Source organism: Lentzea xinjiangensis (assembly GCF_900110955.1).
Classification (GTDB): Bacteria; Actinomycetota; Actinomycetes; order Mycobacteriales; family Pseudonocardiaceae; genus Lentzea; species Lentzea xinjiangensis.
In genome coordinates this window covers 167144-223547 of the sequence record NZ_FOFR01000006.1, presented here as the reverse complement: position 1 = coordinate 223547, position 56404 = coordinate 167144, and the positions used below count along the sequence as shown (strand labels likewise).

At 72.7% G+C, this 56404-nt stretch carries 56 protein-coding genes; 26 read left to right on the top strand and 30 right to left on the bottom strand.

Translation table 11 applies throughout. The annotated features are described in order from the left end of the window. Window positions 1-168 precede the first annotated feature (168 nt). Window positions 169-882, bottom strand: coding sequence for a DUF4394 domain-containing protein (locus BMW88_RS16265; protein WP_089951547.1), 714 nt, complete (start codon window positions 880-882; stop codon window positions 169-171). On the opposite strand from BMW88_RS16265, the gene BMW88_RS16260 reads away from it, so the two are divergent. From BMW88_RS16260 to BMW88_RS16250, 3 genes are all read left to right on the top strand, one after another. Next, window positions 869-1207: a PEP-utilizing enzyme gene (locus BMW88_RS16260; RefSeq protein WP_245777827.1), complete on the top strand. Its 339-nt coding sequence runs from the start codon at window positions 869-871 to the stop codon at window positions 1205-1207. The genes BMW88_RS16265 and BMW88_RS16260 overlap by 14 nt on opposite strands. 42 nt (window positions 1208-1249) lie before the next feature. Beyond that, the gene (locus BMW88_RS16255) at window positions 1250-1648 is read left to right on the top strand and encodes an SRPBCC family protein (protein ID WP_089951546.1); all 399 of its coding nucleotides are present in this window, start codon (window positions 1250-1252) and stop codon (window positions 1646-1648) included. Between the two features lie 193 nt (window positions 1649-1841). Next, window positions 1842-2660, top strand: coding sequence for an RDD family protein (locus BMW88_RS16250; RefSeq protein ID WP_089951545.1), 819 nt, complete (start codon window positions 1842-1844; stop codon window positions 2658-2660). On the opposite strand, the gene BMW88_RS16245 is transcribed toward BMW88_RS16250, so the two are convergent. From BMW88_RS16245 to BMW88_RS16225, 5 genes are all read right to left on the bottom strand, one after another. Beyond that, window positions 2653-3297, bottom strand: coding sequence for a response regulator (locus BMW88_RS16245; RefSeq protein ID WP_089951544.1), 645 nt, complete (start codon window positions 3295-3297; stop codon window positions 2653-2655). The two genes, BMW88_RS16250 and BMW88_RS16245, sit on opposite strands and share 8 nt — an antisense overlap. After that, complete coding sequence (locus BMW88_RS16240) at window positions 3297-4484, bottom strand: sensor histidine kinase (RefSeq protein WP_089951543.1); 1188 nt, start codon at window positions 4482-4484, stop codon at window positions 3297-3299. The genes BMW88_RS16245 and BMW88_RS16240 overlap by 1 nt, the downstream gene beginning before the upstream one ends. Window positions 4485-4521: 37 nt before the next feature. After that, on the bottom strand, window positions 4522-4974 hold the full coding sequence (locus BMW88_RS16235) for a hypothetical protein (RefSeq protein WP_143116100.1): 453 nt from the start codon (window positions 4972-4974) through the stop codon (window positions 4522-4524). Between the two features lie 267 nt (window positions 4975-5241). Then, a complete protein-coding gene (locus tag BMW88_RS42785) occupies window positions 5242-5526 on the bottom strand; it encodes a carboxymuconolactone decarboxylase family protein (RefSeq protein WP_218148082.1) in 285 nt (94 codons plus the stop codon). Window positions 5527-5730: 204 nt separating this feature from the next. After that, window positions 5731-5991, bottom strand: coding sequence for a DUF3253 domain-containing protein (locus BMW88_RS16225; protein ID WP_089951541.1), 261 nt, complete (start codon window positions 5989-5991; stop codon window positions 5731-5733). Between the two features lie 73 nt (window positions 5992-6064). Here BMW88_RS16225 and ppk2 point away from each other — a divergent pair, with 73 nt between their 5' ends. From ppk2 to BMW88_RS16205, 4 genes are all read left to right on the top strand, one after another. Beyond that, entirely contained in the window at window positions 6065-7024 is a 960-nt protein-coding gene (gene ppk2, locus BMW88_RS16220; protein ID WP_245777826.1) for a polyphosphate kinase 2, read from the top strand. Between the two features lie 181 nt (window positions 7025-7205). Next, complete coding sequence (locus BMW88_RS16215; RefSeq protein ID WP_245777825.1) at window positions 7206-11423, top strand: SpoIIE family protein phosphatase; 4218 nt, start codon at window positions 7206-7208, stop codon at window positions 11421-11423. Next, window positions 11353-11646 carry an STAS domain-containing protein gene (locus tag BMW88_RS16210; RefSeq protein ID WP_089951538.1) on the top strand — a complete coding sequence of 98 codons (294 nt, stop codon included), beginning with the start codon at window positions 11353-11355 and terminating at the stop codon, window positions 11644-11646. Before BMW88_RS16215 ends, BMW88_RS16210 begins: the two co-directional genes overlap by 71 nt. A 156-nt stretch (window positions 11647-11802) precedes the next feature. Beyond that, entirely contained in the window at window positions 11803-12840 is a 1038-nt protein-coding gene (locus BMW88_RS16205; protein ID WP_089951537.1) for a TerC/Alx family metal homeostasis membrane protein, read from the top strand. Here the strand turns inward: BMW88_RS16205 and BMW88_RS16200 are convergent. Together BMW88_RS16200 and BMW88_RS16195 are read right to left on the bottom strand one after the other, a co-directional pair. Then, complete coding sequence (locus tag BMW88_RS16200) at window positions 12737-13642, bottom strand: alpha/beta hydrolase (protein WP_177221129.1); 906 nt, start codon at window positions 13640-13642, stop codon at window positions 12737-12739. The two genes, BMW88_RS16205 and BMW88_RS16200, sit on opposite strands and share 104 nt — an antisense overlap. After that, the gene (locus BMW88_RS16195) at window positions 13639-14625 is read right to left on the bottom strand and encodes a hypothetical protein (RefSeq protein WP_218148081.1); all 987 of its coding nucleotides are present in this window, start codon (window positions 14623-14625) and stop codon (window positions 13639-13641) included. Before BMW88_RS16195 ends, BMW88_RS16200 begins: the two co-directional genes overlap by 4 nt. 100 nt (window positions 14626-14725) lie before the next feature. Here BMW88_RS16195 and BMW88_RS16190 point away from each other — a divergent pair, with 100 nt between their 5' ends. From BMW88_RS16190 to BMW88_RS16170, 4 genes are all read left to right on the top strand, one after another. Beyond that, window positions 14726-15196 carry a (2Fe-2S)-binding protein gene (locus BMW88_RS16190; RefSeq protein WP_245777824.1) on the top strand — a complete coding sequence of 157 codons (471 nt, stop codon included), beginning with the start codon at window positions 14726-14728 and terminating at the stop codon, window positions 15194-15196. 421 nt (window positions 15197-15617) lie between these two features. Further along, window positions 15618-17642 (top strand): xanthine dehydrogenase family protein molybdopterin-binding subunit, encoded by a 2025-nt coding sequence (locus tag BMW88_RS16180; protein ID WP_089951533.1) that lies wholly within the window; start codon window positions 15618-15620, stop codon window positions 17640-17642. Window positions 17643-17670: 28 nt separating this feature from the next. Beyond that, complete coding sequence (locus BMW88_RS16175) at window positions 17671-18150, top strand: MarR family winged helix-turn-helix transcriptional regulator (protein WP_245777823.1); 480 nt, start codon at window positions 17671-17673, stop codon at window positions 18148-18150. A gap of 208 nt (window positions 18151-18358) precedes the next feature. After that, window positions 18359-19660: an alpha-amylase gene (locus BMW88_RS16170; protein ID WP_245777822.1), complete on the top strand. Its 1302-nt coding sequence runs from the start codon at window positions 18359-18361 to the stop codon at window positions 19658-19660. Window positions 19661-19676: 16 nt separating this feature from the next. Here BMW88_RS16170 and BMW88_RS16165 read toward each other — a convergent pair whose 3' ends face one another. The 3 genes from BMW88_RS16165 to BMW88_RS16155 all read right to left on the bottom strand — a co-directional run bounded on the left by BMW88_RS16165 (window position 19677) and on the right by BMW88_RS16155 (window position 22639). Further along, the gene (locus BMW88_RS16165) at window positions 19677-19994 is read right to left on the bottom strand and encodes a hypothetical protein (RefSeq protein WP_089951531.1); all 318 of its coding nucleotides are present in this window, start codon (window positions 19992-19994) and stop codon (window positions 19677-19679) included. Window positions 19995-20084: 90 nt separating this feature from the next. Beyond that, window positions 20085-21545: a phytoene desaturase family protein gene (gene crtI, locus BMW88_RS16160; protein ID WP_177221128.1), complete on the bottom strand. Its 1461-nt coding sequence runs from the start codon at window positions 21543-21545 to the stop codon at window positions 20085-20087. Window positions 21546-21562: 17 nt separating this feature from the next. Then, window positions 21563-22639, bottom strand: coding sequence for a polyprenyl synthetase family protein (locus BMW88_RS16155; RefSeq protein ID WP_089951529.1), 1077 nt, complete (start codon window positions 22637-22639; stop codon window positions 21563-21565). Between the two features lie 143 nt (window positions 22640-22782). Here BMW88_RS16155 and BMW88_RS16150 point away from each other — a divergent pair, with 143 nt between their 5' ends. The 5 genes from BMW88_RS16150 (at window position 22783) to BMW88_RS16130 (ending at window position 26326) form a co-directional block, all read left to right on the top strand. Beyond that, entirely contained in the window at window positions 22783-23709 is a 927-nt protein-coding gene (locus BMW88_RS16150; RefSeq protein WP_089951528.1) for a phytoene/squalene synthase family protein, read from the top strand. Between the two features lie 13 nt (window positions 23710-23722). Then, entirely contained in the window at window positions 23723-24685 is a 963-nt protein-coding gene (locus tag BMW88_RS16145) for a Rieske (2Fe-2S) protein (RefSeq protein ID WP_089951527.1), read from the top strand. A gap of 81 nt (window positions 24686-24766) precedes the next feature. Further along, window positions 24767-25054 (top strand): WhiB family transcriptional regulator, encoded by a 288-nt coding sequence (locus tag BMW88_RS16140; protein ID WP_089951526.1) that lies wholly within the window; start codon window positions 24767-24769, stop codon window positions 25052-25054. Then, on the top strand, window positions 25051-25911 hold the full coding sequence (locus BMW88_RS16135; RefSeq protein ID WP_089951525.1) for a MerR family transcriptional regulator: 861 nt from the start codon (window positions 25051-25053) through the stop codon (window positions 25909-25911). The genes BMW88_RS16140 and BMW88_RS16135 overlap by 4 nt, the downstream gene beginning before the upstream one ends. A gap of 55 nt (window positions 25912-25966) precedes the next feature. After that, window positions 25967-26326, top strand: coding sequence for an antibiotic biosynthesis monooxygenase family protein (locus BMW88_RS16130; RefSeq protein WP_177221127.1), 360 nt, complete (start codon window positions 25967-25969; stop codon window positions 26324-26326). A 37-nt stretch (window positions 26327-26363) separates the two neighbouring features. On the opposite strand, the gene BMW88_RS16125 is transcribed toward BMW88_RS16130, so the two are convergent. The 6 genes from BMW88_RS16125 to BMW88_RS43275 form a co-directional block, all read right to left on the bottom strand. Beyond that, on the bottom strand, window positions 26364-27575 hold the full coding sequence (locus BMW88_RS16125) for an NAD(P)/FAD-dependent oxidoreductase (protein ID WP_089951523.1): 1212 nt from the start codon (window positions 27573-27575) through the stop codon (window positions 26364-26366). A 334-nt stretch (window positions 27576-27909) separates the two neighbouring features. After that, window positions 27910-29433, bottom strand: a complete 1524-nt coding sequence (locus tag BMW88_RS16120) for an FAD-dependent oxidoreductase (protein ID WP_089951522.1) — start codon at window positions 29431-29433, stop codon at window positions 27910-27912. After that, window positions 29430-30122, bottom strand: a complete 693-nt coding sequence (locus BMW88_RS16115; RefSeq protein ID WP_089951521.1) for a class I SAM-dependent methyltransferase — start codon at window positions 30120-30122, stop codon at window positions 29430-29432. Before BMW88_RS16115 ends, BMW88_RS16120 begins: the two co-directional genes overlap by 4 nt. Next, entirely contained in the window at window positions 30109-30426 is a 318-nt protein-coding gene (locus tag BMW88_RS16110; protein WP_089951520.1) for a lycopene cyclase domain-containing protein, read from the bottom strand. The genes BMW88_RS16115 and BMW88_RS16110 overlap by 14 nt, the downstream gene beginning before the upstream one ends. Continuing rightward, window positions 30419-30745 (bottom strand): lycopene cyclase domain-containing protein, encoded by a 327-nt coding sequence (locus BMW88_RS16105; protein WP_089951519.1) that lies wholly within the window; start codon window positions 30743-30745, stop codon window positions 30419-30421. The genes BMW88_RS16110 and BMW88_RS16105 overlap by 8 nt, the downstream gene beginning before the upstream one ends. Before the next feature lie 104 nt (window positions 30746-30849). Further along, window positions 30850-31305: a hypothetical protein gene (locus tag BMW88_RS43275; protein ID WP_245777821.1), complete on the bottom strand. Its 456-nt coding sequence runs from the start codon at window positions 31303-31305 to the stop codon at window positions 30850-30852. A gap of 211 nt (window positions 31306-31516) precedes the next feature. On the opposite strand from BMW88_RS43275, the gene BMW88_RS16095 reads away from it, so the two are divergent. Further along, a complete protein-coding gene (locus BMW88_RS16095; protein WP_245777820.1) occupies window positions 31517-32791 on the top strand; it encodes a cation:proton antiporter in 1275 nt (424 codons plus the stop codon). Window positions 32792-32811: 20 nt separating this feature from the next. Here the strand turns inward: BMW88_RS16095 and BMW88_RS16090 are convergent, their stop codons facing one another. The 4 genes from BMW88_RS16090 to BMW88_RS16075 all read right to left on the bottom strand — a co-directional run bounded on the left by BMW88_RS16090 (window position 32812) and on the right by BMW88_RS16075 (window position 36827). Further along, on the bottom strand, window positions 32812-33795 hold the full coding sequence (locus tag BMW88_RS16090; RefSeq protein ID WP_245777819.1) for an RNA polymerase subunit sigma-70: 984 nt from the start codon (window positions 33793-33795) through the stop codon (window positions 32812-32814). A gap of 63 nt (window positions 33796-33858) precedes the next feature. Continuing rightward, window positions 33859-34596 carry an isocitrate lyase/PEP mutase family protein gene (locus tag BMW88_RS16085; protein WP_281249406.1) on the bottom strand — a complete coding sequence of 246 codons (738 nt, stop codon included), beginning with the start codon at window positions 34594-34596 and terminating at the stop codon, window positions 33859-33861. Next, complete coding sequence (locus BMW88_RS16080; protein ID WP_245777818.1) at window positions 34593-35999, bottom strand: MFS transporter; 1407 nt, start codon at window positions 35997-35999, stop codon at window positions 34593-34595. The genes BMW88_RS16085 and BMW88_RS16080 overlap by 4 nt, the downstream gene beginning before the upstream one ends. A 93-nt stretch (window positions 36000-36092) precedes the next feature. Beyond that, entirely contained in the window at window positions 36093-36827 is a 735-nt protein-coding gene (locus tag BMW88_RS16075) for a GntR family transcriptional regulator (protein WP_089951516.1), read from the bottom strand. 95 nt (window positions 36828-36922) lie between these two features. Between BMW88_RS16075 and BMW88_RS16070 the strand changes: the two genes are divergently transcribed. Genes BMW88_RS16070 through BMW88_RS16060 form a run of 3 tightly spaced genes read left to right on the top strand, consistent with a single transcriptional unit; the run spans window position 36923 to window position 39908 of the window. Continuing rightward, the gene (locus BMW88_RS16070) at window positions 36923-38179 is read left to right on the top strand and encodes an MFS transporter (RefSeq protein WP_245777817.1); all 1257 of its coding nucleotides are present in this window, start codon (window positions 36923-36925) and stop codon (window positions 38177-38179) included. A 30-nt stretch (window positions 38180-38209) separates the two neighbouring features. Further along, window positions 38210-39592, top strand: a complete 1383-nt coding sequence (locus BMW88_RS16065) for an acyclic terpene utilization AtuA family protein (RefSeq protein WP_089951515.1) — start codon at window positions 38210-38212, stop codon at window positions 39590-39592. Continuing rightward, entirely contained in the window at window positions 39585-39908 is a 324-nt protein-coding gene (locus tag BMW88_RS16060) for a DUF4387 domain-containing protein (RefSeq protein WP_089951514.1), read from the top strand. The genes BMW88_RS16065 and BMW88_RS16060 overlap by 8 nt, the downstream gene beginning before the upstream one ends. Here BMW88_RS16060 and BMW88_RS16055 read toward each other — a convergent pair. Both BMW88_RS16055 and BMW88_RS16050 read right to left on the bottom strand, forming a co-directional pair. Continuing rightward, window positions 39897-40910, bottom strand: coding sequence for a cobalamin B12-binding domain-containing protein (locus BMW88_RS16055; RefSeq protein WP_245777816.1), 1014 nt, complete (start codon window positions 40908-40910; stop codon window positions 39897-39899). The two genes, BMW88_RS16060 and BMW88_RS16055, sit on opposite strands and share 12 nt — an antisense overlap. A gap of 8 nt (window positions 40911-40918) precedes the next feature. Further along, complete coding sequence (locus BMW88_RS16050; RefSeq protein WP_245777815.1) at window positions 40919-42370, bottom strand: PP2C family protein-serine/threonine phosphatase; 1452 nt, start codon at window positions 42368-42370, stop codon at window positions 40919-40921. Between the two features lie 268 nt (window positions 42371-42638). On the opposite strand from BMW88_RS16050, the gene BMW88_RS16045 reads away from it, so the two are divergent. From BMW88_RS16045 to BMW88_RS16020, 6 genes are all read left to right on the top strand, one after another. Then, a complete protein-coding gene (locus BMW88_RS16045) occupies window positions 42639-43220 on the top strand; it encodes an NADPH-dependent FMN reductase (RefSeq protein WP_089951512.1) in 582 nt (193 codons plus the stop codon). Then, window positions 43192-43884 (top strand): TetR/AcrR family transcriptional regulator, encoded by a 693-nt coding sequence (locus BMW88_RS16040; protein WP_089951511.1) that lies wholly within the window; start codon window positions 43192-43194, stop codon window positions 43882-43884. The genes BMW88_RS16045 and BMW88_RS16040 overlap by 29 nt, the downstream gene beginning before the upstream one ends. A gap of 125 nt (window positions 43885-44009) precedes the next feature. Next, window positions 44010-45101, top strand: a complete 1092-nt coding sequence (locus tag BMW88_RS16035) for a BMP family lipoprotein (RefSeq protein WP_089951510.1) — start codon at window positions 44010-44012, stop codon at window positions 45099-45101. A gap of 79 nt (window positions 45102-45180) precedes the next feature. After that, window positions 45181-46359, top strand: a complete 1179-nt coding sequence (locus tag BMW88_RS16030) for a serine/threonine-protein kinase (RefSeq protein WP_089951509.1) — start codon at window positions 45181-45183, stop codon at window positions 46357-46359. A gap of 85 nt (window positions 46360-46444) precedes the next feature. After that, a complete protein-coding gene (locus BMW88_RS16025; protein ID WP_089951508.1) occupies window positions 46445-47224 on the top strand; it encodes a GAF and ANTAR domain-containing protein in 780 nt (259 codons plus the stop codon). A gap of 9 nt (window positions 47225-47233) precedes the next feature. Further along, on the top strand, window positions 47234-49843 hold the full coding sequence (locus BMW88_RS16020; RefSeq protein ID WP_143116098.1) for a SpoIIE family protein phosphatase: 2610 nt from the start codon (window positions 47234-47236) through the stop codon (window positions 49841-49843). A 143-nt stretch (window positions 49844-49986) separates the two neighbouring features. Here the strand turns inward: BMW88_RS16020 and BMW88_RS40965 are convergent, their stop codons facing one another. From BMW88_RS40965 to BMW88_RS15990, 7 genes are read right to left on the bottom strand one after another with little or no spacing between them, the layout of a single operon-like run. Continuing rightward, on the bottom strand, window positions 49987-50367 hold the full coding sequence (locus BMW88_RS40965; protein WP_143116097.1) for an ATP-binding protein: 381 nt from the start codon (window positions 50365-50367) through the stop codon (window positions 49987-49989). Beyond that, window positions 50364-51914, bottom strand: a complete 1551-nt coding sequence (locus BMW88_RS16015; protein ID WP_089951507.1) for a fused response regulator/phosphatase — start codon at window positions 51912-51914, stop codon at window positions 50364-50366. Before BMW88_RS16015 ends, BMW88_RS40965 begins: the two co-directional genes overlap by 4 nt. Then, window positions 51911-53641, bottom strand: a complete 1731-nt coding sequence (locus BMW88_RS16010) for an ATP-binding response regulator (protein ID WP_089951506.1) — start codon at window positions 53639-53641, stop codon at window positions 51911-51913. The genes BMW88_RS16015 and BMW88_RS16010 overlap by 4 nt, the downstream gene beginning before the upstream one ends. Further along, entirely contained in the window at window positions 53638-54675 is a 1038-nt protein-coding gene (locus BMW88_RS16005; protein WP_089951505.1) for an ATP-binding SpoIIE family protein phosphatase, read from the bottom strand. Before BMW88_RS16005 ends, BMW88_RS16010 begins: the two co-directional genes overlap by 4 nt. Beyond that, window positions 54663-55076 (bottom strand): ATP-binding protein, encoded by a 414-nt coding sequence (locus BMW88_RS16000; RefSeq protein ID WP_089951504.1) that lies wholly within the window; start codon window positions 55074-55076, stop codon window positions 54663-54665. The genes BMW88_RS16005 and BMW88_RS16000 overlap by 13 nt, the downstream gene beginning before the upstream one ends. After that, window positions 55076-55480, bottom strand: a complete 405-nt coding sequence (locus tag BMW88_RS15995) for an STAS domain-containing protein (protein ID WP_218148080.1) — start codon at window positions 55478-55480, stop codon at window positions 55076-55078. The genes BMW88_RS16000 and BMW88_RS15995 overlap by 1 nt, the downstream gene beginning before the upstream one ends. Then, window positions 55480-56325: an STAS domain-containing protein gene (locus BMW88_RS15990; RefSeq protein WP_089951503.1), complete on the bottom strand. Its 846-nt coding sequence runs from the start codon at window positions 56323-56325 to the stop codon at window positions 55480-55482. The genes BMW88_RS15995 and BMW88_RS15990 overlap by 1 nt, the downstream gene beginning before the upstream one ends. Window positions 56326-56404 lie beyond the last annotated feature (79 nt).

Sequence of the window (56404 nt, the reverse complement as noted above, 5' to 3'; positions counted from 1 at the left end):
GCGGGAACATGTGACTCGGCAACGATTCCACATCGGTCGCGAATGGAGTTTCACCTGAACGCCGCCGAAGTGCCCATCCGGGAAGCTGATGCCGCGCCACCACCGCTGTCGGCACGATCCCACCCGTGGAGCCGGCCGGCTCCACGGGTGGGATCGCCCGCGGGGGGATCAGCTCCCCGACAGCGAGATCGCGAGATCGGTGATGGGCACCGGGAACCGCCCGATGCCGGTCGCCATGCCGCTCAGCAGGTTCACGCCGTACAGCGACGAGGTCCCGTCCGGCGCGGCCAGGGTGGCGAAGCCCGCCGCCGACGTGGCCTTGCCGTTGCTCAGGGTGCTGTAGATGTCGAAGCCCGCGTTGGCGCCGGCGTCCACGGTGAGCCTGCCGGTCGGCGCCAGGGTCCCGTTGTTGGCGGGTGACTGGACGAGCACCTGGTCGGTGGCGGTGCCGATGTCGAACAACGTGGTCGCCGTGTCCGGGTTCAGGTCGTTGTTCGTGTACGCGGCCGCGGTGACACCGAGGGTCGTTCCCGGCGTGGGCGGGGTGGTCAGCGCCACGTCCGTGGTGGTCGTGTGCGTGTTGAGGTCGTGGCGCAGGTTCTGGCCGGTGTCGCCGAGCACCCGCAGCCGGTCGGCCGCCGGGTTGAAGTCCACGCCGAAGTTCGTGCCGTGCAACGGGACCGTGAGCTGCGAGACCTTCGTGATGATCACGTCCGGCGGCGAGATCTTGACCGTGTAGACGCCGCCGTGGTTGCCGACGATGTACATCAGCCCGTCCTGCACGCGGTAGTCCAGCCCGACCGCCGCCGTGTCGCCCTTGAACCCCTGGATCGTCCGCACCCAGTCCAGCACCTGCGGCCGGTCGGTGGTGAACGTCGCCATCAGCGTGCCGTCCGCCGAGATCGCGGTATCCGGCGGGACCGTCGAGGGACGGGCCAGGGTGGTCCTGGACCTGGCACAGGCCGATCTCGAACCCGGCGACGTCCTGGTCACGACCCACACGGACCCGAGCTGGTCACCGCTCTTCGTCGCGATCACGGGCCTGGTGACGGAGGTGGGCGGCCTGATGACCCACGGCGCGGTGGTCGCCCGCGAGTACGGGCTACCGGCCGTCGTCGGCGTGGAGGGAGCCACCCGCCTGATCCGGGACGGGCAGCGGATCCGGGTGAACGGCACCGACGGGTACGTCGAGGTCGTGAACGGGTGAACGCGCGGATGAGGTCGCCGGGCGCTGGGTACCCCGACCGCCATGGCGACCTACACGCACACGGCAGAGGCCGACATCCCGGCCGACACGTTGTTCGGCTTCCTGGCCGAGCCCAGGAACCTGCCCCGCTACTTCCCGCAGATGACCACCGCCGAGCCCGAGGGCGGCGAGCAGGTGCACGTGGAGGCCGAGGTGCACGGCCACCACGTCGAAGGCGAGGCGTGGCTGCGTCCCGACGCGCAACGGCGGCGGCTCGAGTGGGGCGCCGAGGGCCCGGACGACTACCACGGCGAGCTCCAGGTCGAGGAGGTGGCGCCGGGCCGCTCGCGCATCACCGTGAGCCTGCACAGCGTGCGGGAAGCGCAGGGTGACGAGGTGCAGCGCGGACTCGAGGAGACCGTCGCCGTGCTCACCCAGACCGCGGCCGCCGACGACCGCTGACCGGCCCGGCGGCGGTTCGAGCGCTCGACCGGGCGACCTCGCGGGTGCGGTCTTCCACGGTTCCCGCGGAACGCCGAGCGCCACTCGCGCGGCTTCCACGGCTTTCCCGCGTTTCGGCCGCGGTTTCCCCGGCTTCCACGCCGAACTCGCCACCCGCCTGCCACCGGCGCAGGACTTTCGGCATGATGGCCGAATGGCCTTTGATGCCGGTGCCCGATCGATAGTCCTCCGCCGCTGCTCGCAGCACGTCATCGAGTTCGTCCTGCTGACCCTCGCCGCGGTGCTGAGCCTGGTGCTGGGTCTCCTGCTGTCGTTGCCGCTGATCAAGCTCGGCCTGCCGCCGAAGGTGTTCTTCGTGCTGCCGTGGGCCGCGGTGATCGCGGTGGCGTTGCTCGGGACGCTGTGGATGGAGATCTGGTACCCCCACCGGCACGACGGTTCGACACCGGCGATGCGGTGGCTGGGCATCCGGATCACCACGCTGCGCGGCGGCCGGCCGTCGTTGCGGGACTACTTCGTGCGGTGGCTGCTGATGTCGGTGGACGGGCTGCTGCTGGGCCTGGTCGGCCTCGTGCTGATGGTCGTGACACCCCGCAACCAGCGGCTCGGGGACATGGTGGCCCGCACGGTGGTCGTGCGGCGTCCCACCGCTGACCGGCGTTCTGCCGACCGGTCCGCCGCCGACCAGGGTGCCGTCAGCCGCCCCGCCAGGGACCAGCCCACCGGTGACCGGCCCACCACTGAGCAGCCTGTCGCCGACCAGCGCACTGCCGACCTGGACACCGTCAGCCGCCCCGCCACGGACCAGTCCATCGCCGACCAGCCCGGCACCGAGCAGCCTGTCGCCGACCAGGCCATCGCCCACCAGCCCGCCGCTCGCCAGCGGGTCGCCGACAGCCCCACTGTCGACCGCCCCGCCACCGACCGGCCCACGGCGGACCACCTCGCCACTGACCAGCCCATCGCTGACCGGCCCGCCAAGCAGTCCGCCGACGACCGCCCCCTCACCTGAGCAGTCCGTTGCGCCACGCCCAGATCGCGGTCTCGGTGCGGTTGCGGGCGCCGATCTTCTCCTGGACGTGGGCCAGGTGCGACTTCACCGTCGACAACGAGACCCGCAGCCGGTCGGCGATCTCGGCGTTGGTCCAGCCGCGCGCGACCGCCAGCACGACGTCGAGCTCCCGGCCGGTCAGCGGTGACTCGCGGTGGTCGCGTCCGTTCCCGCCGGTGAAGTGCGCGAGCAGCCGCACCGTCACCGCGGGCGAGACCAGCGCCTCTCCCCTGACCGCGGCGTGCACCGCCTCGACCAGCAGGCGCGGGCGGGCGTCCTTGAGCAGGAAGCCGCAGGCGCCGGCGAGCAGTGCGGCGTAGACGTTCTCGTCGACGTCGTAGGTCGTCACGACCAGCACTCGCAACGGGTCCTCGACGCCGGGGCCGGCCAGCAGCTCGGTCGCCCGCAGGCCGTCCAGCTTCGGCATGCGGATGTCCATCAGCGTCACGTCGGGGCGAAGCTGGCGCGCCATGCGCACGGCCGCTTCCCCGTCGGCGGCCTCGCTGATCACCTTGATGCCGGGCTCGGCGTCGAGGATCAGCCGGAAGCCGGTGCGGACCAGCGTCTGGTCGTCGGCGATCAGCACTCGGATCGTCATCAGAGTCCCCTCGGCACGGTGTCGAACGGATCGTCCTCCGGTCCGAGCGGCAGCCGTGCGGTGACCCGCCAGCGGTGCTGCCCGTGCGGACCGGCGGTCAGCTCCCCGCCCAGCGCGGCCATCCGCTCCGCCATGCCGAGGACGCCGTGCCCGCCTTCCGCCGGGGCGCCGGCCGGCACGCCGTCGTTGTCGACGTCCAGCACCAGGTCTCCGTCCTCGGAGCGGATCGCGACCCGGACCTCGGTGGCGCGCGCGTGCCGGCGGGTGTTGGTCAGCGCTTCCAGCAGCACGCGGTGCAGCGCGACGGAGACCTGCGCCGGCAGCGGAAGGGCTTCGACGTCGTCGGCCACGTGCACCGACGCCTCGTCCCCCACGGCGCCCCGCACCACGTCGCCCAGCACGAGGCTCGGTGACGGCAGCGGTTCGTCGCTGCGCAGCACCCCCACCAGGCCGCGCGTCGCGGTCAGCGCCTCGGCCGCCGCCTGCTCGATCTGGTCGTAGACCTCCAGGGGGTCCTGCGGTGGCGCCGCCGGGTTCGCGATGAGCGCCTGGGCCGCGCGGGTGCGCACCACGATGCCGGTGACGTGGTGCGCCACCAGGTCGTGCAGGTCCCGTGCGAGCTGCAGCCGGTCCTCGGTGCGGATGCGCTCCAGCTCGCGGCGGTGCCGGGCGTCGGCGTCGCGCAGGATGAGGCCCAGCGCCACCGCCACCCCCCACGCGAGGGCGGCGGCCACGGAGAAGAGCGCCACCGGGTAGCCGAGGCCGTAGCGCGCGATCGGGGCCAGCACTCCGGCGGCGCAGGCGGCGACGGCCAGCACCGCCGCCCGCGCCGGAGGGAGCCGGCGGCACCCCGCGGCGGCCAGCAGCAGCAGCGCCAGCACCTCCGTGACCGGCGGTTGCCGGGGAGTTCCCGCCACCAGCCCGCCCACCGCCGTGCTGATCAGGGACAGCGCCACGGCCGAGCCGCCGAGCAGCTCGACGCGGCGGGGGAACCGGCGCCGCAGCACCGCCAGGACAGCCGAAGCCTGTCCCGCGTACGGCACGACCATGGTGATCAACGACCCCAGCGCGCCCTGCGGCTCGTCCGCGCCGATGACCAGGAACCCGTCCACCGCCGTCGCCGCGACCAGCGCGGCGACCTCGGCCACGAACACGCTCCGCCGCGCCGGCGGTCCCCCTGTGGTCATGCCCGCATTCTCGTCCCGGTGTCCACGAACGACCCCGCTACCCCGCCCGCTTGACGGTGTCGAAGTACACGTTGGACGCCGGCAGGTAGCTCGCGACCACCGCGAGCGCCGCCACGATCGCGCCGCCGTACGCGGGCCACGTGGCCGACCCCTCCCCGATGAACAGCGAACCGATCTGGAACACCGTGAACACGGTGAGCAGGATCCTGGCCCAGTTGCGCCCCGACCTGAGCTTGAAGGCGAGCCAGAGCTGCACCAGCGCGATCACAACCGCGATGCTCGCGAACATGGCCTGGGCGAAGGTGGCCGCGCTCTGGAGCTGCTCCTCGGTCATCGCCGTCCCCGACTGCCTCAGCGCTTCGACGAGGTCGTCGTGCGAGCCGACCAGGACACCCACCGACGTCACCGCGAACACGCACGACACGAGGAACCCGATGAAGGCGGCGATGACGGTGCTCGGTGGCGTCGTCTTACCCGTTGCAGTAGTCATGATCGTGACCGTAGGGCGAGGTGAACGCGGTTGCGGCACCCGAATTCACCATCTCGTACTTTCGGACGAGAGCCCGGTTGCGGGGTGGTGCGCGCGGTCCCAGGATGCCGTGCCGGGCCTCGGCCCGCACCGGAGCGCGTTCGCGACGGCAGGAGCCGCTCGTCCCGCCCTGCCGAGCATGCACCACTTCGCCCCGGCGGGCCGGACGACCTGTCCGCGGCCGCGGGCGGGCAGCGAGCCGGGCTCGCCGCCCGCCCCGCCGGGGCTTCAGCGGGTGGGGGTCACGCGCGTGAAGTCGACCGGGACGTCGAGGGCCACGTTGATGTAGTTGGTGAACACGTTGAGGGCGACGTGTGCCACCGTCTCGACGATCTCCTCCTGGCTCAGCCCGGCGTCGCGCGCGGCCTGGACGTCGGCGTCGGAGATCTGGCCGCGGTGCTCGACCAGGGCGGTCGCCAGCGCCAGCACGGCGGCGGTCCGCGGGTCGTCGGACCTGCCGCTCTGCGCGCCCGCCATCTCCTCCGCGGTGGCCCCCGCCTTCCTGCCGAGCATGGTGTGCGCGGAAGGCAGTAGTCACAACGGTTGCGGTCGGCGACGGCCACCGCGATCATCTCACCGGTCTTGGCGCCGAGCGCGCCGCCGCCCAGTGCGCCGAACTGCGCCCACATGCTCTTCAGCGCGGCGGGTGAGTTCGCCACGGCCTTGAACATGGTCGGCACCACGCCGAAGGCGCGCTCTGACCCCCGAGTGCGGCGCTCACGTCGTGGGCGCCGCACTGACCCGGATCGGGCCGTGCCACTCGTCGTCGGGCGACAACGGCTTTCCGCCGCCGGTGACCACGACACGGCCCTGCGCCGCCAACCGGCGGGCGACGGCGCGCGTCCGTTCCATGAGGTCGCGCCAGTCGTCGTCCCCCACGGCGCGCGCCGCCTCGGACGGGCAGATGGACTTGGCCGGGCCACGTGCCCCGGCCAGTTCCAGGATCGCCCTCTCCAGGCGCTGGTCGACTGTGCTCATCTGGGCGGACTTACCCGGGTCCGGCGAGGATGAACCGGTTTTTCGCGTGGTCACGCCGGGTATGTACGGTTCCGTGACGGACGTGACGCTCGACCTCCCCGATCTGCTCGTCGACGGCTACACCGCCAAGTTCCCCGACGACGACGAGCCGGTGCTGTTCGACGCCGACGGCCGGGAAGTGACCACCTGGCAGGAGAACTACCCGTTCTCCGAACGGATGTCCCGTCCGGAGTACGAACGGCAGAAGCGGCTGCTGCAGATCGAGCTGCTGAAGCTCCAGTACTGGGTCCGCGAGACCGGGCAGCGGCTCGTGGTCCTCTTCGAGGGCCGTGACGCCGCCGGCAAGGGCGGCACCATCAAGCGCTTCACCGAGAACCTGGACCCCCGCGGGGCCAGGACCGTCGCGCTCGACAAGCCGAGCGAGCGGGAGCGCGGCGAGTGGTACTTCCAGCGCTACGTCCGCGAGCTGCCCACGGCGGGGGAGATCGTCCTGTTCGACCGCTCCTGGTACAACCGCGCCGGCGTCGAGCACGTCATGGGCTACTGCACCGAGGAGGAGTACGAGCGGTTCATGCGGCAGGCGCCGGTGTTCGAGCGGATGCTCGTCGAGGACGGCGTGCTGCTGGTGAAGTTCTGGTTCTCCGTGTCCCGCAAGGAACAGCGGACCCGGTTCGTCATCCGGCAGATCGACCCGGTGCGGCAGTGGAAGCTCAGCCCGAACGACATCAAGTCGCTCGACCGCTGGGACGACTACACCGAGGCGAAGGTCGCCATGCTGCGCGCCACCGATACCGAGATCGCGCCGTGGACGGTGGTCAAGAGCAACGACAAGAAGCGGGCGCGCATCGAGGCCATGCGCAGCGTCCTCGCCCGTTTCGACTACGACGACAAGGACTCCGACGTCGTCGGCACGCCGGACGTCCGCGTGGTCGGGCCGGCGGCCACGCTGCTGGAAGAGGGTGAGGACGACACCGCGCTCAGCCCCACGCCCATCGCCCCCAGCACGGAGGCGGAGCCGGGGCTGCACCCCTGACGGCTCGCCGGTCCCCACTCGCGCACGGCATCATCTGCACCGTGCCGGTGGAGCCGGTCGAACGTCGCCCGCGCCGACGCCGCGGGTGACTTCGCACACTTGCCGGAACTCGTCGTGCAACAGCCGCCGAGTGCCTGCACCCTGGAGAAGTCGTTCGGTGATGGTGGTGGAAGGACGGTCGGTGACGCGCTCTGACAACAACGGGCCCGGACACCACCGTACGGCGCTCGCCGAGGTGTTCGCACAGGACCTCGCGGTCGGCCGCGACCTCGCCGCAGTGGACTGGGCGGCCACGCCGCTCGGACCGGCGAGCGGCTGGCCGCAGAGCCTGCAGACCGCCGTGAGCATCCTGTTGTCGTCCAGGTTCTCCATGTGGCTCGCCTGGGGTCCGGAGCTGACCTTCTTCTGCAACGACGCCTACCGGCGCAACACGCTGGGCCGCAAGTACCCGTGGGCCCTCGGGCGACCGGCCGCGCAGGTGTGGGCGGAGATCTGGGAGGACATCGGCCCCAGGGTCGACAGCGTGCTCACCACCGGGGAGGCCACCTGGGACGAGGCGCTGCTGCTGTTCCTGGAGAGGTCCGGCTACCGCGAGGAGAGCTACCACACGTTCTCCTACAGCCCGCTGCGCGACGACAGCGGCGCCGTGGCGGGCATGTTGTGCGTGGTCAGCGAGGAGACCGAGCGGGTCATCGGCGAGCGGCGGATGGCGACGCTGCGCGACCTCGGCTCGGACCCCAGCGTCGCGCGCGAGGAGCAGGACGTGCTGGCGTTCGCGTGCGCGCAGCTCGAACGCAACCAGCGCGACCTGCCGTTCAGCCTCGTCTACCTCTTCGACGACGGTCACGCGCGCCTGGCGGGAGCCGCCGGGATCGAGCCCGGTCATCCGGCCGCTCCGGTAACCCTGCCGGTGTCCGACGCCTCCCCGGTGTGGCCGGTGGCGGCGATGCGGCGCGGTGAGTCCGTCGTGGCCGGGCTCGACGGGTTCACCGGCCTGCCCGGCGGGAGCTGGAACACCCCTCCCGTCAACGCCCTGGTGGTGCCGTTGCAGCGTCCCGGCGGCGCACCGCACGGGTTCCTGGTGGCGGGCCTGAACCGGCACCGCCCGCTCGACGCCGGCTACCGGGGTTTCGTCGAGCTGGTCGCGGGCCACATCGCCGCCGGCCTCGCGGGAGCCCGTGACTTCCGCGCCCAGCAGCGGCGTGCGGAGGAGCTCGCCGAGCTCGACCGCGCCAAGACCGCGTTCTTCTCCAACATCAGCCACGAGTTCCGCACCCCGCTCACGCTCATCATGGGCCCGGTGCAGGACCTGCGCGACCAGCTCGGCCGGGCGGACCCCGCAGTGGGGCAGGAGCTCGAGGTCATCCACCGCAACGGCCTGCGGCTGGGCAAGCTCGTGAACACGCTGCTCGACTTCTCCCGGCTCGAAGCCGGCCGCATGCAGGCGGTCTTCCAGCCCGTCGACCTCGCGGCGGTCACCGCGGAGCTCGCCAGCGTCTTCCGCTCGGCCGTCGAGAAGGCGGGCCTGCGCTTCGAGATCGACTGCTCCCCCTTGCCCGAGCCGGTGCACGTCGACCTCGGCCTGTGGGAGAAGGTCGTGCTGAACCTGCTGAGCAACGCGCTCAAGTTCACCGTCGAGGGCTCGGTCGGCGTCTCCGTGCGGGCGGGCAGCGGCCAGGCGGTGGTGACGGTCAGCGACACCGGTGTCGGCGTGCCGCGGCACGAGATCCCGCGGCTGTTCGAACGCTTCCACCGCATCGAGAACACCTGGTCGCGGTCGAAGGAGGGCAGCGGCATCGGGCTCGCGCTCGTGCAGGAGCTCGTGGGCCTGCACGGCGGCACCATCCGCGCCGACAGCGAGGAGGGGCGGGGCACCACCTTCACCGTCGAGCTGCCGTTCGGCACGAAGCACCTGCCGGCCGACGCGGTGTCGGACGAGCCCGTCTTCCCCGCGGTGTCGGACATCGCCGCCCCGTACGTGCAGGAGGCGCTGCGGTGGCTGCCGGATCCCGGCCCCGGTGTCGAGGACCTGGTGCCCAGCACGGCCGCCGGCTCGGCACCGGAGGTGTCCGCGACGGTCCTGGTCGCCGACGACAACGCCGACATGCGCGAGTACCTCACCCGGCTGCTGCTCAGGGCGGGGTACGAGGTCCGCGCCGTGACCGACGGCCAGGCGGCGCTGGAGGCGGCGCGCACGCACCCGCCGGACCTGGTCGTGAGCGACGTGATGATGCCGCGCATGGACGGCCTGTCCCTGGTCACGGCCCTGCGCTCGGATCCGCGCACGATGGCGGTGCCGGTGCTGCTGCTGTCGGCGCGGGCCGGGCAGGAGGCGTCCGGCGAAGGGCTGCGGGCCGGCGCGGACGACTACCTGGTCAAGCCGTTCGCCGCCGCCGACCTGCTGGCGCGGGTGCGCGCGAACGTGGACCTGGCGCGCCTGCGCGGCCAGCACGCCCGGTGGCGCGACGCGCTGATCGACTCCCTGCAGGAGGCGTTCTTCGTCTGCGACGACGACGGAACCGTGGTCGAGATCAATTCCGCCTTCACGGAGATGCTCGGCTACGGGCCGGAGGGCCTGCCGTACCCCGTCCCGCACCCGTGGTGGCCCGACGCGGAGACCGATCCAGAGGAGCGCAGGCAGTTCACCGACGCGTTCGACACGCGGACCGGGCGCGACAACAGCAGCAAGACCGTCCCCGTGGTGCACCGGGACGGCCGGCGGCTGTGGGTCAGCGCGCTCATGAACCCCGCCCGCGACCCGGACAGCGGCCGGACCATGACCGTGGGCACGTTCCGCGACGCCACCGCCGACCACCACGCCCGCAGGCGCGAGGCCGCGCTCGCGGACCTCAGCGTGCTGCTGTCCCGCGCCACCAGCACCACCGAGGCGCTGTCCGGCGCGCTGGCGCAGCTCGCGCACCTGTGGCGGGCCGAGCAGGTCGTGGCCGTCGTCTTCGGGCGCGAGGAGGTGCCGAGGGTCTTCACCGCCACGGCCGGCCCGGCCTGGGGCGACCTGCCGGAGGACGAGCGCGCGGTCCTCGTGGCGCTGCGGGACCACCCGGCGCTGACCCCGGTCCTCGTCGGCGACGGCGGCGCCGCGGTCACCGTCGAGCACCCCGACGGGCCGATGGTGCTGCGGCTGGGCATCGACCCGCGGCACCAGTTCACCGAGCAGGACGGCCTGCTGCTGTCGTTGCTGGCCGGTCACCTCGCGCAGGGCCTGTCCCGGGCGCGGCAGATCGACCAGCAGCGGGAGACGGCGCTGGCGCTGCAACGCGCGATCCTCGGCCCGTCGCACCTGCCGGGCGGGTTCGCCGTGCGCTACGAACCGGCGGCACGACCGCTCGAGGTGGGCGGCGACTGGTACGACACGTTCCCGTTGCCGGACCAGCGCATCGGCATCGTCGTCGGGGACTGCGTCGGCCGCGGGCTCACCGCGGCCGCGGTGATGGGCCAGCTGCGCAGCGCGTGCCGCGCCCTGGTGCTGCAGGAGATCGGCCCCGCCCGCGCGCTGATGGCGCTCGACCAGTTCGCCGCCGGCGTGCCGGGCGCCCTGTGCACGACCGTGTTCTGCGGTGTCCTCGACCCCACCACCGGCCACCTCGTGTACTCGAGCGCCGGGCACCCACCCGCGATCCTGGCGCTCCTCGACGGTTCCACCCACCTGCTCGAAGAAGGGCGCTCCATCCCGCTCGCGGTCCGGCCGGGCGTGCTGCGCACGGAGGCCCAGTGCACCCTGCCGCCGCGCTCCACCCTGCTCACCTACACCGACGGGCTCGTCGAACGCCGTCGTTCGTCGCTGACCGAGGGCATCGACAAGGCCGCGCTCGCCGTCCAGCAGGGCCGGGCGAGCGGGCTGGAGGACCTCGCCGGGCAGATCATGTCGGCCCTGTCCCCCGCGGGCGGCTACGACGACGACGTCGCCCTGCTGCTGTACCGGCACCCGGCGCCGCTGGACGTGACCTTCCCCGCCGAGCCCGGCCAGCTCGGCGGCGCCCGCCGCCTGCTGCGCACCTGGCTGCGCCAGTGCGGGCTCTCCGGCCCGCGGGCCCAGAGCGTCCTCCTGGCCGTCGGCGAGGCGTGCGCCAACGCCGTCGAGCACGCCTACCGGGACACCAAGCGCCAGGCCGTCCGCGTGCGGGTGGAGACCGTGGGCGACGCGGGCCTGCTCGCGACCGTGGCCGACACGGGCACCTGGAAGATCCCGATCACCGACCCGGACGCGCGGCGCGGCCGGGGTAGGAAGATCATGCAGACGCTGATGGACGAAGTCGCCATCTTCCCCGACCCGACCGGCACGACCGTGATGATGCAGGTGATGATCCCCGATGACGACGCCGCTCACCCTGACCAGGACCACCGACCAGCGGGGCAGATCTGTCCTCAAGGCGGCGGGTGAGATCGACCTGAGCAACACCGCCGCCTTCGCCGCCGCGCTCTCGGACGCCGAGGGCTCCCTCGTCGTCGACCTCACCGAGGTCCACTACATCGACAGCGCCGGGATGAGCGTGCTGTTCGCGCACGCCGAACGGCTGGAGCTGATCGCGACACCGCTGCTCGCGCCGATCCTCACGATGTCCGGGCTGACGTCCATGGCCAAGGTCCACGGCATCACCAAGTAGGTCACCGGGCGCCGTCCCGTTCCCGGCCGTGGTGTCCGGAGTGGAGTGCCACAGGCCTCGGCAGGTTCGCCGCACCCCGGGAACGGGAACCCGGACGTCCGAGGCACCGGGAGGTCATGTGAACCCACGACGCCGACGGGTCCGGGCGGCCGGCCCATGAGCGCCGACCAGCTCGACATCAGCGTCCTCACCTGGGCGGTGACGGTCGGCGTCGTCGTGCTGCTGCTCGCGGTGGACCTGGTCGTGGCGGCCAGGCGCCCGCACCACGTCGGGTTCGGCGAGGCCACCGCGTGGTCGGTGTTCTACGTGGCGGTCGCCGTCGGTTTCGGCGTCTGGTTCACGCTGCACTACGGCAGCGGACCGGGCACCGAGTACTTCGTGGGCTACCTGGTCGAGAAGAGCCTCTCGGTCGACAACCTGTTCGTCTTCGTGATCATCATGACGACGTTCGCGGTGCCGGACGAGCACCGGCACAAGGTGCTCACCTTCGGGATCGTGCTGGCGCTGGTCATGCGGGCGATCTTCATCGCGCTGGGCGCCACCCTGCTGTCGCTGTTCTCGTTCGTGTTCCTGCTGTTCGGCCTGCTGCTGATCTACACGGCGGTGCAGCTCTACCGCCATCGCGACGAAGACCCCGACATCGAGCACAACGTCGTGGTCAAGACCTCGCGCCGGGTCCTGCCGCTGACCGACGAGTACGCCGGGGGCGACCTGTTCATCCGCCGGGACGGCAAGCGGATGGTCACGCCCCTGTTCCTGGTGCTGGTGGCGATCGGCACCATCGACCTGCTGTTCGCGCTCGACTCCATCCCGGCGGTCTTCGGCATCACCGCCCAGCCCTACGTCGTCTTCGCCGCCAACGCCTTCGCGCTGCTCGGCTTGCGCGCGTTGTTCTTCCTCGTGCAAGGCCTGCTGGACCGGCTGGTGTACCTGTCCACCGGGCTGGCGCTGATCCTCGCCTTCATCGGGGCGAAGCTGATCCTGCAGTGGGCGCACGAGGACGTCGACAAGCGCGTCCCGGAGATCCCGACGCTGCTCAGCCTCGTCGTCATCGCCGTGGTGCTGCTGGTCGTGACGGTGGCCAGCCTCGTCAAGACCAAGCGCGACCCGTCGGCGAAGGCTCACCCCGGTTCGCTGCGGGCGCGGCGGGCCGGAGCGGGGCGGGACGAGCGGCCGGCGGACCGGACGCGCTGACCAGTGCCGCGACGGTGTGCGCGACGATCTCCTCCTGCGCCTCTGCGCGGGACGTGCTCGGCGTCCCGTCACCCGGTTGGTCCCCGTAGTCGCCGAAGAACGCGTGCACGGCGCCCGGGACCAGGCGGAACCTGGTGCCCGCCGGCAGCAGCGCGCGTGACTCCGCGATGTCGGCCGGTGTGGTGAACCCGTCTTGCCCGCCGTGGATCGACCACGCGGTGAGCCCGTTCCGGCCGGACAGGTCGTCGACCGGGTAGGACGCCCACAGCACCAAGCCGCGCACCGACGTGTCCGCGAGCGCGTCCCGTGCCGCGGCGACACCCCCCAGCGAGTGCCCGCCGACCGCCCACACCGGCACCTCGGGGTGCCGGGCGCGCAGACCGGCCGTGTCCCCGCCCAGCAGGGCGATGTGCAACGGCTCCTCCACCACGACCACGAGGAACCCCTGCGCGGCCACGCGGCGCAGCAGCGGCAGGTAGGCGCGGTGGTCCACGCGGGCACCGGGGCGGAACACCAGCCCGGCGCGCACCGGGCCGTCCGGCCGCAGCACCGTCTCGTCGTCCCCCACCACGGTCGCGGCGAACGGCTGGAGGTAGACCACCGGCGCGAGCAGGACGGCGGTGAACGCCACCACGGGCCACGTCCGCCGCCAGAACGCGAGACCGGCCCCCGCCGCGACGACCACGCCGAGCAGCACGGGGTGCGCGGGATGTCCGCTGGTGATCGCCCCCCACCCGGCGACGAGCAGCACGAGCGGGACGACGACGCAGGCCGCCGCGGCCGCGCGCCGCAGCCAGGTCACGACCGGACCAGCGCGGCCAGCCGGACACCGGCCCAGATCAGCAGGGCGAGCACCCCCACCAGCAGGTACTCGATCAGCGGGATGCGCACCACCTCGTCGATCCGGCCGAACCCGCGCCAGGAGTAGACGCCGAGCGCCGCCACCACGAACGCGCCGCCGATCCACCACCTCGCCGCCGCGCCGAGCCCGACGCCGTGCATCTGGGTGAGCACGAAGATCGCGACGAACCCGAACAGGAACATCGGCCACACCCCGTCCGGACCGGAGTTCATCACCGCGACGAGCGTGCCGTGCACCGCGACGAGCAGTTCGAGCGTCAGCGTCCACCAGCGGTTCGTGTGCGCGGTGGTGAACATCAGGCTGCTCTGCACCAGCAGCAGGAACATGTAGAAGAAGCCGATGAGGTGCCCGCTGGTCGACTCCATCGGGTGGTACCAGAACGTGTAGATCGCGGCCCAGCTGAACAGGTAGCCGTGGTAGCGCCGCACGAACCCGACGACCTGCTCCGAGATCGGCGCCGACCACGTGAGCACGAGGCCGCGGCGGCGGTTCTCCATCAGCAGGACCGCCACGAGCAGCAGCACGACGGAGCCCTGCGAGCTGAAGATCGAGACGTCCTGCGCCAGACCGTCGTAGAAGAGCTGCGTCTGCACCGCGTGCAGACCGATGAACCCGGCGTTCGCGGCGAGGGCCACGACGTTCAGCCGGTGCAGGCCGGTGGTGTAGCGCCGGACGCGGGTCTGCGCGTAGTGGATCAGGCCCCACGACACGAGCTGGTGCGCCGCGTAGCCCGTCCAGGCGGACGCCCTGCTCCAGAAGGTCGGGTCCGGTAGCTGCCAGTAGTACCAGGACGCTCCCTGGTCGGGCAGCAGCGCGACGCCGTGCAGCCGTTGGCCGAGCAGCCACACCAGGCCCGTGAGCAGCGCACTCGCCACCACGCCCCACCCGAGCACACCCAGCCGCGTCCGCGATTCGTTCAGCACGCTGAGCATTATGCAGATGTTCAGCGCGCTGAACAAAACCTTGCCCACCGGCTCCCCGCACCGCTACGTTCAGCGAACTGGACAACCCGGGAGGACCCCAGTGGCCCGATATTCGTTGCGCGTCAACGGTGAACGACACGAGGTCGACGTCGAGGGCGACACTCCCCTGCTCTGGGTGCTGCGCGACGAGCTGGGCCTGACCGGCGCCAAGTACGGCTGCGGCGTCGGCCTGTGCGGCGCCTGCACGTCCCATGTGGACGGTGCGGCGGCGCGCCCCTGCGTGACCACGACCGCCGACAGCACGCGGGCGCGGATCACGACGATCGAGGGCTTGTCGCGCGACGGGAACCACCCGGTGCAACGGGCGTGGCGCGAGCTCGACGTGGCGCAGTGCGGCTACTGCCAGCCCGGTCAGGTCATGGCCGCGGCGGCGCTGCTCGCCCGCGACCCGGACCCCTCCGACGAGTCGATCGAGGAAGCGTTGCGCGACAACGTGTGCCGCTGCGGGACCTACCCGCGCATCCGCGCCGCCGTGCGGCGCGCCAGCCGGATCATGCGGGACGAACGGTGACGGGACGCGCTGGGGCCGTTGTGCGGCAAGGGCGTCGATGCGGTTGCCGGTTTTCGGTCACCGCGGAGGTGCACGTGCCGCTGCGCGTTGCGGGGCACACGAGGATCCGCTCACGAACACCTCTGCCCGCTGAGCGCGCCGCCGCACAGGCCATGATCGCGTCCACCCTCACACCCGCAGCCGACGAACCCGCGTCGATAGCCGACGCGCCGCTCCACAACACACCGCACCACGCGGAAAACGCGCCCAACACACCACCTCTGCCCGCTGAACGCGCCGCCGCCCAGGCCGTGACCGCGTCCGCCCTCACACCCGCCGCCGGCGAACCCGCGTCGAAAGCCGACGCACCCACCACTGCCGAGTCCGCACCCGAGGTCCGCGCGCGGCTCGCCGGCGCGGGCAGGACCGTCCGGGAGGCACGATGATCAGCCGCCGCACGCTGCTGCGAGCCACCGGGGCCGGTGCCCTGCTCGTGGCCGTCCCGGTCCCCGCCTCCGCCGCCGGGGGCCTGGTCCCGAACGTCTTCGTGCGCCTGGACGACGCGGGTCGCATCACCGCGACCGTCCCACGTCCCGACACCGGCCAAGGCGTGCGCACGGTGGTCGCGCTGATGGTCGCCGAGGAGCTGGCCGTCGAGACCGGTGACGTCACGCTGGAGCAGGCGCCGGGCGACACCGAACGGTTCGGCCCGCAGACCATCAGCAACTCGTCCTCGGTCCGGCAGCTCGCCACGCCCATCCGCACCGCCGCCGCGACCGCGCGGTGTCTGCTGGTCACCGCGGCGGCACAGCGGTGGGGCGTGCCGGTCGCCGAGTGCGCCGCGAAGGACGGGGCGGTGTGCCACCCGCGGCGGGGCCGGCTGCCCTACCGGGTGCTCGTCGGTGCGGCGGCGGCGCTCGATCCGGCCACCGTGCCCGTGGAGCTGACGCCGCCGGAGAAGTGGCGGCTGCTCGGCAAGACCCGCGGCGGACGGGTCGACGCGCGCGACATCGTCACCGGGCGCACCCGGTACGGCATCGACTCGCGGCCGGACGGCGGGCTCGTCGCGGTCGTGGCCCGGCCGCCGTGGCTCGGCGCGGTGGCGCAGGCCGTCGACGACACCGCCGCCCGCGCGCTGCCCGGTGTCGTGGACGTCTTCCCGCTCACCGCACCGGGTGAGGGGCAGGGCGGCGTGGCGGTGGCCGCGCGGTCGACCCACCAGGCGTTGCGCGGGCGGGACGCGCTGCGGATCACCTGGACCGGCGGCACGCCGGCCGCGGACAGCCGCGCCTGGCTCGCCGATCTCGAAGCGGCACTGCCCACCCGGAGCCCGATCGACGGGGTGCAGCGGGTGTACCGGATGCCGTTGCTCGCGCACGCGCCGATGGAGCCGATGAACGCCAGCGCGCACGTCCGCCCGGACGGCGTGACGGTGTGGGCGCCGACGCAGGACCCCGGCGGGCTGCGGACCATGCTGGCCCGTCAGCTCGGCGTGCCCGTCGCGTCCGTGCGGGTGGAGGCCACGGCGTCCGGTGGCGCGTTCGGGCGGCGTGTCGAGCCCGACCCGGTGCTGGAGGCGGTGGCTTGTTCGCGGCGGACCGGGATGCCGGTGTCGGTGCTGTGGACCCGCGCCGACGACATGCGCAACGACTCCTACCGGCCGATGTCCGTGCACCGGCTGACCGCCGAGATCGGTGCGGACGGCGTGCCCGTCCGGCGGACGCACGAGGTCGTCACGTGGCCGCTGACGGTGCTGCCCCTGTTCGCCAACCCGGCGCTGATCAAGGCCAGCGGCGACCACTTCCCCTACACCGTGCCCGGTGAGGTCTCGGTCATCGTGCGGCCCGCGCCGCTGCGCACCGGGTTCTGGCGGTCCGTGTACTCCGGGCAGTTCCTCTACGCGGAGGAGAACTTCCTCAGCGAGCTGGCCGCGCGGTCGGGACTCGACCAGGTCGCGCTGCGCCGGGCGCTGCTGCCCGCGGGCTCGCGGCTGCACCGGGTGCTCGACGCCGTCGCGGAGAAGGCCCGCTGGAGCAGGCAGGAGCCCGGCACGAGCCGGGGCGTCGCCTGCCTGGAGGAGTACGGCTCCGCCATCGCGGTGATCGCCGTCGCCGACCCGCGGTCGCGCGAGGTGCTGCGCGTGCACGCCGCCGTCGACGTCGGCGTGGCGCTGCACCCGTCCGGTGTCCGCGCGCAGGTGGAGGGCTGCGTGGTGGACGCGCTGTCCACTGTGCTCGGTGCGCAGATCACCGTCCGGGAAGGACGGGTCGCGGAGTCCTCGTTCGGCGACTACCGGTGGGCGCGGATCGGCCAGACCCCGGACGTCGACGTCACGATCGTGCCGTCGAACGCTCCGCTGGGCGGTCTCGGCGAGCTCGCCTACCCGCCCGCCGCCGCGGCCATCGCCGCGGCGCTGGCGGGCGGCACCCCGGTGACCGGCATGCCGTTCGGGACCGACGTGGGGTGATCGGGCCCGGCCCTGAGATGATGGGGCCGTGGCCGAGGGAGACGAGCTGGCGGTGGCGCACCGCCCCGACCAGGTGGGCGCGGACGTCGCGTCGTGGCCGACCGGCAGGCTCCTGTCGGTCGCGGCCCGCGTCGTGGAGAAGCGCTTCGAGGACTTCCTGGCGAGCCGCGGCCTCACCCACGCGGGCATGATCACTCTGCACCACCTCGCGGACGGGCCGCGCTCGCAGCGCGAGCTGGCCCTGCTGTGCCGGGTCACCGACCAGACCATGAGCCGCACGATCGAGCACCTCGGCCGCGGCGGCCACGTCGTGCGCAGCCAGGACGCGAAGGACCGCAGGAGGACGTCGGTGAAGATCACCCCGGCCGGCCGCCGCGCCCTAGCCGCCGCCCGCCGCGAGGAGCGCGAGTCCGACGCGCTGCTGGGCGCGGTCGACGACTACGAGCACTTCCGGCGGCAGCTGATCGCGCTCATCGCGGCCGCCACCACCGCCGCCGAGGACCGGTAGCGGGTCCGCCCGGCGGCCCTTCGGACCACACCCGCTGGGCCGTGCGCTCCACGGACGAATTCCGCGCGAAAGTTCTTGCAGCCCTTCCCGGCCCGCACCACCGCCTGGTACGACCGGTGGAGAACCCCTGCGGCAAGGAGACAACGTGGTTTCCTCAGCTCTACGCGTCCTTCTCACGGCCGTGCTGGCCCTGACGCTCTGCACACCTGTGCAAAGTTTTGCAGCACCGCCCGGCACCAAGGACGTCACCGCCACCCTGTTCCAATGGCCGTTCGCCCGTGTGGCGTCGGAGTGCACCAACGTCCTGGGCCCCAAGGGCTACGGGTACGTGGAGGTCTCCCCCGCCACCGAGCACGTCCAAGGTCCTCAGTGGTGGACCAGCTACCAGCCCGTCAGCTACCGCGTCGCCGGGCGCCTCGGCGACGAGACCGCGTTCCGGAACATGATCACGACGTGCCACAACGCCGGCGTCAAGGTGATCGCCGACGCGGTGATCAACCACATGAGCGCGGGATCCGGCACCGGCACCGGCGGGACCGGCTACTCCAAGTACAGCTACCCCGGCGTGTACAGCGACTGGGACTTCCACTCCTGCCGATCGCCGATCAGCAACTACCAGGACCGCTTCAACGTCCAGAACTGCGAGCTGGTCGGTCTGTCCGATCTGGACACCGGCAGCGAGTACGTGCGGGGCGCGATCGCCGGGTACCTCAACCGGCTCATCGCGATGGGCGTGGACGGCTTCCGCATCGACGCGGCCAAGCACATCGCCGCGGCCGACCTCGCCGCCATCAAGGGCAAGCTGACCAACCCCGGCGTGTTCTGGGTGCACGAGGTGATCCACGGCGCCGGCGAGGCGGTGCAGCCCGGCGAGTACACCGGGTCCGGAGACGTGGACGAGTTCCGCTACGCCTACGACCTCAAGCGGATCTTCCAGCAGGAGAACCTCGCGTACCTGCGCACGTTCGGCCAGTCGTGGGGCTTCCTGCCCAGCGGCCAGGCGAGGTCCTTCGTGGACAACTGGGACACCGAGCGCAACGGCTCCACCCTGTCCTACAAGGACAATTCCACCTACACGCTCGCGAACGTGTTCATGCTCGCCTGGAACTACGGCGCGCCCCAGGTGTACTCCGGTTACGAGTTCACCGACAAGGACGCGGGCCCGCCCGGCGGCTCCGCCTGCTACACCGGCTGGAAGTGCCAGCACGCGTGGACGCAGATCGCGAACATGGTGGCGTTCCGCAACACCGTGGCCGGCACCGACGTGAACAACTGGTGGGACAACGGCTACGACACCATCGCGTTCGGCCGCGGCACCAAGGGGTACGTCGCGATCAACCGCGAGACGTTCGCCGTCACCCGCACGTTCCAGACCGCGCTGCCCGCCGGCACCTACTGCAACGTCCAGGAGAACGGCTGCGTCCGCGTGACCGTCGACTCCTCCGGCAGGTTCACCGCCACGCTCGGGGCGGGGACCGCGCTGGCGCTGCACGTCAACGCCAGGGGCTGAGGCCGCCGGGCCCGCGTCACACCGCGGGCCCGGCACCGCTCATCGACAGCAGGACGGTCCCGCGGCGGCGGTAGGCGACCGCCGCCACCGACAGCCGCACCGGCACGCCACCGAGCACGGCGCCGAGCGCCGCGGCGAGGTCGCGGACCGCCCGGTCGTGCCCGGCACCGCGCCACACGACGACCTCGGCGTGGACTTCACCGGAGAACGAGATCTCGCACCGCACGCCCCGCACGGCCGGGTGGCACAGCGCCGTCCGCTCCACGAGCGACACCCGCTCGTCGTCGGACATCGGCGCGCGCAGGTGGACGACAGGGCCGGTGCAGCTGGTCAACGGAGACTCCTCACGACTGGTGCACGACATCAGTCAGGACGGCGCGGGAGCCCAACTGTCACGGTGATTCACCGGATCGGGGCAGGTCGTTCACCGCCGGAGCCGTTCAGCGGCGAGCCGGCCGGAGATCAGCACCGGCGGGATCCCGACGCCGGGCGTGGTGCCGCTGCCCGCCAGCACGACGTTGCCGTCGCGGAACGGCAGGTTGCGCGGCCGGAACGGGCCGGTCTGCGCGAACGTGTGGGCGGCGGAGAACGGGGTGCCCGCGGGTTGGCCGTCCCGCGCCCAGTCGTCGGGCGTCACCACGGCGAGCGGCTCGGCGTCGACGAGCAGCTTGCGCGCCGACATCTCCTCCACGAGCTCCTCGGCGTAGCGCCGGGCCAGCGCGTCCCAGCGCAGCGGGGCGGCGTCCAGGTTGGGGCAGGGCGCGAGCAGGTACTGCAGGTGCCTGCCCTCCGGCGCCAGCGCGGGGTCGGTCAGCGACGGCGTGGTGAGCAGCAGCGACGGATCGCTCATCAGCTCGCCCCTGCGGATGATCTCGTCGAAGGTCCCGTCCCACTTCTCGCCGAACGAGATCGTGTGGTGCGCGAGGTCGTCCACCACCCGCCCGGCGCTGAGGTGCACGACCACCGCGGACGGCGACCAGCGCAGCGGCAGGACCCTGCGCGGCTCGCCGCGCAGCAGCCGGGTGCTCTGCGCGGGCCCGGTGGCGAGGACGACGGCATCGCACGTGATCCGGTCGTCGGCCGTGCGCACGGCCGTCACCCGGTGACCGGTGCGTTCCAGCTCCTCGACCTCCACGCCGTAGTGGAACCGCACCCCGGCGGCGGACGCGGCGTCGGCGAGCGCCTGGGGCACCGCGCGCATGCCACCGCGCGGGAACCACACCCCGGCCACGGTGTCCATGTAGGCGATGACGGCGTAGGCGGCGAGGGCGTCGCGCGGTGCGACACCGGCGTAGAGCGACTGGAAGGTGAAGACCCGCCGCAGGCGTTCGTCGTGCAGGAACCTCCCGACGGCCTTGGCGAGCGAGCCGAACCCGCCGAGCCGCGTGAGCGTGAGCAGGTCGGGGCCCACCAGGCCCAGCGGCGAGTCGAAGCTCGCCCCGATGAACCTGTCCCGCTCGACCTCGTAGAGCCGCGAGAGCCACGCCCGCAGGTCGCGGTAGCCCTGCGCCTCCCTGGCGCCCGCGAACTCGTGCACCGCCTGCTCCATGCGGTTCGCGTCGGTGTGCACGTCCAGTGCGGTGCCGTCGGCGAACGTCGCGCGGTAGGCGGGGTGCAGCGGGAGCAGCTCGAGGTGGTCCTCGCGCCGCTGGCCCACGGCCGCGAACGCGTCGTCGAGCAGCTCGGGCATGGTGAGCACCGTCGGGCCGGTGTCGATCCGATGCCCGTCGAGGTCGAGGCGGCCCGCGAGCCCGCCGGGGTGGGGCTGCCGTTCGAGAACGGTCACCTCGTGACCCGCGCCGCGCAGGTGCAGCGCCGCCGACAACCCCGAGAGCCCCGCGCCGACCACGACCACGCGATCGGTACGGCCTTTCACCACGTGCACCACTGCTGTCCCCTTGCTCAGGTCGTGCGCGTCACGGCCCGGCGCGCGAGGCGCACCAGCTCGTGCCGCGCCTCGTCGTCGATCGTCGCGCGCTCCAGCGCCGCCAGCCCGGAGCCCGCCAGCACCTGGATGTGCTCCTCCACAGCGGCCACCGCCCCGAGCTCCACCAGCAACGCGCGCACGTCCTCGACCGTCCGGTCGCTGACGGACCCGCTCTCCAGGCAGCGCCGGAGCAGCCGCTGGGCCGCCGGGTCGCCCTGCGCGCGCGACAGGGCGATCGACATCAACGGCGTCCGCTTGCCTTCCCGCAGATCTTCCCCCACCGGCTTGCCGGTGACCGAGGAGTCGCCGAACACCCCGATCAGGTCGTCCCGGAGCTGGAAGGCCACCCCGATGTCGTGGCCGTAGGCGCGCAGGCACTCCACGGTCTCCTCGTCGGCGCCCGCGAGCGCCGCCCCGAGGTGCAGCGGCCGTTCGACGGTGTAGGCGGCGGTCTTCAGCGCGGCCACGCGCACGGCGTGCTCCAGCGACTCCTCCCGCCGCGCGACCGCCAGCAGGTCCAGGTGCTGGCCCGTGATCATCTCAGTGCGCATCGCCTGCCACGGTCCCCAGGCCCGCATCAGCGCCTCGGCGGGCAGCCCCGCGGTCACCAGCGCGTCGTCCGCCCAGGCCAGGGCGAGGTCGCCGACCAGGATCGCCGCCGAGTCGCCGTACTGGCGCGCGCTCGCCGCCCACCGCCGGTGCCGGTGCCGAGCCGCGAACGACTCGTGCACGGAGGGCCTGCCCCTCCTGGTCGCCGAACGGTCCATCACGTCGTCGTGCACCAGGGCGCAGCATTGCAGCATCTCCAGCGCCACCACGGCCCGCACCACGGCGTCGGCCCGCGCCGCGCCGCCCGCCGCGCGCCAGCCCCACCACGCGAACGTGGGCCTGATCCTCTTGCCACCGGCCAGGACGAGGTCGCGCAACGGCGCCGAGAGCTCGGGCGCGAGGTCCTGCCTCGCGCGCAGGAAGTCGTGCAGCGCCTCGTCGAGGAGGACGCGGAAGTCGTCCACCCGCGACGGGCGGGCGTCCACGCTGGTCAGCAACGACATCGGCATTCCCCCGGGAGTAGGTCGGAGTTCGGTGGGTTGAGCTAAACAGCGCGGCACGGGATTCGCATGATGAGCACCGCCGTTGTGCGAAGGGCAACTCGCCGCCCTAGCGTGGGGGAACTTCCTCCCTGAAAGGACGACCGATGTCGGCTGAGCGCGAACTGGACGCCGCCGGTGTGACCGCACCGGCGCTGCGCGAGGCGTACCGCCGTTGCCGTGCCCTCAACGCACAGCACGGCCGCACCTACTACCTGGCGACGAGGTTGCTCAGCGCCGAGCAACGCCCCGCGGTGCACGCGCTGTACGGGTTCGCCCGGTGGGTGGACGACGTGGTCGACGACGTCCACAGTGGACCTGAGGACAAGGCCGCCGCGCTGGGCGCGATCGACGACCGCGTCCAGGCCGCGCTGGCGGACCGGACGGCGGAAGACCCGGTGCTGGCGGCGCTGATCGACACCGTGCACCGCTACGACATCCCGGTTCAGCACTTCCGGGACTTCATGACTTCGATGCGGATGGACCTCACCGTCACCGACTACCCCACCTACGGCGATCTCGAACGGTACGTCCACGGGTCCGCGGCGGTCATCGGCCTGCAGGTGCTGCCGGTGCTCGGCACCAGCGTGCCGAGGCAGGAGGCCGAGCCAGCCGCCGCCGCGCTGGGCGTCGCCTTCCAGCTCACCAACTTCATCCGCGACGTCGGCGAGGACCTCGACCGCGGCCGGGTGTACCTGCCCGCGGACGAGCTCGCCGAGTTCGGCGTCGACCGGGAACGCCTGCTGCACGCCCGCGCGGAAGGCCGGGCGGACCGGCAGATCCGAGCCGCCCTGCGCGACCAGGTGCGCCGCACGCGCGAGGTGTATGCACGGGCGTGGCCGGGTATCGGAATGCTCGCGCCGCGTTCGCGGCCGTGTGTGCTGACGGCCTATCGGCTGTACGGACGCATTCTCGACCTCGTCGAGGACGCGGACTGCGATGTGCTTTCCCGCCGTGTCGTCGTGTCCAACGGCAGGCGGCTCGCGGTCGCACTGCCGGCGCTGGCCAGGGCGGTGTTCGCCCGTGCGGCCTGAGAAGAGGACTCCGATGCGCGACCGGATCCCGTTGCGGATCTACTCGAGCCCGCCCTGGCGGGAGCAGCGGCCGACCTGGCAGGACGCGAAGCCGGCGCTGATCGAGGCGGCGCTCAAGCGCGCCACCGCCCGTCCGTCCGGCAACTGGTTCGTCGCGGGCGCGAGCAGGGACGTCGTGAAGGGCAAGCCGTGCGGACGCACCATCGCGGGGCAGGAGGTCGTGCTCTGGCGCGGGCCGCACGGTGTGCTCATGGCGGGCTCCGGCTCGTGCCCGCACCTCGGCGCCCCGCTGTGCGACGGCGCGGTGGCCGAGGGCAAGCTCATCTGCCGCTGGCACGGTCTCGCGCTCGACGGCACCCGGTTCGGCGCGTGGACGCCCTACCCCGCGCACGACGACGGTGTGCTCGTGTGGGTGCGGCTGGACCAAGCGGGAGGCGAGGAGCCGCTGCCCGCGCCGGTGCTGCCGGAGCGGCCTCCGGCGGGGGCGATCGACGCGGTGGCCACGCTCATCGGTCGTTGCGACCCCGAGGACGTGGTCGCCAACAGGCTCGACCCGTGGCACGGCGCGTGGTTCCACCCCTACTCGTTCGCCAACCTGCATGTGCTGGAAACGCCGACCGAGGCCGAGGACCGCTTCCTGGTCGAGGTCACCTTCCGGCTCGCCGGACGGGTGGGCGTGCCGGTGGTCGCCGCGTTCAGCTGCCCGGAGCCGCGCACGGTCGTGATGCACATCGTCGAGGGAGAGGGTGAGGGCAGCGTCGTCGAGACGCACGCGACACCGATCAGGGGCGGGCGCACCGCCGTGGTGGAGGCGACCATCGCGCATTCCGACCGCCGCGGGTTCGCGCTGGCCAAGCCCGCGGCCGGGGCGTTGCGACCGGTCATGCGCTGGGCGGCGGCACGGCTGTGGCGCGACGACCTCGCTTATGCCGAACGCCGCTACGCGCTGCGGCGGGCAGGTCGCTTCCCAGACTGAGCGCGTCGAGTTGCGTCGATTCTGAGTCGATTTTACGATGAGAGTCCATCATCGAGGTCGACCCAGCAGAGGACGTGCGCCATGCCCGAATTGTCCCGTCTTCCTCAACCGGTCACGGAGTCGTGGGACTGGCAGCTCGCTGGTCTGTGCCGAGGCATGGACAGCGCCTACTTCTTCCACAAGCCCAACGAACGGGGTGCCGCGCGCGACCGGCGCGAGGCCGCGGCGAAGGCCATCTGCCAGCGCTGCCCCGTCATGGAAAAGTGCCGCTCACACGCGCTGGAGGTGCACGAGACCTTCGGCATCTGGGGCGGACTCGGCGAAAGCGAGTTGAGGGCGATGCTCGCGAAACGCGCGCGCAGGTCGTGACGTACACACCGCGTGCGGTGGCGGGAATGCTCGGCATCGCCCCGACCACGCTGAGAACCTGGGACCAGCGCTACGGGCTGGGTCCCTCCATCCGCACCGAGGGCGGCCACCGCCGTTACGAGGAGGCGGATGTCGAGGTGCTGCGCCGCATGGTCGCCCTGACCGGTCAGGGCGTGGCGCCGGCCTCCGCCGCGGTCCTGGCCCGCCGGGAGGCGGCGGCCCGGCTGGCCAGGTCGCGCGCACCCCTGGGCGGCGAGGAGGCCCGCGCGGCGCAACGCGGCTTCCTCGCCGCGGCACGGCGCCTCGACGAACCCCTGATGCTCGACCTCGCGGCGAAGCTGATCACGGCCCACGGCGTCGTCTCGGCGTGGGAGGCGGTGTTCGTGCCGTCCCTGGTGGAGCTCGGAGACCAGGTCGCCGAGCGCGGTCAGGGCGTGGAGGTCGAGCACCTGGCCAGTGCGAGCGTGCTGCACGCGCTGCGCGAGGTCCCGCGGTCGGCCAGGCCCGGTCCGCTCGCCGCATTGCTGTCGTGTGCGCCCGATGAGCAGCACGTGCTGGCGCTGGAGGCGCTGGGCGCGGCGCTGTCCGAAGAGGACCGCCTGTGGCGCAGCCTCGGCGCGCGCGTGCCCGCCGACGCGCTGTGCGACGCGGTGACCCGGTTGCGTCCCGTCGTCCTGCTGGTCTGGGCGCACCGAGCCGACCTCGCGCGGCAGGTGCCGTTCGCCGCGCTCGAGTCGCTGTCGGGTGCGGTGGTCGCGGTCGCGGGCCCCGGCTGGCACGGTCTGGAGCTGCCGGCGTCGGTGCACCGGCCCGCGACGCTCACCGAGGCGGTCGGGCTGGTGCTGACCCGCGCCTGACACCTCACCGGGAAATGCGCTGGATCGCCGGGGTCCCGCGCCCTACGGTGACGCCGTGAGCGATCACTCGGCAGTTCCTGTCCCGGCCTTCGAACCTCCCTACTACGTGGCGGTGTTCACGACCGTGCGGACCCAGGAGCAAAGCGGCTACCGCGAGACCAACGCGCGCATGGAAGAACTGGTGAAGGACATCCCCGGCTACCTGGGGATGGACCACGCGCAGACTCCCGGTGGTCTGGGCATCACCGTCGGGTACTTCCGCGACGCCGACGCCCTCACCCAGTGGCGGAGCAACGCCGAGCACCGCGAGGCCCAGCGGCGGGGGCGGGCCGCGTGGTACCGGAACTACACGCTGCACGTGGCGAAGGTGGAGCGCAGCCACGGGTTCGTGCGCACCGAGGACCCGGTGGCCTGACCGCCGGAAGGGCCGCGGCCGCCGGGCCGCGGTGCTGTCACCGATCGCCTCGCAGGTCCGCGAGCACGGCGTGGGCGACTCTCCGGCCCGAGTGCAGCGCCCCCTGGATGGAACTGGTGTCGCGGTGGTCACCACACACATACCGCCGCTCGCCCGCACGCACGGACTGCTTCAACCGGTGCGGCGCCGTCATGGCGGGCAAGGCCTGCGGGATGTCGTAACGCCGCAGCACTTCCCATCGGCTCGTGTCCGTGCTGTACAGGCTCTTGAGATGCGCGCGGACGTCCTGCTCGTCAGCCTCGCCGAGCACCGAAGCCTGCACCAGTGGGGCGTGCGGCGAGTACGGGCGCGACACCTCCGACATCACCGCGGTGTTCACCACCGGACCACCGCCCGCGTCGACCACCAGGCAGCCGTCCCGCAGCGGGGACCGCGGCGGCCGGAAGTACCAGGTGGTCACCGCGTTCCAGCGGGGCTCGGCCAGTCCCGGCAGCAGCCGGGCCGCGGTCGTGCCGTCCGTGGCGACGACGACCGCGTCGGCGGAGATCCGGCTCCCGTCCTCGAGGTCCACGCCGTCGTCGTGCACGGCCCGCACGGGGGTCTCCAGCCAAACGCTCCGGTCGGGCAGCCTGGCCGCCATCGCCTTCGGCAGCTCGCCCATGCCGAGCGCGGGCACGGCGGCGCCACCACGGGCGAAGCTGCGCCACACCAGGTGGAAGAACCGCGACGACGTCGTCAGCTCCCGCTCCAGGAACACCCCGGACAGGAACGGCCGGAACACCGCGCGCACCGCGCGGTCCGACACACCGAGGCGGCGCAGCTCCTCACGCGTCGTGCGGTCCTGGGCGGCGAGCAGCGGCCGGACCGGCCCGAACGCGTCCGGAGCCGAGAACCGCGCCAGCGCAGCCAGGTCCCGCGCGCCGAGCACGTGCTGGCGCAGCACCCCGTCCCACGCGGACGGGCCGCTGCGGGGATCGGCCAGCAGGTCGTGCCGCCCGTCGTCGTGCACGAACACGCCAGGCCGCAGGTACCGCAGCGGGAACGGACCGAGGTCCAGCCGCTCCAGCTCGGGGTAGGCGGGCAGCAGGACCTGGAACCCGCGGTCGAACCGCACACCGTCCTCGACGTCCGTCCGCACCCGGCCGCCGACCTCGTCACCCGCCTCCAGCACGGTGACCTCGGCACCCGCCGCCGTCAGCTCCAGCGCGGCGCTGAGGCCGGCCAGTCCGGCTCCGACCACGACGATCACGACGTCCTCCTGGGGCGGGCGACCGGGCGCGGGGCCGGTGCGTGGTGGGTGGTGACCGCGCGGCCTCCGGCGGATGACGTCCGCGGGGCGACGCCCGCGACACCGCGGCGGTCCGGGGGACGGTGCGCGGCGGGACCGGCGGCGACCGCCCGGCCGATGGGCACGAGGGAGCTGTTGTCGGGCGCGCGACCGCTCGCGGGCGCCGGAACCGCGGGAGCGTCCGCCCGTCCTGCCGGTACCGCCGCAGCGCCCACCCACCTCGCCGGCACCGCAGAAGCGCGCCCCGCACAACCGCCAACGCGTCCCACCGGCACCACCGCCAGGCCGGCACCGATCACAACGTCCTCCAACGGCGAGCAGCCTCGCGCAGCACGGGCACCCGGCCCTCGGCGGGCACCGTCCACAGGTCCGTCCCCGCCACACCCCACCGCCCGAGCAGGTGGTTGGCCGCGGCGAACCCCGTCGTGGCGGCGCGTTCCATCAGCGCCACCGGCAGGTCGATGCGCGCCAGGTCGCCCGCCAGCACGACGAACTCGTCCGGCGTCGTCACGCCCGGCCGGCGCGCGTACCCGCCGGCGGGGAACAGCGGGCAGTCCTCGCGCAGCTCGTGCCGTTCGTCGACCACGCCGGCCCGCTTGGTCTCCGGGTAGACCTCGGTGAGCTGGGTCCAGAGCCTGGCCCGTGCGGACTCTTCGTCCACATCGGACGGAAGGGCGTACCCGTGCAGCTCCACCACGGAGCCGCCGGTGCGCGCGGCCCACGCCCGCGCTTCGTGCTCGTAGTGGTCGAGGACGCTGATGTTGTCGAGCAGGTCGTGGCCGCCGGTGCCCAGGAAGCCGGGCCGGTCCGGGTCCACCGGGGTGTCCAGCCAGTACCTCGACACGAGGAACCTCGGCGCGGTGCGCAGCTCGCCGATCCGCTCCCGCCACCCGGCGTCGCCGAGCGACGGGGAGGCGCCGACGAGGTCCCGCAGGCCGGGCACGTCGGCTGCGAGCACCACGGCGTCCGCGTCGAGCGAGCCGTCGCCGATGGTGACCGAGAACCGCTTCCGCTCCCCCGCGAGCACCGACCTGACCTCGGTGCCGGTGCACACGGTCGCGCCCAGCGAGGCGAGGTGGCGGCCCAGCGGCTCCCACAGGCCGTGCGGGAACGGGTCCGCGGCCACGTCGAAGAGCAGGCCCTCGGCGGAGCCGAGGAAGTAGATGTGGAACATCACCGCGAGCTCCGCGGCCGACATCCGCGTGGGGTGCGCGAAGAAGCTGCGGGAGAAGACCTCGAACGCCAGCGCGTGCGCTGCCTCGGGGAAGCGGATCCGCTCCAGGTAGGTGGCGGCGTCGAGGCCGTCCAGCTCCTCGTACACCCGCGGCACCGACACGTCGAGCAACGACAGGGCGGCGCGCGCGTTGACCCGGGGCAGGTCCCGCCACCGGAACGTGGGGCTGTTGCGCAGGAACGCGAGCGCGTTCCACGGCACGGTCCTGGGCAGGTCCGCGAAGCCGTCGCGGTGGCCGGAGGCGTGCTGCAGCGGGTAGTCCGGCAGCCCCACCAGCGCACGTCCCGCCGGGTCGGCGCGCCGGAGCAGCGCTCGCAGGTTGTAGTACTGCCGGAAGAACGCGTGGAAGCCGCGCGTCATCGTGACTTCGCTGCCGTCGGCGAGCCTGGTGCTCCAGCCGCCGACGCGGCCTCCGAGGTAGTCCTCCCGCTCGCACAGCACGACCCGTGCGCCGCGTTCGGCCAGCAACGTCGCCGCGGAGAGCCCGGCGATGCCGCCGCCCACCACGACGACGACCGGCGCGTCCCCGGCGAACTGGGCGCGGCCGGCCGGGGCCGGGATCCGCACCGCCCTGCGGTCCCTCACCGCTGGTCCTGTGCCGGTGCGTGCCCGCGGAACGTGTGCACCACGCCGAGCTGCAACCCCGGCACGGGTGCGCTGCGCACGCCGACGAAGCCGTTGCGCCGCAACCGGTCGCGCAACGCCGACGCGCCGTCGAAGTTCATCACGCTGCGCCACAGGTAGGTGTAGAGCGAGCGGTCGCCCGTCGCGAGCCAGCCCGCCGGCACGATGAACCCGCACAGCGCCGTCCACAGCGCGGTGCTCACCGGCGAGTCGCGCACCGAGTACTCGTGCAGCACCAGCGGCGCACCGGGCAGGAGCATGTCGCGGACCCGGCGCAGCGTGGCGTCCGGCTCGGGCAGGTTGCGCACCAGGTAGGCGGCGAACACCGCGTCGAACCGGCCCTCGTCCACGTCCTCCGCGCGGCTGTGCACGAACCTGACCGAGCTCGGCCAGCGCTTCTGCCGTGCCCGCGCGAGCATGCCCTCCGACGCGTCCACGGCGACGATCTCCACGCCCGGCGCGGCCGTGACCAGCGCCGCCGTGGACGCGCCCGTGCCGCAACCGAGGTCGAGCACCCGCATCCCGGGGCGCAGCCCGAGCGCCTGGGCCGAGCGGCGCAGTGCCTGGTGGTAGCCGGGGTTGATCCCGACGAGGAAGTCGTAGCCGCGGGCGGCTCGGTCGAACTTCCCCGGTACCTCAAGCTTGTTCACGTGCCAGCCTTCCCCGCTCCCACAACAACAACACGGCGGTGACCATCGCGAAGCCGTAGAGGAAGTCCTCCACCGGGATGTCCCACGGGATCCGCAGCCCGCTGATGGCCCAGTCCGCGTACAGCACGACAGGCGCGTCGAGCTTCGTCAGCCACCCGTCCACCGGCACCTGGAACCCGAGCACGATCGCCATCGTGACCCAGTAGGCCGGTCGCTTGAACAACCCGGTGCGCAGCACGCACAGCTCCAGCAGCAGCACCACGACCACCGCGGTCAGCGCGGCGAAGAGGTACTCCTCAACCATCGCGCGACCAACGTTCCGCGTGTCCGCGCACGGCCTCGTACGTCAGCACCGCGCAGATGGGGATCGTCACGAAGAACAGGACCTCCTCGATCGGCAGCACCCCGCCGATCAGCACGCCCGTGGTGGCCTCGGGGTGGAAGCTCCAGTGCCCGCGCAGGATCGCGATGACGTCCCACACCGCGAGCACGGCCAACACCGGGGCGATGGCGCGCGCCAGTTCCGGAGCGCGCCGGTAGACGCCGCGGCCCATCCACTCCAGCGGCAACGTGATGAGCACGCACACACCCAGCACCACGAGGTACTCGTACTGGCTTCGCATCGCCAACCTCCCGCACTGACCGTATGGGCGGCGCGGCGGCTCCGCACGACGGCGCGACGGGCTCGCCGTTGATCGGCGGCGTGCGGGAAGGCCAGGAGACCCGCCTACGTGACCTCTTCCTTGGAGATCGCGTAGTAGGCGTCGACGGTGTCGCCGTCGATGCCCACGTAGGCGTCGATCCACCCGGCGGCCGCGCGCACCAGCACGAGCAGCACGTCGAAGTGCTGCTCGCCGGTCAGCGGCCTCAGCGCGGCCGCGACCCGCGGGTCGTCGCCACTGGCCAAGCCGGTCAGCAGCTCCGAGGCCACCCCGGCGGCGTGCGCGCAGGTCTCGTCACCGCCCGGCGCCACGACCGGGATGCGGGCGGACCGGTGCAGCGAGCCGCGGGGCATGCCCCGCAACAGGATGGCCGCGCAGGTGTCGATCGCGACCATCCGCGACCGCTCGCGGGCCACCAGGCCGCGCACGGCCTCCGTGGCCCACACCTGGTCCCGCCGGTTCACCGCGCCCACCGCGGCCAACGTCACACCTCGGGCCTGGACGTCGTCGAGCAGGTCCATCGCCCCTCGTCTCCTCTGCCTCCGGCCCCGGCCGCACACCGCGCAACCAGCACATCCTCGGCCGTCCGGCACGCCCCCGCACCACAACCGGCGCACACTTCACCCGTCCGCCGCACCGCGACCGCGACCTGTCGCCCGTTTGCAGGACCTGGCACCGGGTACCAGATCGGTTCGAGGCACGGACGGAAGGCGCGGAGTGGATCCCAGCTCGTTGCTGTACACCGGAGCCGGCCTGGCCACGCTCGCCGCCGCACTGCTACCCCGGTTGCTCGCCCGCGCGCCGATCTCCATGCCGATGCTCATCCTCGGCGCGGGCGCCCTCACGTTCACGGTCGTCGACCCGTTGCCCGACCCCGATCCCGACGCCCACGGCACCGTGCTCCTGCACCTCACCGAGATCTGCGTGATCATCTCGCTGATGGGCGCGGGCCTCGCGCTGAACCGCGCCGTGAGCCTGCGCGGCTGGGCCAGCACCTGGCGCCTGCTGGCCGTGACGATGCCGCTGTCGATGCTCGCCGTCGGCGTGCTCGGCTGGGCCGCGCTGGGGCTGGGGGTGGCGGCCTCGGTGCTGCTGGCCGCCGCGCTGGCACCCACCGACCCCGTGCTGGCGAGCGAGGTCCAGGTGGCCGAGCCCGCCGAGAACCCCGACACCGACGAGGACGAGGCCCGCTTCGCCCTCACCTCCGAGGCGGGGCTGAACGACGGCCTCGCGTTCCCCTTCACCTACGCCGCCATCGCCATCAGCCTCGCCGGGGTCGCGCCGTCCGCCTGGCTCGGCCACTGGCTCGCCGTGGACGTCCTGTGGCGGGTGGCCTGCGGTCTCGCCATCGGCCTGGCCGTGGGCTGGCTGCTGGGCAAGCTGTTCTTCTCCGTGCCGTCGGACAAGCTCCGCCTCTCCGAGCACGCCGAGGGGTTCGTCGCCTTCGCCGCCACGTTCCTGGCCTACGGGATCACCGAACTGGCCGAGGGCTACGGCTTCCTCGCCGTCTTCGTGTGCGCCTGCACGATCCGCGCCGCCGAGCGCCACCACGGCTACCACCAGGTCCTGCACAGCCACGTGGAACAGGCCGAGCGCCTGCTCACCGTGCTGATCGTGTTCCTGCTCGGCGGCGCCGCGGCCACCGGCCTCCTGGCCGGCCTGACCTGGACCGAGGTCGTCGTCGCCGCGGTGATCCTGCTGGTGGTCCGCCCGCTCACCGGCTGGATCGGCCTGCTGGCGGGCAAGACGGGGCCGCGTGAACGCACCGTCATCGCGTTCTTCGGCGTCCGCGGCGTGGGCTCGCTGTTCTACATCACCTACGCCCTGCAGGAGGGCCAGTTCGACGGCCACGACGCGCTCTGGCGGATCACCGGCCTGGTCGTGATCGGTTCGATCCTGGTCCACGGGCTGTCCGCCACGCCCGTCATGTGGCTGCTGGACCACAAGCGGGAGCAGAAAGCCGCGGTCCGCGGAGACGCGGGCGAGGCGCCGCGCACCCCGGTGTAGGTCCGCGGCGCCGACCGGTTTCACCCCGCGAGCAGGCCGGGCAGGCCCGCGGCCGTGACGAGGGCGGGGTTCTCGAACTTGGTGGCGCGGGAGAAGCGCTCGCCGGCCAGGGTCAGCACCCACAGGCAGTCGGCGCGCAGGACGCCGGAGGGGTCGCGGCGGTAGCCGGCCATGGCGGGCTGGCCGTTGGCACGGGTGGGCAGCATCCGGACCGAGCCGCGCGTCGAGGCGAAAGCCCGTTCCAGGAACGGGATGCACACGTGCACGCCCCGGAACCACACGGGATGCGGCACGGCTTCGAGGCTGAAGTCGTCGTGGATGACGGCGCGGATCGCGGCGGAGTCCCCCGCCACGAACGCCGCGAGGTAGCGGTCGAGCAGCGCGCGTTCGAGTTCCGGGCCGGGCGGCTCCAGGTGCCGGTCGGCCAGGTCCAGCTCGTCCAGCCGCTTGCGGGCGCGTTGCAGGAGGCTCTTCACGGCGGGCGCGCTGACGCCCAGCGCGTCCGCTATCTCCGCGGCGGACCACGAGAGGACCTCGCGCAGCAGCAGCGCCGCACGCTGCCGCACCGGCAGGTACTGCAGCGCCGCGATCAGCGCGAGCCGCACCGACTCGCGCCTGACGACCACTTCGCCCGGCTCGTCCTGGTGCAGCACGGCGTCGGGCAGCGGTTCGAGCCACGCGATGGACTCGTCGGCGTGGACGCGGGTGTCCGGGTCGCTCGCCGGAGCGCCGAGGCCGGCGGGCAGCACCCGCCGGCTCCGGTGGCTCAACGCCGTGACGCAGGTGTTCGTCGCGATGCGGTAGAGCCAGGTCTTGAGCGACGACCGGCCCTCGAAGCCCGCCAGGCCGCGCACCGCGCGCAGGTACGTCTCCTGCACGACGTCCTCGGCGTCCTGGTACGAGCCGGTCATGCGGTAGCAGTGCAGGACCAGCCCGGCGCGCAGCAGGGCGAACTCGTCGTGCAGCCGCACGCCGGTCAACGGTGGGAGCACCTCGGCAGACACGTCACGCTCCTGGTCGCGGTCGTCAACTCCCCATTGGACACCGCCGGCCGGGAGAAGGAACCGCTATCGCGCGAGGTTCATCTCCGCCACGAGCCGGTCGAGCGACTCGCGCATCCCCGCCCGGTGGAAGCGGGGGCCGAACGACACGCGGGCCACGCCCAGCGACCGCAGCGCCGCCAGGTCCAGCTCACCGGTGGTGTTGCCGTTGACCGGTCCCCCGGCGACCAGCGGCACGAGGTTGTCGCGCGTCGAGCCGCCGATCGGGTAGACGCAGTCCACGCCCGCCCGCCGGTAGAGGTCCGCCCGCCGGACCGCCTCGGCCAGGGGGTCGGGGACCCCGCTGGACGGCAGGAAGGTGTCGATCCGCGCGTTGACGACGACCGGGACACCGGCGGCGTCGGCGGCGGCCCGCACCTCGGCGAGCCGGTCCGCCTGCGCCGACGCGTCCACGAGACCGCCGGCCCGGTGGTCGGTGTCCTCCAGGTTGCACCCGACGGCGCCGGCCTCGAGCAGCCTGGCCACCAGCTCGTGCGGTGGCAGGCCGTAGCCCGCCTCGGCGTCCACCGTCACCGGGACCGGCACGGCGGCGGCGATCCGGGCGACGGCCGCGAACATCTCCTGCCAGGGCGCCTTCTCACCGTCCTGGTGGCCGAGCACGTCGGCCACGGCGGCACTCGACGTGGCCACGACGGGGAACCCCGCCTCGACGACGAGCTCCGCGCTGGCCTCGTCCCACGCGTTCGGCAGCACGAGCATCTCGCCGTGGTGCAGCCGGCGCAGCAGATCGGCGTGTTCCTTCACAGCTTTTCCCTTCGTGGGATGGCGGTTCCGGCGAGCGCGCCCGCGACCGCGAGGCCCGCACCGGTCAGGACGGCGGCGGTGAAGCCGCGGGAGAACTCCTCGCTCGACGCGTAGCCGCCGGTCGCCGTGAACCCGACGACCAGGACCGCCACGCCGAACGCGCCGCCGAGCTGGCGCATCGCGCTGAACGCGCCGGAGGCCGTGCCGAGGAACCGCGGCGCCACCGAGGTCAGCACGGCGCTCTGCGCGGCGGGCAGGCACAGCGCGATGCCCGTTCCGGAGAGCACCAGCGGCACCGCGATCGCCAGGTAGCCGACCCCCGGTTCGGCGACCAGCGCGATCCAGAGCAGGGCGAGGGCGTGCAGCCCGAGACCCGCGACGACGAAGGGCCGTTCACCGAACCGGCCGACCCGGCGTCCCACCCACTGCGGGACGACCACCGTCGTCAGTCCCCACGGCATCAGCGCGAGCCCCGCGGCCAGCGGCCCGTAGCCCAGTCCGGTCTGCAGGAACTGCGCCATGAAGAACAGCACCCCGAACGCGGAGCCCCAGTGGCAGAAGATCACGACGTTGGCCGCGGTGAACCCGCGTTCGCGGAACAGGTGCAGGGGCAGCATCGGCTCGGCCGCGCGGCCCTGCCCGCGCACGAACAGCCCGAGGGCCAGCAGCCCGGCCACGGCGGACCCCACCACCTGCGCGCTGGCCCACCCCGCCGTGTTGCCCTGGATCAGCGCCCACATCAGGCCGAGCGTCCCGGTACCCGCCAGCACCACGCCCGGCACGTCGACGGCGCGGTCCGGTCCGCGGCTCTCCTCGACGCGGGTGAGGGTGAGGTGCAGCAGCACCGCCCCGAGCGGCACGTTGACCCAGAAGATCCACGGCCACGAGCCGCCCGCTACCACCGCCCCGCCGAGGAGCGGCCCCAGCGGCACGGCCACCCCGCTCACGCTCGCGAAGACGCCGAGCGCCCCCGGCCGCAGGGCGGGCGGGAAGGCGGCGGTCAGCAACGCCAGGGCCAGCGGCATGATGAACGCGGCCCCGGCGCCCTGGAGCACCCGCCCGGCGATCAGCGTGCCGACGTCCGGTGCCGCCGCGCACACCACCGACGCCACCGCGAACGTGGCGACACCGGCCGCGAACACCCGTCGGCGACCCCACCGGTCCCCGACGGCCGCGGCCGTCATGAGCAGTACGGCGAAGCTCAGCCCGTAGGCGTTGACCGTCCACTCCAGCTCGGTCACCGAGGCGCCGAGGTCCGTCTTGATCGCGGTCAGGGCCGTCGCCACGACCAGCGCGTCGAGGACGACCACCAGCGACGCCATCGAGGTGGTCACGAGCACCCATGTGCGCCGTGATCCCCGCTCGGCCGGTGGCACGCCCGCCTGCTCGGTGCACGTGGACAAATGCGCCTCCTCCGGTTCCCGCCGGCTGGCAGCAGCCGACGTCCGACACCTTCGGAGGTGTGGACCTCACGAGGTGGCGCGAGGAATCGCGGATCAGCTCGCGGAACCGGGCTGACCGGACGGCGCGACCTCGCCGGGCGCGCGGCGCAGGTCCTCAAGACCGCCGCGGACGTCGTCCATCGCGATCTGCTCCGCCGTGACCGAGTCACCGGCCCGCAACGCCCGGACGAGCGCCCGGTGCCCGGCGTAGCGGTCGAGCCCGAACCGGTGGTCGGCGAGCACCCGCTCCACCACCCGGGTCCGCCGCTCCACACGGGTGAAGACCCTGGTCTGGTCCAGCAGCCGGGCCAGGACGGCGTTGCCCGCACACGCGACGACCGCGTCGTTGAAGCGTTGCATGGTGTCGAGCAGCGCGTTCAGGTGCTTCTGGACGGGACGGCCCTCGGCGTCGCGCTGCTTGATGACGATCAGCAGGTCGTCGGCCTCGTCGAGGAGGGCGTCGAGCCGGTCGAGCCGGTCGGGGGTCGCGCGCCGGGCGGCGAAGCGGGCGATGAGGCCGCGCAGGGCGATCTCGACCTCGGCCAGGTCCTCGACGGCCGCGGTGCCGATGTCCGCGACGACGACCGTGCGCGGGCCGATGCGCTTGATCAGGCCGTCCTGCTCCAGGCGGCGGATGGCCTCGCGGACCGGGGTCGGGCTCATCGACAGGCGCTCGGCGAGGCCGCGCTCGGTGATCTTCTGGTTGGGGGCCAGCTCACCGGCGGTGATGGCGTCCTGGACCGAGCGGTAGGCCCGGTCGGCCAGCGTGTCACGAGAGTCGGCCGTCACGAGGTTCGATACTACGCCGAAACCGTAAGCTATTGCTTGACTGCTTTGCTATAGCATCTTACGGTGAGGCGGCCCTCAAGCCAACGGAGGCTTCCGTGCCAGCGATCACCACGCCGGTGGACCGGCGACTCACCCGGCGCATCACGTTCTTCGTCGCACTGGCCGTCTTCGCCCAGGAGACGACCTGGGACTTCTACGACGCCCAGGTGCCGCCGCTGCTGCGGGAGCACATCACGAGCACGGCGGTCGTCGGCCTGGTCATGGGCATGGACAACCTGCTCGGCATCTTCGTGCAGCCCTGGATCGCCCACCGCTCGGACAACACGCGGACGCGCTGGGGGCGCCGCATCCCCTACCTGGCGGTGGGCATGCCCCTCGCGGCGGTGCTGTTCGTGCTGATCCCGCTCGCGACCGCGCTGCCGGCGCTGATCGCGGTCATCTTCGTCTACTCGCTGGTGGGCAACAGCTTCAAGCCGATCGCGCAGGCGTTGCTGCCCGACTTCATCGCGCCGGACCGGCGGGGCAGGGCGAACGCCGTCGTCAAGATCGCCTCGGGACTCACCGTCATCGTCTCGGCCGTCGTCAGCGCGCTGCTGGTGGACGACCACCCGAAGCTCGCGTTCACCGTGCCGGCCGTGCTCATGCTGGTGTGCGCCGCCGTTCTGGTGTCACGGGTGCGCGACAGCACGTCGAGTGCCTACCGGCTCGCGCTCACCGAGGACACCGCGACCGAGCCGGTCACCCGGCTGCGCGACGTGGCCCTGGACGTCCTGCGCGACCGCGACCGCAGCCGGCTCCTCGTCGTCACCGCGGTGCTGCTGTTCGCGTCCGCCTGGTTCTCCTCGCGCGCCCTGTTCACCCCGTACGGCATGGAGGCGCTCGGGCTGTCGCGGGGCGCGGCGGGCTCGCTGACGTTCCCCAGCGGGGTGGCCTTCCTCGTCGCCGCCTACCCCGCGGCGCTGCTCGCCGAACGGATCGGGCGGATCCGGACGATGACCATCGGCATGGCCGTGTTCGGCGTCTCGCTCGCCGCCGGCACCCTCGTGCCGACGCCGGCGGCCACCGTCGCCGCCTTCTGCCTCGCCGCCGCCGGCGCGTCCGGGTTCCTCATCAACGCCGCCGTCGTGCTGTGGAACCTGGCGCCGTCCGCCCGCGTGATCGGGGTCTACACGACCCTGTACACGGTCAGCTGGGCGGCCGGCGGGTTCATCGGCCCCGGCGTGGTCGGCGCGATGGTCGACCTCACCGGCTGGCGGTTCATGCTCCTCGACATCGCCGTCGTCACCGCGCTCGCCACCGCGGTGGTCCTGCGCGTCGCCGTCCTGAGCCGCCGGCACGCGACCTCGCTGTAGAAACCGTTCGACCGGAAGGAAAACCACGCGATGAGCGCTCCCACCGGGGCCGTCCGCGTCCTGTCGCCCACCGGCATGCTCGGCGCCGGGTTCGCGGAGTCCACAGTGGACCGCGGACTCGAGCTCGGCGCCGACGTCATCTCCGTCGACGCCGGGTCGACCGACTCCGGCCCGCACTACCTCGGGTCGGGCACCGCCAAGACCACCGCCGCCGCCGTCGCGCGCGACCTGCGGATCCTGCTCCGCGCCGCGGCCAGGGCGAAGATCCCCCTGGTCGTCGGGTCCTGCGGCACCGGCGGCACCGACTCGGGAGTCGAGCAGGTCGCCCGGATCGTCGACGAGGTCCTGCGGGAGGAGGACCTCGGCCTGTCCGTGGCGACGATCCGCAGCGAGCAGAGCGCCGAGTTCGTCAAACAACGGCTGCGCGAGGGCGCGGTCCACCCGCTGGCGCCGGCCACCGCGCTCGACGAGGCCACTGTGGACAGCTGCACCCACGTCGTCGGGATGATGGGGCACGAACCCATCGAGGCGGCCCTGCGCGCGGGAGCCGACGTGGTGCTCGCCGGCCGCGCGACGGACACCGCCGTCGCCGCCGCGTTCCCGCTGATGAAGGGCATGCCGGCCGGTCCGGTGTGGCACGCGGCGAAGATCGTCGAATGCGGCGGGCAGTGCACGACGAACCCGCGCACCGGTGGCGTGCTCGCCACGATCGACCACTCGGGCTTCACCATCGAGCCGCTGGACCCCGACGCCGCGTGCACGCCGATCTCCGTTGCCGCGCACATGCTCTACGAGACGGTGAACCCGTTCCGGATGCGCGAGCCCGCCGGCGAGCTGGACGTCACCGGCGCCGTCTACACCGCCGTCGACGACCGGGTGGTGCGCGTGGAGGGTTCGCGGTTCCACCCCGCCGACCAGCACACCGTCAAGCTGGAGGGCGCCCGGATCACCGGCTACGAGACGATGTCGTTCACCGCGATCCGCGACGAGCACATCATCGCGAACATCGAGGCCTGGACCGAGCTGTTCACCGAGGTCCTCACCGGCCGCGTCGAGCAGACGCTCGGCCTCGACGGCACCGAGTACTCCTTCGACCTGCGGCGCTACGGCTACGACGCCGTGCTGGGAGGACTGGACCCCGCGGTCCGGCCGCCGCGCGAGATCGGCGTGATGCTGCTGGTCCGCGCGCGGACCCAGGAGCTCGCGACGGCCGTCGCGAAGGTCGCCAACCCGCTGATGCTGCACCTGCCGACCCCGGACATGGCCTACCTGCCGAGCCTCGCGTTCGCGTACTCCCCCGCCGAGACCGAGCGCGGCGCGGTCTACGAGTTCGCGCTCCACCACGTCGTCGACACCCGCACCCCCACCGAGATGTTCCGCACCGACCACCGGAAGGCGCCGGCCCGTGACTGACCAGACGTTGGGAGACCTCGCGCTGGAGGTCCGCTCGAAGAACGCCGGACCGTTCTGGGTGACGATGGAGCTGTTCCTGCGCGACGACGCGGGCTACGCGCTGGCCGCTTCGCCGGAGATCGTCAACGAGCAGGTCGTCGCCTCGCTCTACGACGTGCGCGCCGAGGACGTCCAGATATTCCGGATCCCGTCGCTGCACGTCGTCAAGATCTCGTTCCCCCGGCCGGTCCCCCAGGGCGGGCTGCGGGATCGCGACATCCACGCCGGGCAGCACCACGTGCCGCTGGCGGCACTGGCCGCGGTGCTACCGGGCTGAGTCGAGCATCCGCCGGGCGCGCGGGAAGTCGCGCAGCTCGGCGGACAGCAGCTCGAGCGCCGGTACCAGGACCCCGGCGGGCACCCCGCGGGCCGCCAGCACGTCGCCGGTCCAGGCCATGAACGCCCGGAACAGCTCCTCGTCGTCCACGTACAACGCGGTCGCCAGGAACTCGACGATGTGCTTGAGGTCTTCGGCCGTGTGCTGGCGCTGCTGGTCGTCGTAGGACCTCATCGCGGGCACGCGGTCCTCCAGCGCCCGGTACACCGTGCGCACCAGGTTGGCGGAGCCTCGGGTGACCAGCGTGTACTCCTGGTCGAGGAGGTGCGGCAGGTCCTCGATCGGCTGGTGCGGCGGGCTGGGCGCCGGGAGCTGCCGCGCGATGAGCATGTCCGCCGCCTCGCGGGCGTCGGCCGCCCACGCGTTCGCGCCGAACCGGCGGGCGTACTTGCCGTTCTCGCCGAACGCCGCGCCGCCCACCATCACCGGCACGCCCGCGGCCTGGCAGGCGGTCATGGTGGCGTGCGCGACGGGCAGGCGCGTCGCGATCGAGCTCGACAACGCCACCACGTCCGGCCCGGTGCGGTGCAGGTGGGTGATCAGGTGCGGGGTCGGCACCTGCGCCCCGAGGTAGTCGACCCGGAACCCGCGCACCGACAGCACCTCCGCGAGCAGCCGCGCGGGCAGCGCGTGCCACTCGCCGTCGACGCACGCGACGGTGACGCGACCGCGCGTCGGCTCCCGGTAGGGGCGGCTGACCGACAGAGCGGAGACGGCGCGCTCGTTGATGGCGGTGATCGCGTGCTCCTGGGCGACGCTGATCCGGTTCGCCGCCCACTCCGCGCCGACGCGGCGCTGCACGGCACCGATCACGTCGAGCAGCACGAACTCGTGCGGCTCGTGCTCGGCCACCTTGAGCACGATGTCGGTGGCCCTGCGCTCGTCGCCGTCGAGCGCGGCCGCCCAGAGGTCGTCGGCCCAGGACGTGTCCGCCGCGTCCACGAGAAGTGTCACCTCCGGCGCGGCGCCGTGATCGCGACCACCGCCATGTCGTCGTGCGTCCCACTGCCGATCCATTGCGCGGCAAGCATGTGCACGTGTTCGACGAGCGCTTCGGCGGGCATGCCGCCGCACTCCTCCAGTGCGCGCAGCAGCCGTTCCTCGCCGAACTCCTCGTCGCCCAGCGGCCCGCCGACGGCCTCGGTGATGCCGTCGGTGTGCAGCAGGCACGAGTCGCCCGGGGCCAGCACCACCTCGTCGGTCGTCGTGACGATCTCGGGCAGGAGCCCGACGAGCGTGCCGCGGGTCTTGGCCGCCCGCACCTCGCCGTTCGCCCGCACGATCAACGCCGGCGGGTGACCGCCCGAGGTGAGCCGCACGTGCAGCCCTTCCTCGCAGGACTTGACGGTGGCGACGACGACCGTGATGAACCGTCCGCGGTCCGTGGTGAGCACGGCCTTGTTGAGCGAACGTAGCAACTGGTCGTGATCGGCGACCACGGGCAGCAGGGCGTGCACGGTCGTGCGGACCTGACCGGTCTGCACGGCTGCGTCGAGCCCCTTGCCGCACACGTCGCCAAGCACGACGAACAGCTCGCCGTTCTCCCGCTCGTGCACGTCGTAGAAGTCGCCGCCGACCTGCTCGGTGTCCTGCGCGGCGCGGTACCGGCCCGCCAGGTCGACGGAGTCGTACCGGCGCAGCACGGGCGGCAGCAGGTCCCTGGTCAGGCGCTCGGTGATGGCGGCCTGCCGGGTGAACAGCCACGCCGCCGACATCGCCACACCGGCACGGGAGGCGAAGAGGCGTGCGAACGCCTCCTCGTCCTCGGCGAAGTGCCGGTCGCGGCGCATCAGGATCAGCGCGCCGGCCGGCACGCCGTGCCCCGGCAGCGGCGTCACCACGATCGACGTGGCGCCGTGGGCCAGCCAGCCGGGCGCGGCGGCCGGGTCGATCCAGCGCGACGGCACCGGCGGGAAACCCCGCAGCGCCTCGCTGAGCCCCACGACCTCCTCGACGTCGATGCGCCGCAGCTCGTGGGTGGGCGCCTCACCGCGCACGCACCGGGTCACCGGGTGACCATCGGTGGTGCCGGGAGCGATGACCAGCACGTCGTCCGCGAGGTGGGTGGAGGCGAGCTCGGCGACGACCCGCATGCAGCGTTCGGGGTTGAGCGAGGTCATCAGCACGGTTGACATCCGGGTCAGCAGCTCGGCGCGATGCCGCTCCAGCCGCAGGTCGGTGTCGTCCAGCAGCCACCACGTGACCTCGCCGCTGCTGTGGTCGACCCGGTGCGCGGCATAGCTGCGCTCCGAGATGAGCACGGAGTCACCGTGCTGCCACCTCGGTTCGATGTCTGCCGGCAGGAGCACCTTCGCCGCGTCGTTCATCGAATGGACGACCCCGGCGGCGTTGACGACGATTGCCGGGCACGGCGAGTGCAGCCAGCTCTGGACCGCGACCACGTGCTGGAGTGTTCCACCCGTTCTGGATCAAGAACAACGTTTGAGGGCGTGTCGCAGTGGGTAGGACCTGGACCAACGGCCTCGAAGGGCGCGTCGGGAGCCGACTCACCTCGCGGTCTTCCCGCTCTGGATGCTTCCCATCACCCGAAGGCAGTACACCTGGCGTGATCCACGACACCGGAGCGCGCCCCGACAAAGCGGGGTACAGTCCGCTTATGTAAGCGGACCACACCCCGCTTGATTCGCGGGCTTCGCAGAGGAGTCAGGGATGACGCACATCGGGATCATCATCGGCAGCACCCGCCCCGGCCGGAACGGCGAGCAGGTGGCCAGGTGGGTGCTCGAGCACGCGGAGCGGCGCACCGACGCGACCTTCGAGCTGGTCGACCTCAGGGACCACCCGCTGCCCCACCTCGACGAGCCGGTGCCGCCGATGATGCAGCAGTACCAGCACGACCACACGAAGGAGTGGTCCGCCAAGATCGCGGGCTTCGACGGCTTCGTCATGGTCACGCCCGAGTACAACCACTCCACGTCCGGCGTGCTCAAGAACGCCATCGACTACCTGCACCACGAGTGGAACAACAAGGCCGTCGGCTTCGTCTCCTACGGCTCCGTCGGCGGCGCCAGGGCCGTGGAGCACCTGAGGCTGGTCGCGGGCGAGCTCAAGCTCGCGGACGTGCGCACCAGCGTGTCGCTGTCGCTGTTCCACGACTTCACCGACTACACCGACTTCCAGCCCTCCGACGTGCAGGCCGCCACGCTCGGCACCATGCTCGACGAGCTCGTCGCCTGGAGCGGCGCGCTGGCACCCCTTCGCGATGGCCAGCTCACCGCGCAGCAGGCCTGACCGGCCGCGACCGGTGGGCGGCGGGCACGCCGCGGACCCCGTCGCGCTGCCGCTCACCCGCTCCCGCGGGGAGCGGGCGGACGCCGCGCGCAACCGCGCCCACCTGATCGACGTCGCCCGCCGGATGGTGGCGGAGCTCGGCGTCGACAAGGTCACCATGGACGGTCTCGCCGAGCGGGCCGGGCTCGGCAAGGGCACGGTGTTCCGCCGCTTCCACACCCGTGCGGGCATCTTCTTCGCGCTGTTCGACGAGGAGGAACAGCGGTTCCAGCAGCGGGTGATGAGCGGGCCGCCGCCGCTGGGCCCCGGCGCGCCGGCGGTCGAGCGGCTGGTGGCGTTCGGCCGGGCGCGGCTCGAGTTCCTCGCCGAGCACACCGCCCTGGCCCGCGCCGCGTTCGACCCCGGCCGGCCGAACCTCGTGGGCGACAGCCCGTCGCTGTTCCACGTGCAGATGCTGCTGAGCGAGGCGTGCCCGGACGTGGCCGCGAGCGGAACGCTCGCGGTGCAGCTCGTCGCCGCCCTGGAAGGACCGGTCCTGCTGTACCTCCAGGCGCCGGACGACGCGCCCGGCCCCGCCCCCCTCATCGGCACCCTGGCCGACAGCTGGCAGGTCCTGGTCGAACGCGTCTGCGACGGGGGGCACACCCCAGGTCGTTCCCAGTAGTTGAACGCTCATCCGCATGGGTGACGGCGGAAGGTAGCGTCCCCCCGAACGTTCCAGGGAGGAGACGCACCGTGCGCCGTCGTAAGCGTGGCACCACTGTTGCCGCGATCGCGCTGTCCAGCCTCATGGTGGTGAGCGCCTGCGCGAAGGACTCCGGTGGTGGCGACAGCGGCCCGGCCGACGCCTCGGGCTCGGGGTGCGAGTTCGCCCCGCCGCCCAGCGCCGTGGCCGCCACGAGCAGCACCGCCGCCACCGGCGAGAAGGTCGACGGGAGCGCGCTGAAGGTCGGGCTGGCCTACGACATCGGCGGGCGTGGCGACGCGTCCTTCAACGACCTCGCCGCCGCCGGGTTCGACCAGGCGATCAGGGACCTGGGGGTCAAGAAGGAGAACAGCCGCGAGGTCTCGGCCGCGCCCAACGAGGACGAGTCCGCCAAGCAGACCCGGCTGCGGCAGCTCGCGTCCGAGGGCTTCAACCCGATCGTGGGCGTCGGCTTCGCCTACACCGAGGCGCTCAGGGCGGTCGCGCCGGAGTTCCCGGACGTCCGGTTCGGCCTCGTCGACTCGGCGGTGGAGGGCGCGGCGAACGTGACGCCGCTGGTGTTCGCCGAGCAGGAGGGGTCGTTCCTCGCCGGTGTCGTCGCGGCGTACCAGAGCAGGAAGTGCCACGTCGGTTTCGTGGGCGGCGTCGACATCCCGCTGATCCAGAAGTTCGAGGCCGGCTACTACCAGGGTGCGAGGACGGCCGCGCCGAAGATCCGGCTCGACAAGAAGTACATCACCCCCGCGGGTGACTTCACCGGGTTCCAGGACCCGCCCAAGGGCCAGGAGGCCGCGAAGGGCCTGATCGACAAGGGCGCGGACGTCGTCTACCCCGCCGCGGGCGCGTCCGGCATCGGCGTGTTCGCCGCGGTGAAGCAGGCGGGCGTGCTGGCGATCGGGTGCGACGCCGACCAGTACAACCAGCCGGCGCTCGCGAACAACCGGGACGTGATCGTCGCGTCGAGCCTCAAGCGCGTGGACGTCGCGGTGTACGACTTCATCCGCGCCGCCGCGAAGAAGGACCTGGCGTCGTTGCCGAAGGTGTTCGACCTGAAGGTCAACGGCGTCGGCTACGCGACCTCCGGTGGCAAGATCGACGCGACGCTCCAGGGCATCCTCGAGGGGTACAAGGCGCAGATCATCGAGGGCCGGATCAAGGTCGCCGACAAACCGTGATCCGTCAACATCTCCGAGGTTGACCGATGCGGTGAGTGGGAATACCGGAGGCACTTGACCGCCGACGGGAAGGGCCGCCATGTCCGTGTCCGCCCACGACCGCGTGCTCGCGGACCGCTACGAGCTCGCCGAAGTGCTGGGTGCGGGAGGCATGGCCGAGGTCCGGCGCGCCTGGGACACGCGCCTGCACCGCCACGTCGCGGTGAAGCTGTTCCAGGCGGGCTCGGAGATCTGCCACGAACGGCGGTTCGACAACGAGATCAAGACCCTCGCCGCGCTGTCGCACCCGCGCCTCGTGCAGGTGCACGACGCGGGGACCAGCGGCGGCACCCCGTTCGTGGTGCTGCAGCTCGTCGAGGGCCGCACGTTGCGCGGCCGCATCGACGAAGGTCCGCTCACCGTCGAGGAGGTCCGCGAGCTCGGCGCCGAGCTCGCGGACGCGCTCGCCTACGTCCACGAGATGGGCGTCGTGCACCGCGACGTCAAACCGTCCAACATCCTGCTCGACCAGGACGGCAACGCCCACCTGGCCGACTTCGGCCTGGCCAGGCTGATCGGCGCGACCCGGTTCACCAGGACCGACCAGCTCGTGGGCACCGCCGCCTACCTCGCTCCGGAGCAGGTGCGCGGTGACGCGTTCGACTACGCGGTGGACGTCTACGCGCTCGGCCTGGTGCTGCTCGAGTGCCTCACCGGCCGGCGCGAGTTCGAGGGCAGCGAGATCGAGGCCGCGGTCGCCCGGCTGCACCGCAGGCCCATGATCCCCGCCGGGCTGCCCGCGGACCTCCGGCGGCTGCTGACGCTGATGACCTCGCTGTCGCCGCGCCGCCGCCCGGCCGCCGCCGAGTGCGCGCAGATCCTGCGCAACCCCGACGGCTCGTCCACCCGGCTGGGCGCGGCCGTGCGCCGCCGCCGACCGGCCGGCCTGCTCACGGCCTCGGGCGCGGTGGCGCTGCTCACCGCGGCCGGCATCACCGCCGCCGTGCTGTCGCAGCCGCCCACCGGCGAGTCCGCGCCGCCCACCCAGACGCCACCGTCCGCGACCGCCACGCCCGAGGCGGCGGGGCCGGTCACGACCCAAGCCGTGGTGCCCGTCACGACGGAGGCGCAGACGACCGGTTCACCGCAGCAGCAGGTCGCGCCCCCGGTGGTGCCGGTGGACGCGAAGGCGCCGCTCCCGTCGGCGCCGAAGGACGAGCAGGACAAGGGTCCCGGCAAGAACAGCGGCAAGGGGAAAAGCCGTCCGAACAACGGCTGAACCGCCTGGTGGTCGTACGATGCGCTCAACGAGCGTCAAGCAGCTGGCGCCTTGACTCCACCTGCTGACCGAGGAGTGCCGCGGCATGGCCGACTACGAGCGACCGGGATCAGTGCGATCGATCGACGGTGATCGCCCCGACCCGCTGGCACGCCTGGACGAGACCACCGAAGCGCTGACGGCGCTGCACAACGCGGTCTCCGGTGAAGAGGCCATCGACGACGCCTTGCAGCGCGTCGCGGAGACGGCCGTGCGAGCCGTGCCCGACGCCGACGCGGTGACGGTCTCGGTGGTGAACGAGGACCAGCCGCGCACCGCCGCGGCCACCGAACGCCGCTTGGTCGACCTCGACGAGAAGCAGTACAGCTCCGGCCGCGGACCGTGCCTTGAGGCAGCCAAGACGCTCACCGCCGTGCGGGCGGTGATCGGCGAGAACCGCGACAGGTGGCCGGAGTTCGAGGCCGCGGCCGCCGTGGCCGGGGTGTGCGCGTACCTGTCGGTCCCGGTCGTCCTGCCGGCCACCGACGACGCCGAGGCCAGGCACATCGGCTCGGTCAACATCTACAGCTACACGGCGGCGGCCTTCGACCCGTTCGACGAGGGGCTCATGACGCTGTTCACCACCGCCGCCTCCTCGTCGATCATCAACGGCCAGCGGTGGCAGCACTCGCGCACCCAGGTCAAGCAGCTGGAGAGGGCGCTCCACTCGCGCGCCGTGATCGACCAGTCGAAAGGGGTGCTGATGGCGGTGCACGCGTGCACCGCCGACGAGGCGTTCACGATGCTGGTGGACCGGTCGCAGCGGGAGAACAGGAAGCTCCGCGACGTCGCGGCGGACCTGCTCGCCTCGGTCCGGCGGACCTGAGGGAGCGGCGTGGAACCTGAGCTCGTCGCGGTGGTGGAGGACCTGCCGGTGATCGTCTGGCGGGGCGACTCGCGTGGCCGCGTGGTCACGTACCTCTCCGCCACGTCGGAACGCCTCGTCGGTCATCCGGCGTCGCGCTGGCGCGACGACCCCGGGTTCTGGGCCGAGATCACCCATCCCGGCGACCGCGAGGAGAGCCTGCGGCTGCGCTGGGAGTCGGACACCGACTACGAGACGGTCTACCGCGTCCACACAGCGGCGGGCGATGTCATCTGGCTCATGGAGAAGGCACGGGTGCACGGCGCGCTTCGCAGCGGCGTGCTGATCGACGTGACCGCGCGGGAGGCGGCGTCCGAACGGGAGCGGTTCCTCGACCTGCTCGACCGCGAGTCTCAGCGGCTCGACGACGCCGAGGACCTCATGGCACTCGCGACGAGGTTGCTCGGCGAGCACCTGAAGGTCGACCGGTGTGCCTACGCGCGCACGGAGGCCGACGAGAACCACTTCGTCATGAGTGGCGACCACGCCACCGGCCTGCCCCCGCTGCCCGGCCGGTTCGCGATGCGGGAGTTCGGCAACGGCGCGTTGACCGCGATGCGCGCGGGCGAGCCGTGGGTGGTGAACGACGCGTTGAACGACCTGCGGCTCGACGCCGACGACTTCGCCGCCTACCGCGTGACCGGCATCCGCGCGGTGATCTGCCTGCCGTTGCTGCGCGGCGGGAAGTTCGTGGCCGCGATGGCGGTGCACCAGGCCAGCGTCCGGTACTGGACCCAGGACGAGATCGACCTGGTCTCGGTCGTGGTGAACCGCTGCTGGGAGTCGATGCAGCGGGTGCACGCCGACCGGGCGCTGCGCGACAGCGAGCAGCGCCTGCGCCGGCTCGTCGAGCACGCGACGGACGCGATCTGGTTGCTGGACCACGAGATGCGGTTCGTCTCCGCCAACCCCGCGACCGGCCACCTGCTCGGCTACCGGCCGGAGCAGCTGCTGGGCACCCCGATCACCGACCTGCTCGTCGACGGGCTGCCCGACCTCTCCGCCTCCCAGGTCGTGACGATGCGCCACGCCGACGGCAGCGAGGTCGCGCTGGAGCTGAGCACCCAGTCCACGCCCACGGGACTGCAGGCGATCGGCAGGGACGTCACCGAACGCCGGCGCGCCGAGGCCGAACGCGAACTGCTGCTGCAGCGCGAGCACGAGATCGCCGCCGCGTTGCAGGAAAGCCTGCTGCCGCGCGACGTCCCCGCCCTGCCCCGGCTCGCCACCGCCGCCCGCTACCTGCCGGCGGCGGAGCACTCGCAGATCGGCGGCGACTGGTACGAGGTCGTGCCGCTCGGCGCGGCCAAGGTCGGCCTGACCGTGGGCGACGTCGTCGGCAAGGGCCCGGCGGCCGCCGCGGTCATGGGACAGCTGCGCAGCGCGCTGACCGGCTACCTGCTCGAGGGCCACTCCCCCGCGGAGTCGTTGCGGCGCCTGGCCACCTTCGCACTGCGGGTGAACGGCGCGGCCGGCAGCACCTGCGCCTGCCTCGTCTTCGACTGGGACGCGGGCGAGCTGTGCTGGGCCTCGGCGGGCCACCCGTCGCCGGTGGTCGTCGACGGCGCCGGGGCCAGGCCGCTCACCGAGAAGATCGGCCCGGTGCTCGGCGCCGAGACCTCGTCGGTGCCGCAGCACTCGGCACCGCTGCCGCCCGGCGCCTCCGTCGTGCTCTACACCGACGGCCTGGTGGAGCGCCGCGGCGAGGTGGTGGACGAGGGCGTGCGCAGGCTGACCGCCACCGTCGGCGCCGCCGCGCGGCTCACCCCGGCCGCGCTCGTCCAGCAGATCGTGGACACCATGCTGCCGGACGGCCAGTCCGACGACGTCGCGCTCGTCGTGGCCCGGCACCTGCCCGCCCCGCTGCACCTGCGGGTACCCGCCGCGGCGACCGAACTGTCCGCCCTCCGGCGGACCGCGACGACGTGGGCCGAGACCGTGGGCCTGTCCGAGGACTCGGTCTACGACCTGGAACTGGCTCTGGGCGAGGCCGCCGCGAACGTGGTGGACCACGCCTACCCCTCGGGCGGCGGCACGTTCGAGACGGCGCTCGAGTCCACCGGCCACGGCGTGCGCGTGACGGTGGCCGACCAGGGCCGCTGGCGCCCGGCGCCCGCCGACAAGGGCCACCGGGGCCGCGGCCTGGAGATGATCCGCGCGCTGAGCGACTCGCACGACCTCGTGGTGGGCGAGTCCGGCACCACCATCACCTTCCACGTTCCCGTGGTGCCGGGCGCACCGGTCCCGCCGCGGACGGCCCCGGCGGAGACCGTCACCGGGCTGACCGAGGAGCCGGACGACGACACGCAGGTCGTCGTGCTCGTCGGCGATCTCGACATCGCCACGGTCGAGGACGTGCGCGCACCGCTGCTGGCGCGGATCGACGTGGCGGACCAGCGGCCGGTGGAGGTCGACCTCACCGGGCTCGACTACCTCAGCAGCTCCGGGATCGCGTTGCTGCTGCAAGCTTTGTCGTGCGCGCGGGCGCGCGGGCGGACGATGTCGCTGGTGGCCGCGAGCGGGTCGGCGCCGGCGCGGATCCTGGACCTGTCGGGGCTGGAGCACACCATCCGGCGCTGAAGCCTCGCACGGTGGTGAGCAAACCGGCCAGGCGCGCACGGCATGGGTCGCGACGCTGACACAGCTCGAACCGTTGCGGCGCAACCGCACCGCACCCAGCGGCCCACTCCCACACGACACCGGCACAGGGCGCCGCAAACCGCCTACCCCGTGCAGTCCACCAGCGCGTAGACGGTCTTACCCGCGGCCCGCATCCGCACACCCCACTCCCGCGAGATGTTGTCCACCACCACGATCCCCCGGCCCCGGTTCTCCCCCAGCCGCGACCGCCCGTACACGGGTTCGACCGACGACTCGTCGTCCACCTCGATGGTCACCACGCACGGCGCGACGCCGTGCAGGATCCGCAGCCGGCCGACGCCTCCCGCGTGGTCGAGCACGTTGGTCACCAGCTCGGTCACCACGAGCTGGACGTCGTAGAGGTGGTCCTCGCCGATGTCCGTCAACGCGCTGGTGAGGTTCCTGCGCAGCGCCGACATCGTCAGGCCGGGGCGCACCGGCAGGTCCGCGACGAGGGCCGTCACGCGCGCCGCCGCAGCAGGAGGAGGGCGATGTCGTCCTGCTTGCCCTGACCCAGCTCGGCCAGCAGGCGGTCGGCCAGCTCGTCCATGTCGTCGGTGTGCGACACGGCGGCGCGCAGTTTCTCCATGCCCTCGTCCAGGTCGATGCCGCGGCGTTCGACCAGCCCGTCGGTCGCGAGCAGCACGGTGGTGCCGCGGGGCAACGGCAGTTCGGTCGCTTCCGGGCGGTCCAGGCCCACGCCGAGCAGGGGGCCCTTCACCTCGGCGTAGCGGGCGCCCCGGTCGTCGATGACCAGGGGTGGCACGTGGCCCGCGTTCGCCACGGCCATCGTGCCCGCCTCCAGGTCCACCAGCAACAGGCACATCGTGGTGAGGCCGCCGGTCGGGTGGAAGCGTTCGAGGAGGGTGTCGACCCGGCGCAGGATCTCGGCCGGCCGGTGTCCCTCGACGGCGTAGGCGCGCAGGGTGTGGCGCACCTCGGCCATGATCGTCGCGGCCTCGATCGAGTGGCCGCACACGTCGCCGATGGCGATCAGCATCCGGCCGTCCAGCTCGATCACGTCGTAGAAGTCGCCGCCGATCTCGGCGTTGCTCGACGCCGGCACGTACCTCGCCGTCATCGGCAGCTCCGGCTCGTGCGGCAGGGTGCGCGGCAGGAGGCTGCGCTGCAACGTCAGCGCGAGCGAGTGCTCCTCCGCGAAGGTGTGCAGGCCTTCGGCGGCCAGTGCGGTGGCCTGGGCGAGCTGGCGCAGCAGGTTGCGGTCGCCGTCGCTGGTCACGGACTCGGGTGCGACCGCGATGCAGATCGGCGACCTGCGCGGCTTGGTGCGCGCCAGTGCCGCCGTCACGCGGGCCCACGGCACCTCCTCGACCACCGTGACGCCGACACCGGGGTTCAGCAGTGACATCCACCGTTCGACCTCGCCGATGTCCGGGCGCGGCCGGTTCGCCTGCCGGGCGTTCGCCGTGGCGAGGCAGACGACACCGGACGGGGACACGAGGGCGGCGGTCGCGTCCGCGTCGAGCACGTCGGCCGCGCCGATCGCGGCGGCCTCGGCCAGTGCGTCGAACGTCATCGCCGCGTTGATCGCGAACGTGGCCGTGGTCAGCCGGGTGAGCCGGGCCGCGAGGTGCTCGGCGAGGGCGCGGGCGCGGTGGTAGCGCAGGGCGGCCTCGACGTTGGCCAGCAGCTCGCCGGGGTCGACCGGCTCGGTGAGGTAGGCGTCCGCGCCCCGCAGCAGGCCCGTGACCTTGTCCTCGGGCTCGATGTAGGTCGCGGAGAGCATCACGACGGGGATCGAGCTCGTGCGGGGGTCCGCCTTGATCCGCTCCGTGACGTCGTAGCCGCTCATGTCCGGCAGGTGCACGTCGAGCAGGACGAGGTCGAACGACTCGGTCTCGAGCGCGGTGAGCGCCTCCGCCGCCGTGGTCGCCTCGACCACGGTGTGGCCGCTGCGGCGCAACCAGCTCGACGCGATGAACCGGCTCGCCTCCAGGTCGTCGACCACGAGGACCCTGGCCGGTCCACCACCCATCGCCGTCGGGTTCATCCGCTGTCCGTTCTGCGTGCGGTGAGCTGCGCGTCCCGGACCGCGCGGCCCATCGATTCCGGGGAGATCCGCGCCTCGTGCAGCATCGCGGCGCCGAGGCCGTGCACGCTGCGGGCAAGGCCGCCGGGGTCGTCGCCGCAGACGATGACGACGGGCACGGCCTGGAGGTCCGGGTCGAGCCGCAGCACCGACAGCACCGCGCTGCCGCTCATCAGCGGCGCGTCCGCGCTCACCACGACCAGGTCGGGCCGGCGGGCCTTGGCCACGTTCAACGCGCCGCGGCCGTCCTCGGACTCGACGACCTCGGCCGCGATGCCGCCCAGCGCCTCGCGCAGCCGCCTCCTGCTCTTCTCGTCGCCGTCGGCGACCAGCGCGCACCGGACCGGTGCCGGCTGGGCCCGCTCGTCCTCGGCCACGGGCAGGGTCAGCACGACCTCGGTGCCGGTACCGGGCGTGCTGCTCAGCGTCAGCGTGCCGCCGAGGATCTCGGCGAGCTTGCGCGCGTAGGACAGGCCGAGACCGGTGCCGCTCGCGCCGGCCTGCAACGAGTTCGGCACCTGGTAGAACTCCTCGAACACCTTGTCCTGCTCGTCGGGCGGGATGCCGATGCCCGTGTCGGTGACGACGAACCGCACCTCGTCCGGCCCCGGTCCCAGCTCGGCGGTGAATCGGATCTCGCCGTGCTCGGTGAACTTGACGGCGTTGGACAGCACGTTGCGCAGGATCCGCACGAGCATCGTCTCGTCGGTGACGAGCGACGGCAACTCCGGGATCTCCTCGACGACCAGCCGGACGTCGCCGGAGCGCAGCAGCGGCCGCACCGCCGAGTGGAGCTGCGTCACCACGTGGTCGAGCGCGACGGGCGCCATCCGCGGCCGCAGGCTGCCCGACTCGGCCTTGGCGGTGTCGAGCAGCTCGTTCACCAGCGCGAGCAACGTCGCCGCGGACTGGTTGATCAGGTCCACGTGCCGGCGCTGGTCGTCGGTCATCGGGTCGCCACCCGGCGCGCTGAGCAGGCGGGTCAAGCCGACCACGGAGTTGATCGGCGCCCGCAGCTCGTGGCTGATGTTGGACCAGAACCGGATGCGCGCGGCCGCCGCGTCCCGCAGCTCCGCGGACTTGGCGTCCAGCTCCGCGTACAGGGCGACCACGCCCTGGTTGGTCTGCTCCAGCTCGCCGGACAGCTCCTGGTAGAGGGCGACGACCCCGCGGTTGGTCTCCTCCAGCTCCTCGTTGAGCCGTTCGAGCTCCCGGCTCTTCGCCTCCAGGTGCTCGAGCGTCTCGAGGAGCTCCTGGTTCTGGGCGCGCAGCTCGTCGAGGGCACTGGTGCCCGTGCCGCCGCGCAGCTCCCTGAGCAGCCGTTCGTCCGGCTCGACCACGTGGTGCACGGTCTTCACCAGGGTCACGCCCGTGGCGGTGATGACCAGCTCGTCCATCAACCTGCGGGCGGTGTCCCAGCCGGGGCCCTCGGCGGAGACCACCGAGGCGGGCCAGGTCAGCTCGACGAGCAGCGCTGCGGCCGGGCCCGGTCGCAGCCGGAAGACCACGCTCGCGCCCACCTCCTGGCGCACCAGCTCCCGGCCGACGTCGCTCAGCGCCGTCGCCACCCTGATCTGGTTCTGCCCGTCGAGCCCGGCGGCGGCCGCGACCTGGCGGCCGCGCTGACGGAGCAGGAACACGTCCCGCTCGTCGCCGACCACCAGGCGCAGCAGCTCGGTCGCGATCATGACGGTCTGGCCGCGAGCACGCAGGCGTCGTCGTTGCGCACACCGGCTTCCCGCAGCAACGTCGCCGCGACCAGCACCGGCGCGTCCGCGAGCGGGTCGACGACGACGTCGGGACCCCAGCGCTCGGTCAGGCCGTCGGAGTGCATCACCACGAGCGCGCGGTCGGGCAACGGGTAGTCGAAGGCCCTGATGGTGCGGGCCTGGTGGCCCGCCACACCGGGAACCGAGATCATGCCCTGCTTGTGGTCTCCCGCGAGCACCGCGGCGCCGATGTTGCCCAGGCCGCAGTACCGCACCTTCCTGGCGGCGAGGTCGATGTCGGCGACCGCCACCGCGCCGCCGCGGGTCCCGCGCAACGCGGCGTGCAGCCGTGTGACGAGCTGCTCCGGCGGCATGGGCGGGAGGTCGCGGAACAACCGGACCGCGGCGTCCGAGGCGGCCGCCGCCAGCGGTCCGTGCCCGGAGCCGTCGCACATCATCAGCGTCAGCCGGTCGGCACCGCGGCACACCGCGTACGCGTCGCCGCACATCTCCTCGCCGGTGATCGGCCTGGTGAGACCGGCCGCGCTCTCCTCGCCCCACTCGGGCACCCACTGCGGTCGTGGCGCGAACCGCGCCACGAGGGCGGTGCCCGAGCCGGGTCGTGAGGTCATCGAGCAGGAGGTGGCCAGCCGGGCCACCGCGCCCAGCCCGACGCCGAGCGTGCCGGCCGTGGACTGGCCGTCCTCCCACGCCAGCGCCACGTCGGCGATGCCGGGACCGCGGTCGATCGCGAGGACCTCCACGGCCGCGTCCTGCACGCCGCGCACCGAGCGGATCAGCACGACGCCCTGCCGGGCGTGCTTGTGCAGGTTCGTGCCGATCTCGGTGGCGGCGAGCCCGATCTCCGCCGCGCGGGTCGCGGTGAACCCGAGCCGTTCGGCGAGGGCCGTGGCGGTGCGCCGGACCCTGCCCACCTGGGCGGTCTCCTCCACCGGCAGCCAGGCCTCGTCCCGCACCAGCGGCAGGCACGCCGCCGTGGTCACCTCTTCCACTTGACCACCGTCACCACCGTGCCCCGGCCGACCTCGGTGTCGAGGTCGAACTCGTCGACCAGGCGGCGGGCGCCGCTCAGCCCGAGGCCCAGGCCGCTGCCGCTGCTCCAGCCGTCGGCGAGGGCGAGCGTCAGGTCGGGGATGCCCGGCCCCTCGTCGTGGAAGGACGCGCGCACGCCCGACCGGCGGCCGTCGCTGATCTCCTCGACGCGGGCGAAGCCCCCGCCGCCGTAGATGAGCGTGTTGCGGGCGAGCTCGCTGGCGGCCGTGACCAGCTTCGTCTGGTCCACCAGCGAGAGCTTGGTCTGCTGCGCGTAGGTGCGCACGAGCTGACGCACGCGCACCACGTCGTCGTCGCCGCTGATGCGCAGCTCCTCCGGCCCACCGGACCGGGGCGGCATCAGAAGTCCCGCTCGAGCTCGCCGGAGTGCGGGAGCACACCCCGGCGCTGCCTGCCGAGCTGCCCGAGGATCTTCATCCCGCGTTCGAGGTCGAGCGCGGTCCGCACGCCGCCCAGCGTGAGGCCCAGCTCCACCAGCGTGATCGCCACCGCCGGACGCATGCCGACGACGACGGTGTCGGCGTCGAAGAGCCGGGAGATCGACGCGATCGTCGCGAACATCCGCCCGATGAACGAGTCGACGATCTCGACCGCCGAGATGTCGATGACCACGCCGTGCGCGCCGGTCGCGCTGATCTTCTCCGCCAGGTCCTCCTGCAGCGCGAGCACGCTCTGGTCGTGCAGGTCGATCTGGATGGAGACCAGCAGCACGCCGCCGATCTTGAGAATCGGGACGCGTTCCATCAGCCGACCTCGCGCCGCACGACGTCGACGCCCTCGCGGCGCAACGCGTGCCGCAGGGCGTCGGCGAGCGAGGCCTTGGTGACGATGTCGCCGAACTCGATGCCCAGCGCCACGATCGTCTGCGCGATCTGCGGGCGGATGCCGGACACGATGCATTCCGCGCCCATCAGCCTTGCCGCGACCACGGTCTTGAGCAGGTGCTGCGCGACCTGGGTGTCGACCGCGGAGACTCCGGTGATGTCGATGATCGCGTGCTCGGACCCGGTCTCCACCAGCGACTCGAGCAGCTTCTCCATCACGACCTGGGTGCGCGCGGAGTCGAGCGTGCCCACGAGCGGCACCGCCAGCACGCCCTCCCAGATCTTCACCACCGGCGTGGTGAGCTCCAGCAGCTGTTCCGCCTGCTCGCGGATGATCTCTTCGCGCACGCGCGCGTAGGACTCGAACGTCAGCAGCCCGAGCGAGTCGAGCAGCCCGGAGAACACCAGCACCTCGCGGTGCAGCGACGGGTCGTCCTGGGTGAGCTCGAAGACCTCGCGCTTGAGGGAGAACACGCTCGACGCCGTCTCGGTCGGCGTGAAGCCAGCCCGCACCCTGGAGCGCGAGTACTCCTCCAGCAACGACCTGATCTCGGTGAACCGCGGTCCGCCGACGTCCCTGCCGTCGCTGCCGACGAGGGGCAGCAGCGCCGTGAAGAACTCCCTGAAGTCCCTTTCGAGCTCGGTCTTGGTCGACCTCCCGCGCAGCAAGCCCGCGACCGCGCTCACCCACTTGTCGATCAGGGATTCCGCGTTCGCCCTCAGCACCTCGGTCAAGCGCTGGGCGTCGCCCGCGTCTGCAGTCACTCATGCCTCCTCAGGCGGTCAACCGACTCCGCAGACACTAGCCGTGCGCATTCGGGGCACCTCAGGCGGTTGCTACGTT

Excerpts from the sequence above, each read along its gene's own strand:
- BMW88_RS16210 (WP_089951538.1), top strand. The coding sequence starts at position 11,353 with ATGACGACGCCGCTCACCCTGACCAGGACCACCGACCAGCGGGGCAGA.
- BMW88_RS15995 (WP_218148080.1), bottom strand. The coding sequence starts at position 55,480 with ATGGAACGCGTCCCGATTCTCAAGATCGGCGGCGTGCTGCTGGTCTCC.
- BMW88_RS43275 (WP_245777821.1), bottom strand. The coding sequence starts at position 31,305 with ATGGACCTGCTCGACGACGTCCAGGCCCGAGGTGTGACGTTGGCCGCG.
- BMW88_RS16265 (WP_089951547.1), bottom strand. The coding sequence starts at position 882 with ATGGCGACGTTCACCACCGACCGGCCGCAGGTGCTGGACTGGGTGCGG.
- BMW88_RS16250 (WP_089951545.1), top strand. The coding sequence starts at position 1,842 with ATGGCCTTTGATGCCGGTGCCCGATCGATAGTCCTCCGCCGCTGCTCG.
- BMW88_RS16035 (WP_089951510.1), top strand. The coding sequence starts at position 44,010 with ATGGTGGTGAGCGCCTGCGCGAAGGACTCCGGTGGTGGCGACAGCGGC.
- BMW88_RS16240 (WP_089951543.1), bottom strand. The coding sequence starts at position 4,484 with ATGACCACAGGGGGACCGCCGGCGCGGCGGAGCGTGTTCGTGGCCGAG.
- BMW88_RS16025 (WP_089951508.1), top strand. The coding sequence starts at position 46,445 with ATGGCCGACTACGAGCGACCGGGATCAGTGCGATCGATCGACGGTGAT.
- BMW88_RS16000 (WP_089951504.1), bottom strand. The coding sequence starts at position 55,076 with ATGCCGCCCCGGTCCGGTGGGCCGGAGGAGCTGCGCATCAGCGGCGAC.
- BMW88_RS16245 (WP_089951544.1), bottom strand. The coding sequence starts at position 3,297 with ATGACGATCCGAGTGCTGATCGCCGACGACCAGACGCTGGTCCGCACC.
- BMW88_RS16180 (WP_089951533.1), top strand. The coding sequence starts at position 15,618 with ATGATCAGCCGCCGCACGCTGCTGCGAGCCACCGGGGCCGGTGCCCTG.
- BMW88_RS16105 (WP_089951519.1), bottom strand. The coding sequence starts at position 30,745 with ATGCGAAGCCAGTACGAGTACCTCGTGGTGCTGGGTGTGTGCGTGCTC.
- BMW88_RS16145 (WP_089951527.1), top strand. The coding sequence starts at position 23,723 with ATGCGCGACCGGATCCCGTTGCGGATCTACTCGAGCCCGCCCTGGCGG.
- BMW88_RS16255 (WP_089951546.1), top strand. The coding sequence starts at position 1,250 with ATGGCGACCTACACGCACACGGCAGAGGCCGACATCCCGGCCGACACG.
- BMW88_RS16040 (WP_089951511.1), top strand. The coding sequence starts at position 43,192 with ATGGCCAGCTCACCGCGCAGCAGGCCTGACCGGCCGCGACCGGTGGGC.
- BMW88_RS16150 (WP_089951528.1), top strand. The coding sequence starts at position 22,783 with ATGTCGGCTGAGCGCGAACTGGACGCCGCCGGTGTGACCGCACCGGCG.
- BMW88_RS16015 (WP_089951507.1), bottom strand. The coding sequence starts at position 51,914 with ATGAACCCGACGGCGATGGGTGGTGGACCGGCCAGGGTCCTCGTGGTC.
- BMW88_RS16045 (WP_089951512.1), top strand. The coding sequence starts at position 42,639 with ATGACGCACATCGGGATCATCATCGGCAGCACCCGCCCCGGCCGGAAC.
- BMW88_RS16065 (WP_089951515.1), top strand. The coding sequence starts at position 38,210 with ATGAGCGCTCCCACCGGGGCCGTCCGCGTCCTGTCGCCCACCGGCATG.
- BMW88_RS16110 (WP_089951520.1), bottom strand. The coding sequence starts at position 30,426 with ATGGTTGAGGAGTACCTCTTCGCCGCGCTGACCGCGGTGGTCGTGGTG.
- BMW88_RS16155 (WP_089951529.1), bottom strand. The coding sequence starts at position 22,639 with ATGTCGTTGCTGACCAGCGTGGACGCCCGCCCGTCGCGGGTGGACGAC.
- BMW88_RS16010 (WP_089951506.1), bottom strand. The coding sequence starts at position 53,641 with ATGATCGCGACCGAGCTGCTGCGCCTGGTGGTCGGCGACGAGCGGGAC.
- BMW88_RS16205 (WP_089951537.1), top strand. The coding sequence starts at position 11,803 with ATGAGCGCCGACCAGCTCGACATCAGCGTCCTCACCTGGGCGGTGACG.
- BMW88_RS16235 (WP_143116100.1), bottom strand. The coding sequence starts at position 4,974 with ATGACTACTGCAACGGGTAAGACGACGCCACCGAGCACCGTCATCGCC.
- BMW88_RS16140 (WP_089951526.1), top strand. The coding sequence starts at position 24,767 with ATGCCCGAATTGTCCCGTCTTCCTCAACCGGTCACGGAGTCGTGGGAC.
- BMW88_RS16225 (WP_089951541.1), bottom strand. The coding sequence starts at position 5,991 with ATGAGCACAGTCGACCAGCGCCTGGAGAGGGCGATCCTGGAACTGGCC.
- BMW88_RS42785 (WP_218148082.1), bottom strand. The coding sequence starts at position 5,526 with ATGCTCGGCAGGAAGGCGGGGGCCACCGCGGAGGAGATGGCGGGCGCG.
- BMW88_RS16030 (WP_089951509.1), top strand. The coding sequence starts at position 45,181 with ATGTCCGTGTCCGCCCACGACCGCGTGCTCGCGGACCGCTACGAGCTC.